Source organism: Sphingomonas sp. PP-CC-3A-396 (assembly GCF_004343105.1).
GTDB lineage: Bacteria > Pseudomonadota > Alphaproteobacteria > Sphingomonadales > Sphingomonadaceae > Sphingomonas.
In genome coordinates this window covers 1-57,671 of record NZ_SLYF01000004.1, presented here as the reverse complement: position 1 = coordinate 57,671, position 57,671 = coordinate 1, and the positions used below count along the sequence as shown (strand labels likewise).

The following is a 57,671-nucleotide window of genomic DNA, read 5'->3' as shown; positions in this document are numbered from 1 at the left end:
CCACCTATCTCCAGTTCGGCTATGGCAACTCGCCCTACGGGACGCAGTTGACCACCGAGGGAAACTTCCTCGGCACCGAGGAACTGACACAGCCGATCGCATTGCCCGGCGCGGTCGACGGCGTGGCGACGGTGCTCGGCAATTACACCGGTGACCAGATGCGCGTCGGCAACGTCAGCAAGCTGACGCTCAAGTCCGGCATGCACACGCTCACCGCCGGGCTCTGGTTCGACTACGGCACCGATCGCGTCACGCAGTCCTACACGTCGATCGACGCGGACGGGCAGCCGTTCGACCGCTGGGGCTATCGTGCCAAGGCGATCCGCACCGCTGACGGCCGCCTGCTGGCCTATGAGAACCAGCGCACCGTGACGGTAACAAAGGGCTTCTTCCTCGCCGACAGCATCGCGCTGACGCCGCGGCTGACGATCGACGCCGGGTTCAAGGGCGTGAACGTGCTGCGCAACGGCCGCAATTACCTCCCCGGCCCGCAGGACAAGGTGCGCAACGACAGCTTCGCCGCATTGCCGCGCGCCGCGATCCACTACCGGATCGACGATCGCCAGCAGCTGTTCGCCAACATCACTACCAACTTCCGCACGCCCAACGAGTTCACGCTCTACAACAGCTATTACGGTGGCGAAGTCGTCGTGCAGGGCACCAACGCGCTCAAGAACGAATATTCGGTCTCGCAGGAAATCGGTTATCGCTTCATCGGGGAACAGCTCTCCGCGTCGGTGACCGGCTTCCACTACAAGTTCCGCAACCGCCAGCTCGCGACCGTGATCGACCAGGGCGGCGCGCAGGTGAATGCCACCCTCAACGCCGGCGGCCAGACCTCGTACGGCGTCGATGCGGAGATCGACTACCGACCGGTCGCAGGCGTCAGCTTGTACCTTTCCGGCGAATATCTGCACGCGCGGATCGACGACGACCTGCCCGTCGGGGCGGACTTCCTGCCGACCAGGGGCAAGCATGCGGTCTCCAGCCCGACCGTCCAGTTCGGCGCAGGCGGGATCTATGATGACGGCTGGTTCTTCGGCAGCGTCGCGTCGAAATATATCGGCCGGCAATATGCGAGCTTCATGAACGACGAAGCGATCAAGGGCTATGCGACGCTCGACCTGTCGGTCGGCATGCACCTGGCGGACTGGCTCGACGGCAAGCGCACCGACCTGCGCGTCAACGCGATCAACGTCACCGATCCGCACGTCCTCGCCGGCGTCCAGTCGGTTAGCACCAACGCGCAGGACACGATCGGCCGCAACGGCACGGTCATCGCCGGTTCGCCGCCCGCTTATTATGTCGGGAGCGGCGCGGCGGTCATGGCGACGATCTCGCGGGCGTTCTGAGGTGGCGACGCAGCCTGCGCATCTGGTCCACGGCATGGGCACCGCGATGGAGGCGCCGACCTGGCCCGCCATCACCGCCGACGAGGCCGGGGCGGTGATTGCGGGCTTTCCGGCGGCGGGGCGGATGACGGGGCTGCACTGGCATTCCCCGCGGCCGTTCTCCGCCGCGACGCTGGTACACACGACCACCGGCACATTCTTGTTGAAGCGCCATCATCGCAACGTCCGCACGGTCGAAGGGCTTGCCGAGGAACACGCGTTCATCGCGCACCTTGCGGGTGCTGGCGTATCGGTGCCTGAGGTGATGGCGACCGCGGACGGTGCGACGGCGGTGGCGAGCGGCGCCTGGTCGTACGAACTGCACCGCGCGGCGCCGGGTGTGGACCTGTACCGCGACAGCCTGTCCTGGACGCCGTTCGCCGCGCGCGCGCATACCCATGCGGCAGGGGTGGCGCTCGCGACGCTGCACGAGGCGGCGCGCGGTTTCGCTGCCCCGGCGCGCCGCCGTCAGCCGTTGGTTGCAAGCTTTACGATCCTGCCCGCCGCCGATCCGCTCGCCGCGGCCGAAGCCTATGTTGCGGCTCGCCCCGCGCTGGCCGCGTTCTTGAACGTCAAGCCTTGGCGACGCGAACTCGGGCAGCTCTTTGAAAGCTTGGGGCAGGGGCTCGCGCCGTTGCTTGCCGACCAAATGCCGTTGTGGACGCATAACGACTGGCACCCGTCCAACCTGCTTTGGGCAGAAGACGGCAGTGTCGAAACCGTATTCGACTTCGGACTCGCCGATCGCACCTGCGCGGTCCACGACATCGCGACCGCGATCGAGCGCACCGCCGTTCGCTGGCTCGAGCTGGGGCAGGGGACGGACCACATCGGCGATCCGGCGGCAGCACTCGCGCTGCTCGCCGGCTATGTCACGATCGCGCCGCTCGGCCGCGCTGATGTCGAGGCGATCGTCCGCCTGTTGCCGCTCGTCCACCTCGAGTTCGCTTTGTCGGAGATCGAGTATTTCGCCGCGGTCGTCGAAGACCCCACGTCCGCTGCACTGGCGTGGGATGAGTATCTGATCGGTCACGCCGCGTGGTTCCAGTCCGCTCCGGGCCGGGGCTTCCTCCGCGCGATCGAAGCCGGAGCACTTTCTCGATGACCGCGTTCGAGATCGTCGCGGTCGCGGTCAGCGCCACGGGTATCTGGCTGACCGCCACGCGTCGGATGCTGTGCTGGCCGGTCAACCTCATCGCCTGCGCGCTGTATTTCAAGCTGTTCCTCGACGTCCGGCTCTACGCCGACATGGTTCTGCAAGCGCTGTTCGGGCTCGCGATCCTGTACGGCTGGGTCGCCTGGACCCGCGGCAAGGACGCTGCTGGTGACGTCGTCGTGGCGCCGCTCCGCCCTGCGCAGGCACTCGCCGGTCTCGTTGCGGGCGCGCTGGGCGCTGTCGCAATCGGGTGGTTCACGAGCCGCTATACCAACGCCGCGCTGCCGTGGATGGACGCCGCGCTCAGCAGTTTCAGCCTGGTCGCGCAATATTGGACCGCGCGCCGCCACGCCGCGAGCTGGCTGCTCTGGATCGGTGTGGACGGTTTGTACGTCGGAATGTTTCTCGTCAAAGGGCTGGTGCCGACTGCAGGGCTGTATGCAGCGATGATCGTGCTTGCCGTCATCGGGTACAGGCAATGGCGACGGGCCGAAACCATAGGGCCGGCTGCCGCTTGATGGCCCCCACTTGATAGCGGTTGCCGCCGAGGTTGCCTGACGACCTCGTGCATGCTCTACCTACTCCGACAAATAGGATAGTCTGGAGAGGATGTCGCGATGATCGACCCATGTCACGCCGGGTATGCGCGTCGCCACGTCCTGACCGGCGTCGGCAAGGCGGCGTTGGTGGCGGGATTGTCGGCAGGCCAAGTGTCCGTGCTGGACGCCGCCAGGCCGTCCTCGTTGGCGAGCACGCTCCCGTTGCCGATAGCGCGGCTCGTGCCGTTCGACATGGCTGACGTGACGCTCGGTGACGGCCCATTCCTGCATGCACAGCACAAGACGTTGGCCTATCTGCTGACGCTCCAGCCCGACCGCTTGCTGCACAATTTCCGCGTGAATGCCGGGCTGCCGCCCAAGGCCCCGGTCTATGGCGGGTGGGAGTCGGATCCAATTTGGGCGGATATCAATTGTCATGGCCATACGCTCGGCCATTATCTGTCGGCGTGTGCGCTGGCCTATCGATCGACCGGGGACGCGCGGTTCAAGACGAGGATCGACCATATCGCGCGCGAACTTGGCGCGTGTCAGGTGGCATCGGGCACAGGGCTGGTCTGTGCCTTTCCCGACGGTCCCGCCGTGGTGGCAGCGCATTTGCGCGGCGAAGCGATTACCGGTGTGCCCTGGTACGCTCTGCACAAGGTCTATGCGGGGCTGCGCGACGCCGCGTGTCTGGCCGACAGCGACACCGCACGTACCGTCCTGGTGCGGCTCGCCGATTGGGCCGTGGTCGCGAGCCGGCCATTGAGCCCGGCGCAGTTCGAGACGATGCTCGACACCGAGCATGGCGGCATGAACGAAGTGTTCGCCGACCTTTACGCGATGACCGGTACGCCCGACTATCTCCTGATGGCGGAGCGGTTTTCGCATAAGGCGATCCTCACGCCGCTAAGCCAGCACCGCGATCATCTCGACGGACTGCACGCCAACACGCAGGTCCCTAAGGTCATCGGCTTTCACCGCGTCTGGGAGATCACGGGCAAGCCCGAATATCGCGACGCCGCGGCGTTTTTCTGGAAGACGGTAGCGCTGACCCGGTCGTTTGCTACAGGTGGGCACGGCGACAACGAGCATTTCTTTCCGGTGGCGGATTTCGCCAAACACGTGTTTTCCGCAAAGGGATCGGAGACGTGCTGCCAGCATAATATGCTGAAACTGACGCGTGCGCTGTTCCTGCAAGATCCGCAGGCGGGCTACGCCGATTACTATGAGCGCACGCTCTATAACGGCATCCTTGCGTCGCAGGATCCGGATAGCGGCATGGCGACGTATTTCCAGGGTGCGCGGCCCGGTTACATGAAGTTGTATCACGCGCCCGAAACCGCATTCTGGTGCTGCACCGGCACGGGAATGGAGAACCACGTCAAATATCGCGACTCGATCTATTTCCACGACGATCGCGCGCTGTACGTGAATTTGTTCGTGCCGTCGGCGGTCCGGTGGAGAGATCGGGACGCGGTGCTGACGCAGACGACCGCGTTCCCGGAGTCTCCGACGACGATCCTCCGCTGGACGGTAAAACGCCCGACCGAGGTCGCGCTCAAGCTACGTCATCCAGGCTGGAGCCGCGCGGCGGTCGTCCTGGTCAATGGCGTCGAGGCGCTGCGCTCCACCATCCCCGGTCGCTACCTCGAGATCGTCCGCGTCTGGCGGAACGACGACACGGTGGAACTGCGTCTGGACATGCATCCGGTCGCCGAGCGCTCGCCGGCCGCCCCGGATATCGTCGCATTCACCGTCGGTCCGCTGGTACTGGCCGGTGCGTTCGGGCGAGACGGGCTTGCGCCGGGCGCGGACATCATCGTCAACGAGCGTAAATATGGCGATTACAATGCAGCGCCGTTCACGCCACCGACGCTCGCCGGCGATCCCGCGACGCTGGCGAACGCGATCCGCGCTAGCCATCGTCCACTCGAGTTCACGATCCCCTCCGCCGACGGCCAACCGGTTCGCCTGATCCCGTATCACCGCATCGCCCACGAGCGCTACGCAACCTATTGGCAAGTCCAGCCGGCGCCGGCCAGACCCGAGGCCAGATTCACAGTTTTCGACAGCGGTTGAACCGATGCCGGCACGGCGCGTAACAAGATTACCGTACGTAACGTTACTGTCGCGAAACGTTCGCTCAAATGACGCAGACGATACCTAGTGGCGCCGGGGGTGGCAGCGTCGCCACGGGGAAAAATCAACGATGCATATGGTCAAAGGTCTGTTGCTGGCCTCGGTTCCGCTTATCCTGACGCCCGGTGTTGCCACCGCGCAGGCACAAGAGCGCGTGGACGCGGCCTCACAAACATCCCCCTCGACGGATGCAACGACCCAAGAGAATGGCGAGATCGTCGTCACCGGCAGCTACGCACGCAGCCTGCGCGCCGCGACCGAGACGAAGCGTCGTGCCGATTACGGCGTCGACTCGGTCAATTCGACCGACATAGGCAAGTTCCCGGCGCAGAACGTCGCGGAGGCGCTGCAGGTGATCCCCGGCGTAACGATCACCCGTCCGCGCGGCGAGGGTCTGTACGTCAGCGTCCGCGGGCTTGGGCCGCAGTTCCAGAGCACGTTGCTCAACGGCAGCACGGTCGCGCTGAACGACCTGATCGAGAATGGCGGCGCGAACGGCCGCCAGTTCCGCTTCGAGATGCTGCCCGCCGAATTCACCTCGAGCATCGACGTCGTCAAGACGCCGACCGCGAACATGACCGAGGGTGCGCTGGGCGGGAACATCGACGTCAAGACGTTCCACCCGCTCGACGTCGGCAACAAGACCACGGTCAATCTGCGCGGCACCTATACGAGCCAGACCGACAAGGTGAAGCCGAACGCGACGGTCATCACCAGCGCGACCAACGCCAGCGGCACGTTCGGCATCCTCGCGGGCGCGCAATATTGGCAAAAGGCGGTGCGCAACGATCGCTTCCTGAACTTCGGCTGGAATCTGGACAAGTTCACCGCGCCTGCGTCGGGGGGGCTCGCGACCGGACTCTACACGCCGACGCGCACGCGCCCAACGATCGAGACCGAGGATCGCAAGCGGATTTCGGGCATGGTCTCCGCGCAGTGGAAGCCGAGTGCCGAGTTCGAAACGACGCTCGATATCCTCGCGACCCGGCTCGACGTCGCCTATGACGAATTCGGCCTCGACATCTATCCGGACGACGCGAGCGTCGCGGGGCATCGCCCGGTGATCGTCCCCGGCAGCGTCAAGCTCGACGGCGATACGGTGGTCGGCGCGACGATCAACGACGTGCGGTTCATGGCATCGCGCGAATACAGCCTCAATCGCCACGACCTGCTCAACATCGGCCTGCGACAGACCTGGGATTCGGATGCCTGGCACGCATCGGGTGCGGTGAACTGGTCGAGTGCGCACAGCTATCACCCGAACTATAACGAAGGCACGGTACGCAGCCGCGCGATCTTCTTCGCGCCGCTGACCTATGATGCGTCCGCCGGGTACAAGACGATCCCGACTTTCACGACCACGACCGATGCGACCAACCCGGCCAATTACCAGCTCTACCAGTTCAACATTGCGCCCAAGGACAGCAAGGACTGGGATTTCTACACCCGCGCCGATCTGTCGCATGATTTCGACGGGTTCATCACGAAGCTCGCGGCGGGTGGCGAGTATCACTGGCGCAAGCGCGATTATTTCCGCCGCGATTTCAACGTCAATCCGGCCGCCAACACGCCGCTGTCCAGCCTCGGTACGGGCGCCTACGAGCAATTGCCGTACGACGATTTCCTGAAGGGCGTCTCGGGCAACACGCTGCGTACATTCCTGGTGCCCGTCACGCAGGCCTATCTCGACGCTTTCTTCACCCCCGCGGTGCAGAATTCGCCGCTGACCGCGGGCGATCTACGCTCGTCATTCGTCGTGAAGGAGAAGATCTGGGGTGCGTATGCGCGGGCCGATTACGGCTTCGACGTCGGTGCGGTGCCGGTCACCGGCAATCTCGGCGTGCGCTATGTCCACACCGATCAGATCGCGAGCGGCACGCTGACGACGGGCAATGTCGCGACGCCGGCGAGCTTTCCCAAGACGTTCAACAACTGGCTACCGAGCTTCAACCTCCGCGCCGAACTGACGCATGACCTGGTCGGGCGTCTTGCCGCGAGCCGCGTGCTGACCCGCCCGAACGTCACCGACAGCGCACCGCGGATCACCGTGTCGACCGATGCGCCGACCGCGAGCGGCGGCAACCCGCAACTCGTACCGTTCCTCGCGACGCAGTTCGACGGTTCGCTCGAATGGTATTTCAACCGCGCAGGGTCGCTGACGGGCGCAGTGTTCTACAAGGCGATGGACGATTACATCACGCAGCAGAACGTCAACATAGACATCCCCGGTCGCGGCACCGTGCTGTTATCGACGCAGGTCAACGGCGGCGATGCGAAGGTGTACGGCGTCGAGGCGGCGTACAATCAGGTGTTTACGTTCCTGCCGGCGCCGTTCGACGGGCTAGGCGTGCAGGCGTCCTATACGCACACCTCGGTCAAGGCGAGCTACACCGCCGGCGCGCGGCCGATCCGCGACGAGCTGATCGGGCTGTCGAAGAACAGCGCCAACATCACCGGCTTCTACGAAAAGGGACCGATCTCGACGCGGCTGTCGTACGTATGGCGCGACCGGTATCTGTCGGGTACCGGCAGCACGACGCAGGCGCCGGTCTACACCGCGCCGTTCGGATCGCTCGACGGCAATATCTCGGTCAAAGCGAGCGACCGGGTGACGTTCAGCCTGGAAGGCATCAACCTGTCGGGCGCGCATCTCTATACGTATAACGACGACGAGAACCGCTTCGGCGAGATCAACTATTGGGGGCGGACCGTATTGTTCGGCGTGCGGGCAGAATTCTGATGCGGACCCTCGTACTCGCGGTGCTGTCGGTCGGTCTGTCGATCAGTGGCTCGACCCAGGCCGCCAAGCCCGCCGGTCCATCGGGGCAGGGGCCGGCGCGGATGAACGATATCCAGGTCGTCGGCTCGCACAACAGCTTCAAGGCCAAGATCCCCGATGCGGTGATGGCCGAGCTGCGGCGGCGGGATCCGAAGACTGCGGCGGCGCTCGATTATTATCATCTGCCGCTGGCCGCACAGCTCGATCGCGGCGTGCGGCAGCTGGAGATCGACATCTTCGCGGATCCGCAAGGCGGTCGCTATGCCGATCCGAAGGGCGAGCGGCTCGCACGGGCGGCGGGGGAAAAGACCGCGTTCGATCGCGCGGCCATGCTGCGCCCGGGGTACAAGGTGTTCCACGTTCCCGACATCGACTATATCTCGACCTGCGTGACGTTGCAGCGTTGCCTCGGCGAAGTGAATGCCTGGTCGCGCGCGCACCCGCGCCATCTGCCGATTATGATCACGATCAACGCCGCCGATACGCAAGCGTCGCCGCAGGTCGCGGCACCGCTGCCGCTAGACGATGCCGCGCTGCTCGACTCGCTCGACCGTGAAATCCGCCAGGCGATACCGGGACGGCGGCTGATCGTGCCGGACGAGGTACGGGGCAATGCTGCGACGCTGGCGGCGGCCGTGCATAACATGGGCTGGCCCACGCTGGATGCTGCGCGCGGTCGGATCTACGTCCTGCTCGACGTCCGTCCGGCGGTCTCGAACGCGTATCGCGCGGGGCATCCGTCGCTGCAGGGGCGGGCGATGTTCGGCTGGTATCCCGACGGTGAACCCGAAAGCGCGATCCAGATCGTCCAGGATCCGTTGGTCGACGGCGCCCGCATCCGCGACTGGGTGAAGGCCGGCGTGATCGTCCGGACGCGGACCGACGCCAACACCGTCGAAGCGCGCACGCACGACATGACCAAGGCAAAGGCGGCGGCGGACAGCGGTGCGCAGGCGGTCAGTACCGACTATTATCCAGGCGCTCCCGACCCGCAGGGGTTCGGTTTCGCGGTGACACTGCCCGGTGGAGCGATGGCACGGTGCAATCCGGTGCTCGTCGCGGCGCCGTGCACGGTTGCGCCTTGAGGACCGCCGCTGCCGCGCTCTCGCCACCCTTTCGATGACCGTCTAAACGTCGGCTATCATGGAGGATAGCCGCGTGACGGTCGAACTATACGGAATTCCGAACTGCGACACGATGAAGAAGGCGCGGACCTGGCTCGACGCGCGCGGTGTCGCGTACGCCTTTCACGACTACAAGAAAGAGGGCGTCGCGGAGGACCGGCTAAGGCGTTGGATTGGTATCGCGGGCTGGGAGGTGGTGCTCAACCGCAGCGGCACGACGTTCCGCAAGCTGCCCGAATCCGAGCGCACAGATCTGGACGCAGATCGTGCGGTCGCGCTGATGCTCGCGCAGCCTTCGATGATCAAGCGCCCCGTGCTCGAAGCGGGGGAGACGCTGCTGGTAGGGTTCACGCCCGAGCGGTATGACGCGGCGGGGCTGGGTCACGCTTGAAGGAGTTTATAATGCCTGTTGCAACCTGGAATGGCCACGAGATTGCCCGGTCGGACGATACGGTCGTGGTCGAGGGCAATCATTATTTTCCCGCGGACAGCATCGACGCGGCGCTGCTGGCGGATAGCGCAACGCACTCGAACTGCCCGTGGAAGGGCGTCGCGAGCTACAAGACGCTGGTCGTCGACGGAAAACGCAACGTCGATGCGGTCTGGTATTATCCGACCCCGAAATCGGCCGCGGCGGAGATCGAGGGCCGCTACGCGTTCTGGAAGGGCGTGACGGTCGCCTGAGGCGCAATAGGACCGACGATCCTCCCCCTTGCGAGGGAGGCCCCTTGGGAGGGAGGCCCCTTGCGAGGGAGAATCGTCGGGTCCAATCAGATCGCGCCGGAGAACGTATCGCACTGCGCGGGGTCGCCGCTGTCCAGCCCGCGCTTCAACCACGTCTGGCGCTGCGCCGACGTTCCGTGCGTGAAGCTGTCCGGCACCACGCGGCCTTGCGATTGCTTCTGCAGCGTATCGTCGCCGATCGCCTGCGCCGCGGTCATGCCTTCCTCGATATCGCCTGCCTCGAGCCGCGACCGGTTCGCCGCTGCCCAAACGCCCGCATAGCAATCCGCCTGGAGTTCGAGCTTCACCGACAGCGCATTGCCCTCGGTCTCGCTGGCCTGACGCTGCGCCTGCTGGACCTGCGCATTGGTGCCGAGCAGCTTCTGGATGTGATGGCCGAACTCGTGCGCGATCACATAGTCCTGCGCGAAGTCGCCATTCGCCTTGAAGCGAGTCGACAACTCGTTGAAGAAGCTCGTGTCGAGATAGATGCCCTGATCGGTCGGGCAATAAAACGGCCCCATCGCCGATTGTGCCGCACCGCAGCCCGAACGGCCGTTGCCGTCGAAGAAGACGAGCTTGGGCGCTTCAAAACGCTGGCCGTTCTTCTGGAAGATCGCTTCCCAGGTGTTGTCCGCCGAACTGAACGCGTTGCACGCGGCCTTGCTCTCGGCATTCAGCGAACAGCTCGATTTCGTATCGGTGCCTGAACGCGGTCCGCTCTGGGTGGTCGGGGCGGAGGACTGGCCGCCACCAAGCAGGCCGCCGAGACCGCCCATGCCACCGAACACCGCCATCAGGATCAGCACGACGACGATCCCGCCACAGCCGAAGCGGCTGCCGATCATCGGCAACAGTCCCATCAGCAGCCCGCCACCGCCGCCGCCAAAGCCGCCGCCTCCGCCGCCCGACCCACGTTGGTCCTCGACGTTGATGTTCGGATCGTAATCGTCGAGCCGCATGAATATGCCCCTTTTCGTTTCTGCTTGGGAACGAAATGCGCAAGGTGGCGCTAGAGTTGCACGGCGGCCGAATCCGCTGCGCAAAGCGATTGGGGAGTGTGCATGTTCCTAAAGGGCAAGACCGCGGTCATCACCGGATCCACCTCGGGGATCGGGCTCGCTTATGCCAAGGCGTTTGCCGCCGAGGGCGCGGCGGTGATGCTCAACGGCTTCGGCGATGCGGACGCGATCGAGCGGGAGCGGGCGGCGTTGGCGGAAACCAGCGGTGCGCGCGCGCTGTACGATCCGGCCGACATGACCAAGCCCGATGAGATCGCGGCGATGGTCGAGCGGGCAGCGATCGAGACCGGCAGCGTCGACATCGTCGTCAACAACGCGGGCATCCAGCATGTCGCCGGGATCGCCGACTTCCCAATCGACAAGTTCGATGCGATCATCGCGATCAACCTGTCCTCGGCATGGCACATGATGCGCGCCGCGGTGCCGCACATGCGCGTGAAGGGCTGGGGCCGGATCATCTCGACCGCGTCGGCGCACTCGCTCGTCGCGAGCCCCAACAAGTCCGCCTATGTCATGGCCAAGCATGCGATCGCCGGCCTCACCAAGACGATCGCGCTGGAGACGGCGACCGACGGCATCACCGTCAACTGCATCTCGCCGGGCTATGTCTGGACGCCGCTGGTCGAGAACCAGATCCCCGATACGATGGCGGCGCGGGGGATGACGCGCGATCAGGTGATGAACGACGTCCTGCTCGCCGCGCAGCCGACCAAGGAATTCGTCACGCCCGAACAGGTGGCGGCGTTCGCGCTGTTCCTCTGCCGCGACGAAGCCAAGGCGATCACCGGCGCAAACCTGTCGATGGATGGTGGCTGGACCGCGGCCTGAGCGATCTGGCGGCACGGGATAAATGCCGTTGCGGTCGGGTATGCCAAAAGCATAGCATCTGTGTTGTGTAGAGGAACGATGACGATGCGGACTTGGCTAAAGACGACCGCATGCAAGACGATCGTGACCTGCGGGTCGATCGTCGTCAGCGTCGCGCAGGTCGGCGCTGTGCCGCTGCCCGGTCGTCAGGATCGTGACATGGACTGGCGCCGGGTCGCGACCGAGGCCGATCGCGGGCGGTTGAGGGGGTGGCGCGGTGCGTGGATCGACGCGCTGGCGCAAGTCGACCCCAAAGAGGTCGCGGGCGATCCGATATTGTTCAACCCGGATCGCTCGCTTGTCGATCCGTTGCCGCCCGAAGGCGCGTATCGGTGCCGCACCTACAAGCTGGGCGCGCGTGCCGGGATCGGTCCGACCTTCACCATGTCGGGATGGTTCGCCTGCCGGATCGGTACGGGCGACGACGACGGCGAGAAAGTGGTCAGCCTCGTCAAGCTCGACGGATCGCAGCGCCCGGTCGGCACGATCTTCGCCGACACCAACGCGCGCGCCGTCTTTCTCGGGACGATGGAGCTCGGCGACGAGAAGCGGCCGATGCGCTATGGCCGGGATGCCAATCGCGACATGGCGGGGTTGATCGAACGGATCGGCGCCAAGCGCTGGCGCGTCGTGCTGCCCTATCCCAGGTTCGAGTCGGTGCTGGACGTGGTCGAACTGGTGCCCGCAAACTAGCGTGGCGAGGCGGACGTCGGTTGAGTGAGCGCTGCCGTCGCGGACTGATACGCGGCCACGGCCGACGCCGACGTTGCGGGTACGGCGCCGACCGGCACGATCGGCGCAAGGCTCGCGAGATACGCCTTGCCGTGCATCCCGACCGGGATGACCCGACCGATGTTCGCCGCGCCGACCGCCTTCAGATACGAGCGCGGCTTCTTCATCAGCTTGGTCTGGTCGAGCCCCGACAGTCCGACGATCCGCGCCGCTTCCTTGACGAAGTGGACGCAATTGTGATCGCCGAGACGGTACACGCTGTCCGGCTTGCCCTCGCTCCACGCGTCGACCAGCTTCAGCACCTGCGTATATTGCCCGTCGGTCATCACCACCGAGAACTGCGCGTCGCTGCCTGCGACGTAGGTAGGCTTTGCGATGTCGAGCTTGCCCGAGACCGGGCCCATCAGCAGCGCCGGGGATACCGATTTCGCGGTAAAGCCGAAGTTCGCGTCGACCGGCGCGCCGCCAGCGTCGGGTACGCCCCGCAACGTGAAGAACGCATGCGGGAAGCTGTTGCCGAGCTCGTGGCTCCAGAAGGTGATGGTAACGGCAGCCTGTGCGGGGAGCGCATATCCCAAGCACAGGCAGAGCAGGGCGATCAGCCGAAATAGCGGTCTCATTCCCCAACATTATTTAGGAATGTCGAGCCTTGCCAGTGGGATGAGTCTGATTTTCATCAGTGTGGCGTGGTAGTCACATCAGCGGTGTCCGGCGTTGCAGGGGTATGGGCGAGCGTCGCGTTCTCACGCTTCTCGGGCCGGATGTAGATCGACGACAGCGTCGGGACGGCGGCGCGAAGTTCGGTCTCCATCGCCTCGATCATCGTCTCGCCATCGCCCATCGTCACCGAATCGTCGAAGTCGGCGCTGATCGCCGCGAAGATGCTCTCGGGCGCCGTGTGGATCGTGCGAACGTGATTGACCGAGACGACCGCGGGATGCGCCGCGACGATTTTGCGGATCATGGCGATCACCGCGGGGTCGGCGCGCTCGCCGATCAGCAAGCCCTTCGATTCGCGGGCGAGCAGGACCGCGACCATCGCGAGGATCACGCCGATCGCGATCGACGCGGCCCCGTCGATCCAAGGCTGGTTGAACGCATGGCTCGCCCAGATGCCGATCCCGGCGATCACGAGGCCGGCAAGCGCCGCCGAATCCTCGAACAGCACAATGAACCCGGCGGGATCCTTCGACCGGTGGATCGCGTCCCACCAGCCCAGATCGCCCTTGGCCTTGGCGAACTCGCGCATCGCGATCGTCCAGCTGCTACCCTCGAGCGCGAACGAGATCGCCAGCACGACATAGGCGACTGTCGGGCTCGTCAACGGTTCGGGCTCGCGGATATGCCGCCAGCCCTCGAAGATCGACACGCCCGCACCGATCGCGAAGATCAGGATCGCGACGACGAACGCCCAGAAATACAGCTCGCGACCATAGCCGAACGGATGCGCCTCGTCGGCGGGGCGCTTGGCCTTGCGCTGGCCATAGAGCAGCAGCACCTGGTTGCCGCTGTCGACCACCGAATGGACGCCTTCGGTGAGCATCGACGACGATCCGGTCATCCCGGCCGCCACGAATTTAGCCACGCCGATCCCGAGATTTGCGGCGAGGGCGCCATAGAGGACGATGTCGTCCTTGATGCGAGCAGTCAGTGTCTTGGCCATGCCGCCGTCCTACACGAGGGAGGGCCATTGGAAAGGGCCGGCTTCGCAACGGTTTGGGTATCGCCACTCGACCTTCACCTTGCCGGGGGAGGATAATCAAGAACGGGAATACCCGCCGATGGACGAGCCAACGGCGGGTACCTTTCCTCCCCAGGAAACTGTGTGAAGCGCGTCAGCCAAGCCGGCCGAGGCGGTGGTACAGCGCACTCATCCGCGTCAGGCGTTCGTCGTCGATCGAGGTCTTGCTGATCATTTCGCCGAGCACTTCCTTCATCAGCGCGAAATCGTTGGTCGAGAAGACGGCGCGGGCGCGGGGTTGTTCGGTGGTCGTCTGCATGGCTTGCCTCCTTCGATGATACACGGGTCGTCTTGTCTCTCTCTTTACAGCGAGGCTGGGTCGAGAGAGGCGATGCACACGTACTAACGGGGATGGCCGGCAGGTTGGAACGCAATACCGCATCCTCTCCGCGTCGCGGTGTCCGTACAGCTTGTCTAGCGACTGTAGATCTGTAAATATCGTGACAGGAGGGTTTGCGATGGCGGAGCGGAAATTGCTGGCGGGGCATGCGATCCGTCGCTTGCGGCGTGGGGCGGGGCTTACGCAGGCGGCGATGGCCGACATGCTCGCGATCAGTCCGAGCTATCTCAACCTCGTCGAGCGTAACCAGCGTCCGGTATCGGCGACGCTGCTGATCAAACTGGCGGAGAGTTTCGACTTCGATCCGCGGTCTCTGACCGCGGCCGAGCCCGGCGGCGGCGCGGATGCGATCCGGCGCCGGCTGGCGGACCCGATGTTCGCCGACCTCGAGATCGACCGCAACGAAGTCGAGGAATGGCTCGCCAGCGCGCCCGGCGGCGCGGCGGCGTTCGCGCGCGTGTTCGACAGGATCGGCGATGGCGCGGTGACCGAAGCCGGCGACGATCCGGTGACTTTGGTGCGCCGCGAGATTGAACGCTGGCGCAACCACTTCGCCGATCTCGACGCGGCGGCGGAGGCATTGGCGGACGAATTGCGGCTCGGTGCGGGCGATCTGTATGGCGCGATCGCCGAACGATTGCGCGCGAAGCACGGCCTGACGATTCGGGTGCTGCCGGCCGACGTGTTGCCGGACATGCTCCGCCGGCTGGACCTGCATGCGCGCCAGTTGCAGCTGAGCGAGATGCTCGACCCTGCCTCACGTACGTTCGCGGTCGCTTTCCAGCTCGGCCAGATCGAGGCAAAGGCGGAGATCGACGCTCTGGCCAAGGGGGCGGGTTTCACCGATCGCGCCGCCGAGCGGCTTTATCGTCGCCACCTGCTCGGGTATTTCGCCGCCGCGCTGATGATGCCGTATGCGCGGTTCCTGCGTGGCTGCGAGGCCACCGGGTATGACATCGAGTTGTTGCAACGGCGTTTCGGCGCGGGTTTCGAGCAAGTCGCACACCGGTTGACGACGTTGCAGCGCGTCGGTGCACGCGGCTTGCCCTTTTTCATGATCCGGATCGACCGCGCTGGGCAGGCATCAAAGCGCTACCCCGGTGCAAGCGGTGCTGCATTGGTCGAGGCGGAGGGGCGTTGTCCGTTGTGGCGACTGCACCACGCGTTCGACCGGCCCGGCAGCCTGATGGTGCAATTGGTCGAGCTGGAAGACGGTGCACGCTGGCTGACGATGGCGCGGACGGTGACGCCGCAAGGCAGTCGCTTCGGTGCGGTGCATGCGGAGTTTGCGATCGGTCTTGGCGTTGCCGCGTCGCAGGCCGGCGTGCTGGCGGCGGCAAGCGGCTTCGACTTGGCGGGGAGGGCGATGCCGATCGGTCTCGGCTGCCGCGCCTGTTTTCGTAATGATTGTCCGCAACGCTCAATCGCGCCGGCAGGGCGGGCGCTGCTGATCAACGAACGCGAGCGGCGAACGTCGGCACTGACGTTTGCGGGCGACTGACGCCGTGGCAACGCAACCGGATCATTGCACGCTGTGCAAAGCTTCCAGCTGGCGATTTGGTGTCATTCCGCTATATCTTCCGTTCGCGCCACAGGAAATGGTAAGCAAAAAACATGCGGTTGATTAACATAGACTGGACATCAGACGCGGTTATATTCCTCGTCACGGTATTCGCCTTGGTCGTTGTTACAGTCGTCATGCTGGAAAGACTTTTTCCAAAAGGGCGAGACAAGCGACGGCGATCGGCGGAAAAATCGAATGAAATCATAGACTAGATATTTTGAGATGATGTGATCATCTCTGGGCGAAGAAAAATCATCAAACTCCCGTTTTTCCACCAGTCCGCAGAGTATTTCCCCGAACCTATAGACCAAGCAGCGACGTGCCAACGCTGAGTACATTCACACGGGTACCCAAGGGACAGCCCGTGCGCTAACCGGGATTTGCGTCCTCTGGTGATTTGGGGCGCATGGGGGAAGTGTAATGGCGCGTGTTCTGATATTCGGTTTCAGCGTCACGGAAGAAACCGCCGGCTTCGTTCCCTTGGTCAGACGCGCCTTGTCGGGCGAGATCGCGGTCGAAAGCAAGGCGCTCGGCGGCGCCGCCATTCCTGTCGTGCCCTATCTCGGGCGGCTGCTGCGCTACGATCGGTACGATTACGTGCTGTTCGAGATTGCCACCTGTCTGCGCTATGCCGAGGCTGATCCGGATCGCTATGACCGTGAGCTGGCGGAGACCGTCGCGCAGGTGCGGCAGGCCGGTGCGATGCCGTGTTTCGTCAACCTGTTCCGCGGCCCGGTCGATTATCGGACCGATCGGCTGATCCGAGCAATCCGCACCCTGGCGGAAAAGGACGACCTGCCACTGCTCGACCTCACCGATACTATGGTGGAAGCGAAGGCGGAGGGGCGCCTTGCGGACCTGTTGCGCGACGGTACGCATACTACACCGCTGGGGGCCGCGTATTATGCCGATGCGATCACCGCGTTCCTGCGTCGCATCGTCCGGGATCGACCCTGGGCCAATCATACCGATACGGTTTGCGAAGGCCGTTTCCGGTATATTCCTGCAACCAGCTTCGGTCCGGTGGCCGGTGTGATGGAACGCAAGGGTATCAAACTGCCGTATGTCGAGCTTGCGGCGGGCGCCGTGCTGCGCGGCACTCTGTCCGAGGGATTGACGTTTCGCGGGTTGCTGTTCGCCATGGGGCCGGCGACGGGAATTTTCGAAGTCGCGTCCGGGGGGATGGCGCACAAGGCGACCGCCTATGATGAATTCAGCTATTATCGACGCTTTTCCTATTGGCTTCGTAGCCTGCCGCAATCGCGCAACTTCATCGTCCGGCAACTCGATCTCGAACCGAAGGCCGTGCTACGCAAGGGCGAGCGCCATGACGGTCCCCGCGTCGGACAGATTGCCGGCATTCTCGCCGAAGAGATTGGTTAGCCGGGCGTGACCGACCAGACCGACTGACGCGCAGCAGGTCGGCGGACACACCCACCGTTCCGGTCCCGGCGCGCGCGATGCTGCTGTAATGCGGGCGGGTGTTCCCGATGCGTTGACGTCCGCGAGGCTTGCCAATAGCCAGCCTGCATGTCTTCCGTCGCCCCCCCCGCCCGCGGATGCGCGACCCCGCGCGCCACGCGACCTGATATTTCTGCGAGGATCGATCATGCCGTTTCCTGATCGCTACGACGTCCTGATCGTCGGTGCAGGCCATGCCGGGTCGCAGGCGGCGATCGCGCTGCGCCAACGCGGGTTCGACGGAACGATCGCGCTGCTCGGCGATGAGCCCTCGCTGCCCTATGAGCGACCACCTTTGTCGAAGGAGTATCTCGCGGGCGACAAGCCGTTCGAGCGCATCCTGCTCCGGCCGGCAAGTTTTTGGGACGATCGCAGGATCACGCTGCTGCCTGGGCAGACGGTCGTCGAGGTTGATCCCGACGCACACACCGTGACCACCGCCGAGGGTGCGGCGGTCGGATACGGAACGTTGATCTGGGCGACCGGGGGGGTGCCACGGCGTCTGCCGTGCGCTACGCATGATCTGGTCGGGGTTCACAGCGTACGGACGCGCGCGGATGTCGATCGGATGATCGCGGAGCTGCCGGCGGTCGATCGCGTCGTCGTGATCGGTGGCGGGTATATCGGGCTCGAGGCGGCCGCGGTGCTTACCAAGCTCGGCAAACGGGTAACCGTCCTGGAGGCCCAGGACCGCGTGCTCGCGCGCGTCACGGGTGCGGCCGTGTCGCAGTTCTACGAAGCTGAACACCGCGCGCACGGCGTCGACGTTCGCACGAGTGTCGGCGTCTCGGGCATCGAAGGTGCCACGGGGATGGTCAGCGGTGTCCGCCTCGTCGACGGCGATGTCGTGCCCTGCCAGATGGTCATCGTCGGGATCGGCGTTATACCCGCAGTCGGTCCGCTGTTGGACGCCGGTGCCGATGGCGGTGCGAAGGGCAGCGATGGCGTGCGCGTCGACGATCATTGTCGCACCACGGTGCCGGATATCTTCGCGATCGGCGATTGTGCCGCGCATGCCAATGCGTTCGCGGAGGGACAGGTGATCCGTCTGGAATCGGTGCAGAATGCCAATGACCAGGCGACTATTGTCGCAAAGACGCTGACGGGCACGCCAGAGCCGTATCACGCGGTGCCGTGGTTCTGGTCGAATCAATACGACTTGAAGCTCCAGACCGTCGGTCTCTCGTCGGGGTACGACCAGACGGTGCTGCGCGGCGATCCGACTACTCGGAGCTTCTCGCTAATTTATCTGAAGGCTGGGCGGGTAATCGCACTGGACTGCATCAACCGCGTACGGGACTACGTGCAGGGCCGCGCACTGGTCACCGGATCGGTCGAGGTGGATGCAGCCGTGCTTGCGGATACGTCGATCGAGCTCAAGACACTGGGTGTTGCCGCTATCGAGCGCTGAACGATCCGCGAGCCGAGGCTGCACGTGATGCGGGACACCGTACAGGCGGCGGCGGTCAGGCCAGCCACCCGCCGGTGAAGCCCGCACGCTGCAACCCACGCCGGATATGCGGATTGCGCTGCATCGTCGACCACACCAGCCCGGTCCGCCAATTCTCCATCATCACGACGATTGCACCCTGGTCGATCCCGAGATAATCGCCATCGACCCAGCCCATCTTCGGATCGATGCTGCCATGCTTGAGCGGTGCCGACGCAGCGGTCAGCGTCGGGTTGAACGAGTCGAGAAACCCGTATTTGCCGTAGATCTGCGTGCCGTAGCGACCATGCATCGTCTCGATCGCGCGCCGTGCCAGTTCGGGCTCGAACGCGATCGACGCCGCCGCCGCGGTGGGTGCGAGCGTGCCGTCGTCGCGATCGTCCGGCCCGCGCGCGGAATAGCTGAAGAACTCACGCTTGCGCCCGCCGAGGTCGATCGTGAAGTCGCCCGGTCCGTCGCAGGCGGTCAGTCCCCAGACGTCGGGGCCGTAACCGCTCCACCCACCCGGATTGGCGATAGCATACGCCCGCTGCGACCGCACCGCTCTGCGGCTGTTCTCGAAATAATCGATGCCCTTCTTCGCCATGTAGCGGTCGCGGATGCCGCGGAAATCGATCCAGCAATGGCTGTATTGATGCACGAACAGCGGCGCGAAATGGATATGCGGCTCGCCGCCCCATTTGTCCGTCCACTGCGCATCGAAGCGATCGGTCCACGTGTCCCAGGTGTCCGCCGGCAACGCATGCGTCGGCGATCCCAGCGCCAGCACGTACAGCAGCATCGCCTCGTTAAAGATGTTCCAGTCGTGCGGAATAAAGCCGCTTTCGGGGTGCCATCCCATCGACATGAACGGCGGTCGCGGCACGATCCAGCTCCAGTCAATCGCCGCATATAGCTGATCCGCAAGCGCCCGGATCCGGACCTCGCCGGGATGATCCGAGTCGAACCAGCTCTGCGCGAACAGCACCCCACCGATCAGCAGCGCGGTGTCGATCGTCGACAGTTCCGCGCGGGCGAACCGGTGCCCCTTGGTGGTACCGAGGAAGTGATAGAACAGCCCCTTGTAGCCGCTATCGTCGCTCTTGCTGTCGCCCTGCGGCGCGGCGGCAAAGAATTCCAGCGTAGCGAGTGTCCGCGTCCGCGCCTCGTCGCGCGTGATCCAGCCGTTGACGACGCCGATCGGATACGCGGTCAGCGCAAACCCGACCGCGGCGATCGACGCGAACGACGGCGTCGGCCAGCGATCCGGCGCCAGCCCGGTCGCCGGATCCGTCGTCTCCCAGAAGAACCGAAAGCTGCGCTGGTGCAGATCGGCGAGCAGCGCGGTCGGCATCGCCGTGCCGCTAGCCGTACCGGTCGTGGCGCCGGTCCCGAGCCGGGTAGCGGACGGCATCGCGCAGCCGGCCATAAGTCCCGCCAGGCCCAACGTCGTGTGGCCCAGCAACTGCCTGCGATCGATCATGGCGTCCTTCGGTTACTGATAAGCGAACAGGGGCGGGACGCGGCATGACCGCGTCCCGCTGGTGTGTCTTAGAACGAGAAGCCCGCCGACAGCTTGACGGTACGCGGTGCGTTGCCGCCGATGCTGTAGGACGACCGCTGACCAAAGGCCGGATCGCTCGCATTGGCGTTGAAGTCGACATAGTTGCGATCGTTCATCACGTTCAGGATATCGAGCCGCATCCGGACCCGCGCCTGATCGTTCACGAAGCCGATCGGCACATATTTGGTGAAGGCGAAATCGAGCTGACGGCGACCCCAGGCATCGCCGAGGCCGGCCGTCTGCCGTCCGACCAGGACACGCCCGAACGGATCCGCATTGTCGATGAAGCCCTTCACAAAGCTCGGCGATTCGATCTGGAACTTGCTCGAGAACGTGACGCCGATCGGGGTGTCGACGCTGCCCGCGATCACGAACCGGTGACGCGGCACGCCCGACGAGCGCAGTGTCGGATAGTCCGAGATCTGCGCATAATCGAGCGAATAGGTCTCGCCGAACTGCCGGTTCTCTTCCGCCCGGGTATAGGTGTAGGTGGCGTCGATGCTCCACGGCGAGGATGCCGAATACACCTTGGTCAGCTTGAAATAGGCGGCGTCCGAATTGGTCTTCAACCCATTGCTGCCGAGGATGATCGAGCCGTAGCCGCTGGGCGTGAAGGTGAAGGGCGATTGCGGGATATCGGTCGCCGAGGTCGGATCGTTGAAGAAGAACGAGCCGTCCGGACGGCGATTGCCGAGCAGGAAGACGAACCCGTCATTGCTTTCGATATGCGTGACGCCGACCTCCAGCTCGACCGGCGAGAAGCGACCGCGCACGCCAAGGCTGAACTGGTCCGAATAGGGCACCTTCAGGTCGTTCTTCATGAAGCGGAACTCGCTGCCGCCGCCGGTCGCGGCGCCGAGCAGTTGCTGGCGCCCGGCATCGGTCAGGTAGATCGGATTCCAGGCTATGCAGGTCTGGCTCGGCGTGCAGGGATTGACCGAGTCGTTGCCGATGAAGTTGAAGCTGCGGACCTGGAACCGGCCCTGGCTGACTTCCTGCTGGAGGAAGTCGAACTGGTTGCGGTCGTAGGACCGGCCATAGCCGCCGAACATCGAGAAGCGGCCCGCCTCGTCGAAGCGATAGGTGAAGCCGAGACGCGGCTGCCAGGCGCCCTTGAACGCCTTCCGCTTGCTGCCGTCCGTGATGAAGTCGTTGATGTTGTAGTCGGCGCCAATGAGGTTCGGATAGTTTTCGGGCGACACCGCAGCCACATTGACCGCTGGCGTGACGTAATCGAGATAGGCGGGGGTCCGCTCATAGTCCCAGCGCAGGCCGAGATTCAGCGTGAGGTGGCTGGTGACGTCCCAATCGTCCTGCGCGTAGAAGCCGATCTGGAAGTTCTTGGACCGGACCGTCGCGTTACCCGACGCATCCGTCGTCGCACCGAACTGGAGCCGGTAGGGCAGCGTGTCGTTGAAGGCGACGCCGGGGATCGCGTTGACGTCATAGGTGTATAGCGGGTTGGTCAGGTTCTGCTCGAGCGAATTGAGCTTTACCCATTTGGCCTTGCCGCCCACCTTGATCGTATGGCCCTGGAAGCCGGTGAAGGTGAAATCGTCCTGGAACGTCCAGCCTTTCTGGCCCTTCGACTGGAAGTTGCTGCCCGCGCCGAACCGCAAGAGGTCAGTCCGCGAGACGGCCGTTCCGAACCGCTGGGTCGCCTGGAAGAATTGCGTGATGCCGTCGCTGGCGGGCGTCGGCGAAAAGACCGCATCCTCATAGGACAGGCGCGCATCGTTGATCCACTGGTTGCCGGTATGCTGCCAGCGCAGCAGCCCGCGCTTTTCGTCAACCTTGTTGAGCGTGGACGTGCTCGCCGCGTCGATCCCGGTCGTGTTCTGGAGGCCCGATTCCTTGCGGTACTTGCCGGACAGTTCGATCAGGTCGTTGTCGGTCGGCACGATGTCGATCTTGCCGAAATACAGGTCTTCTTTGAATGTCTGCGCGAAGGTGCCGAAATTATCGCGATACTGCTCGGGGACGGGCGAGATCGGGAAGTCGTTGTTCGGGCGGACGTCATACGGGCTGGAGATGCGCTTGCCTTCGTAGGTGCCGAAGAAGTGCATCTTGTCCTTGATGATCGGGCCACCCAGCGCGGCGCCGAACTGTTTGTTGCTGGTGTCCGCCTTGGGGATGTTGGTCGGGAAGATTTCGCTCGGGCGGCGGTCGCGCAGATCCTGATTGGTGAAGTCGAAAAACGCCTCGCCGTGAAACTCGTTGGTGCCCGACTTGGTGCCCGCGGTGATCGCGACCGAACTCACCTGGTCGAACTCGGCCTTGTAGTTGGACGACAGCACCTGATATTCGCCGATCGCGAGCTGCGGAAAGGGGTTGCCCGAGCTGGTGTCCTGGCCAGTGATGCCGTTCTTGAGAACATAATCCTTCTGGCTGACGCCATCGATGAAGACGTTGACCGTGCGGCTGTCCTGCGCGCCACCCTGGATGCGCGACGTGCCGCTCGAATCCTCGAGGAAGCGGACGCCCGGTGCGAGATCGGCGAAGGCGAGGAAGTTGCGGTTGTTCTGCGGCAACTGCTCGATCAGGCGCGACGAGATGACGCTGCCGACCTGGCCACCCGACAGCGAACGGATGCGGTTGCCGGTGACGACGATCTCGTCACCGCCGGTGGCTGCACCAGCGGCGGGCGCATCGGCGCCGGGGGTGCCGGCGGGTTCGGCGCCAGCGGTCGCAGCGGGCGCGGTAGGGGCTGACAAGTCAAGATCGAGCCCGGCGACCTGGCCGACACGCAGCGTGAGGGCGTCCGAATTGCGCGTGCCGTTGCGCTGCTTGATCTCGAGCCGATAGGTGCCCGCACGCAATGAGGCGAAGTTGTACGCGCCGCGAGCATCCGCTGGCACGGTGCGCCGCAAGCCCGTGGAAATCTCGATCGCGGTGACCTCGACGACCGGATTGTCGGCGGGTGCGGTGATCGTGCCGCGCAGCGAAGCCTGGCCGACCTGCGCAGCCGCCGGGGCAGGCGCATACAGCAGCCCGCCGGACAGCGCAGTCAGCGAGACGACCGCCGCACGCAACATCATCTTGTTCATGGTAGTTCCCCTATTCCCGATTATTCGGGTTTCTCGTTGTGGACGTTGGAAAGATTCTGATTGGGCTGGGCACTCAGCCTCGGCCCGGTGGACTCGCGCACGATCACGATCGGTACGCGCTGCTCGACACCGCCATCGTCGTCGCCCGCGATCGCCTTCACGAGCCGGGCGACCGCGCTGGCGCCGAAGCTGGCGATGTCGATGCTCGCCGAGGTGAGCGACGGCGAGATGAGCCGGGTCAGCGGAACATCGTCGAATCCGGCAATCGCAATCTGGTCGGGGACGACGATGCCGGCACGCTTGAGCGTCATCATCGCGCCGATCGCCATCATGTCGTTGGCGGCGAAGATCGCGTCGATATCGGCGCCCTCCTCGACCAACGTCGCGGCGGCAGCGGCGCCCGATGGCTCCTTGAAGTCGCCGGCCAGCACGCGGAGCGGAAGCCCGGCGCGCGCGCACGCCTCCTGCGCGCCGCGCAGTCGTTCGTCGGCATCGATGTTGCCCGCTGGCCCTGAGATATGGACCAGCCGCCGACGGCCGGTCGCGATCAAATGCTCGACCAGCGCCGACGCGCCCGCGACATTGTCGATCCGCAATTCGGTGCGTCCCGAGTGTCCCGGCGCACAATTCACCAGCACGGCGGGCATGCCGCGGGGCAGGTGCGCGAGCAGTTCGTCCGCCGACACCTGCGGCGCCATCACCACCAGCCCGTCGACGCGACCGCGCATCGCGTGCAGCGCCGCGACACCGCGCTGCGCATCGCCGTGCATCACCATCATCATGCAATACAGGCCGCGCTCGGACGCCTCGCGGTCCATGCCGCGCAACAGTTCGGAGAAGAACTCGCCGTGCAGGTCGGGGACGACGACGCCGATCATGCCCGACTTTGCCGAGCTCAGATGACGCGCCGCAGCGTGAGGGACATAACCGAGCCGCAAGGCGACGCTCTCGATGTGCTCGCGCACTTCGGGGCGCACGTTGCTGTGCCCGTTCAGCGCGCGCGACACGGTCGCCACCGACACCGCGGCTTCGCGGGCGATATCACGGACAGTGGCGTGCGGCATGAAGCGTCAGGATCCCCTCTGGCACCGATCTTCCGTTTTGCGATCGGCATCTTGTTCTTGATGTAACCGGTTACATGATCCAGAAGCAGGGATCAAGAACCTTGCGACGATCGTCTTTCCGGTGTGTGCCGGCGCGATCGCTAGAGGCATGGACAGGGGTGAGCGGATGACTGCGGCAACAAATCCACGGGCGAATTCAACGGCGATTTCACGGCGGGCGATGATGATGGGCGCCGCCGCGGTGATGGCCTGGGCGGCGAGTCCCGCACGCGCGCTGCTCCAGCAGGCGAGGGGCGGTACGGCGGCCTTGCCCGCATCGGTCGAGGCGCTGATCGGCCGGATGACGGTGGTCGAAAAGGCCGGCCAGCTGACGCTGATGGCGGCGGCCTGGGCTGGCGGCGCAGCAACATCGCTCAACCCGGCCGGCGGGACCGCCAGTTTCGATAGTCAACTTGCCGATGTTCGGGCGGGGCGGCTTGGTGGTGTGTTCAATGGCAACGGCGCGGTGATGGCGCAGCGGATGCAGACCGTTGCCATGCGCGAGTCGCGGCTGAAGATCCCGCTGCTGTTCGCGGCCGACGTCATCCACGGCTTGCGGACCGTGTTTCCGGTGCCGCTGGCCGAGGCCGCGAGTTTCGATCCGGAGCTGGCGCGGCGGACCGCGCGCGCGGCCGGTGCCGAGGCTGCTGCATCCGGGATCGACTGGACCTTCGCGCCGATGGTCGACATCGCCCATGACGCGCGCTGGGGTCGCGGCGTCGAGGGTGCCGGCGAAGACGTGCTACTCGGCCGGATGATGGCTGCCGCCCGAGTGCGCGGGTTCCAGGGCGAACGCGGGCTCGCGGCACCCGATGCGGTCGCGTCGTGCGCGAAGCATTTTGCCGCCTATGGCGCGGCCGAGGCGGGGCTCGACTACAACTCGGTCGACATCTCCGAACGCACTCTCCGCGAAACGTATTTCCCGCCGTTCCAGTCAGCCTTTGCGGCGGGGGCACCGACCGTGATGGCGTCGTTCAACGAGATCAACGGCGTCCCCGCCACTGCCAACCCCTGGCTGCTCACCGACGTGCTGCGGCGTGAATGGGGTTTCGGCGGGCTGGTCGTCTCCGACTATACCGGTGACGAGGAACTGATCGCGCACGGCTTTGCTGCGGACGCGCGCGAGGCGACCAAGCTCGCCTTCATGGCCGGCGTCGACATGAGCATGCAGAGCGGGTTCTACCTCAAACACCTGCCCGATCTGGTCGCGTCCGGGGACGTGTCGATGGCGCGGCTCGACGAAGCCGTCCGCCGCGTGCTCGCGTTGAAAGTGCAGCTCGGTCTGTTCGACGACCCGTTCCGCCGGATCGATCCGCGCCGCGAGAAGACCCGGATCCGCACGCGCGCGAGCCTCGCGCTCGCCCGCGAGGCCGGTGCGAAGTCGATCGTCATGCTCAAGAACGACGGCGGTCTCCTGCCGCTGCCGAGGCAAGGCAAGCGGATCGCGCTGATCGGTCCGTTCGCGGCTGGACAGCACGACCTGATCGGCCCCTGGAACGTCTACGGCACCGATGCTGAGGCGGTCGACCTCGCGACCGGCGTCCGCGCGACGGTTGCCGATCCGTCGCTTGTCAGCGTCGCGCTCGGTTCGGGTGTCGATGATCCACTGGCTGGCGGCATCCCCGCCGCCGTCACTGCGGCGCAAGCTGCCGATATCGTCGTGCTCGCAATCGGCGAAAGCCAGCGCATGTCGGGCGAGGCACAGTCGCGCGTCGACATCGTCATTCCGCCCGCCCAGATGGCGCTGGTCGAGGCGGTCGCGGCAACCGGCAAGCCGATCGTCGTTCTACTCCGCAACGGCCGCGCATTGGCGCTCGGCGGTGCCGTGCTCGAGGCCCCCGCGATCCTCGTCACCTGGTTCCTCGGCTCGCAGGACGGCCCTGCGATCGCCGACGTTCTGTTCGGCAAGACCGGGCCGTCCGCACGCCTCCCGGTCTCATTCCCGCACGCGACGGGCCAGGAGCCCTATCATTACGATCACAAGAGCACCGGTCGTCCCAACCCGCCGGGGCCGTTGATGGAATACAAGGCGCATTACCGCGAGTTCGCCAATGACGCGTTGTTCGCGTTCGGCCACGGCCTGACCTATGGCACGATCGGCTATGCCGGCCTCGACCTCGGTTCAGCGCAGATGGCGAGTGGCGGTGCGCTGACCGTGCGCGCGACGATCACCAACACCGGCACGCGGGCTGCCGAGGAAACGGTGCAGCTCTACATCCGCGACGTCGCCGCCAGCGTCACGCGCCCGGTCCGCGAGCTGAAGGCGTTCCGTAAGGTCATGTTGAAGCCCGGCGAGAGCCAGGTCGTGGCGTTCACCCTGCGCAAGGCCGACCTGCTGTTCGTCGGACGCGACCTGAAACCGACCGTCGAGCCAGGCCGGTTCCAGATATGGGTCGCCCCTTCGGCGCAGGCCGAGGGCGTCTCCGGCGAGTTCACGCTCGCCTGACCTGCAACAGCGTATCGCGGCGAAGCGGGATGGCGATCACCGCCACCAGCATCGCCGCGATCAGCAAGGCGGGGCCCGCCAGCATCAGCCACCGGATCGCGTACAAGCTGTCCGAGCCTTGCGCCGCACCGGCCACGAACCCGTTCGCCTGATAGACCGCGCCGATTGCGAACCCAGCGCCCGCCAGCGCGATCTTCTGCACCAGCGCGAAGCTGCCGAACGCCAGCGCCTCGACGCGTTTGCCGCTCTGCGCTTCGCCCCAGTCGACCGCATCGGGCAACAGCGTCCACGCCGCCACCGAGACGCCGACGAACGCCGCCTGCATCGCCAGCAGGAACGCCGCCGTCGCGGTGGTGCCGGGGCTTGCGATCAGCGCGAACCCGGCGGGCAACAGAAGCGCGAACACTCCAGCAACGATCCAGGCGGTCCGCGCACCCCGGGCTCTTGCGACCGCCGTCCAAAGGGGCACCGCCACCAGGCTGCCGAGCGCCATGCCGGCCAACGCGTGCGGGCCACCAGGTGCATCGTGGAGCACGTAGCGAAAGAAATAGAGCACCGATTGGCTGGTCAGCGCGGTCGCGGCACCGCCCGCTGCCGCTGCGATATTGATCGCGACGAACGCGCGATTGCGAACCAGTGCGCCAAGCCCGGTCAGGATCCGGGGATGGTCGGATGTCGAAACGGGCGGTGTCGGTTCGGGAACGCGCCAGGCGATGACGATCAGCACCGGCACGCCCAGCATTGCGAGCAGCGCAGTCGCGGCGGCGTAGGTGCCGGTACCTCGGACCAGCCACGGCAGGGCCAAGGCGACCAAAACGCCTGCCGCTGCGCCGAACCCCATCCGTAGGCCTGCCACCAACGAGCGCTCCCGGCTGGTCGGCGCGACCCGCGTCGTCCACGCGGCATAGGGTATGTTGGTGAAGGCATAGAGCGTGCGGAACACGACCTGTGTCGCCAGCGCCCAGGCGGCTGCACCAGCCGGGACCGCGAACATCGCAACGAATGCCAGCCCGAGCGGCAGCGCACCCCATCCGACTAGCCGACGATAGGAAAGCCGCATCCGCTCCGCTGCCGCGCCGGCGGCGAAATCCGCGATTCCGTCCCAGATCGCGCCGATCATGAAAACGATACCCGCGGTCGCCGGCGGCAACGCCAGCACGTCGATATAGTAGAATAGCAGATATAGACTGATCGCCTGCCAGTAGAGATTGAACGCGAAGTCCCCGGCACTGAACACTACCAGCGTGCCGCGCACGGACGACGATCTGCGACGTCGGATCATAGGGTCACGCGGTAGAAACGGCATTTCACGCAGGATCGCACGCAGTTGGACCGGCGGCGTCGGCCTAGGAGAATAACAACCGGGGCAACGCGATCTGCGAGTATCGCGAGGGGCGGTGGGGGAAGCGACATCATGGCGCGTCTTCGCGGCTCGTTCGCCCCGGCGCAACGGCCGACCGCGTCACTAAAGACTGGCATCGCAAAACACTGCCCTGTAAACAAAGGCATGCAGGCACATTCCGCGTTGAAACTTCTCGTCGTAGCGCTGGGTGCTCTGCCGTCGATCGCCACCGCGGGTGGGCCGGTGCTCGCGGCCGGACGATGGGACGTCACGTCCACCGTGGCCGACATCGCCATACCCGGAGCACCGGGCTTCATCTTGCGGATGATACGCGGTAAGTCGAAGGCCGAGCATAAGCGACTACCGCCGGCGCAAGGCGTCGAGGCTTTGTTGGTCCCCGATCCAAAGGCGGGGTGCAGGGTCGATAGTCAGCGCATTGCGGATGGCCGCTATGCACAGGCGCTCACCTGTCCACAGAAGCGCGGCGAGCCGATGCAGATTGTGCGCGCCGGCACGTACGACGGCAATGGCTTTGTCGGGCAGGCGACGGTCACGGGTACGACCCCCAAGGGTGCGATGCGGATCGTGCTGAACCAGCGCGCGGCGCGGATCGGCAACTAGGCTCAAACGCGACATTTTCGGCCGGATGGATCATCCCGCGATCGGTCCTGTATCAAGTTCAAAGTAGAGTTCTTCCGCAGCAACATCGCTGTGCGTGCAGAAGGACGTCGCAATGAGCCTCGAATACTCCCCGATCGTGTCGGCCGACCCGGATGAATCGTCTTATCAAGCCATCGAAACGCGGCCAACACCCGCGCCACGCCGACTTTTCGAGGCCGCCGATCTGGAAACGCAATTCGACCCCGCGAGCAATACCCTGTGGACCTATATGCGGCAGCGCGGCCGGCCCAGTTTCAATCCGGGGCTGCTGGCCGAATTCCGGCAATGGCAGGATGATATCCGCAGCGCGCAGTCATCCGGTGCGATGCCGATCCGCTATGTCGTACTCGGATCGCGTTTTCCCGGCGTCTTCTCGCTGGGTGGCGATCTCGACCTGTTCGCGGCACACATCCGCAACGGCGACCGCGGCGCACTGGTCCGGTACGGTCGGGCCTGTGTCGAGATCCTGCATCGCAACATGCGGAGCCTGGACCTGCCGATCATCACGATTGGCTTGGTCGAAGGCGATGCGCTGGGTGGCGGTTTTGAAGCCCTGTTGTCGTTCAACGTCGTCATTGCCGAGCGCGGGACGCAGTTCGGGCTGCCGGAAACCAATTTCGGTTTGTTTCCCGGGATGGGCGCGCACTGCTTCCTGTCGCGCAGGCTTGGTGCCGCACGCGCGGAGCATATGATCCTCAGCGGGCGGTCCTACAGTGCCGAAGAGCTGTACGATCTCGGTATCGTCCATGCTCTGGCGGACCCCGGCAAGGGACGCGCCGAAGTCGAGAGCTACATCCGCCAGAACCGACGTCGTCACAGCGGGCATTGCGCCATTTACGAGGCCTCGCGCTCGGTCAATCCACTGCCCTTGGCTGAACTGGAGGCGGTCGTCGACCTCTGGGCGGATGCGGCGTTGCGGCTCAGCGACGCGGATCTGAAATTGATGCGCCGGTTGGTCGGCGCACAAACCAGATTGCTGGAGAAGGCGGCGGCATGATCGCCGCGTTCATGATCGACCCTGTGCCTTGATGTCTTCACCGGCGAGCATGGTCGCGACCATGCTCGCCGGCATTGGCCGCGCCAGCAGGAAACCCTGCACCGCATCGCAGCGAGTCCGGCGCAACTGATCCAATTGGGCCTGCGTCTCGATCCCTTCGGCGACCGTCCGCATCCCGAGCTTTGCCGCCAGGTCGATCACGGTCTGGACAATCGCGACCGATGCCGGGCTTTGCTCGAGATCGGCAATGAACGATCGATCGATCTTCAACGTCTGGAAGGGAAATTTCGTCAGGTAGCTGAGCGAGGAATAGCCGGTGCCGAAGTCGTCGAGCGTCGTGCGAACATGGAGGCGGTTAATCGCGTCGAGTGCGGCCAACGACGCTTCGATGTCGTCGAGCAGGACCGACTCGGTGACTTCGAGTTCGAGCCGTTCCGCGGCGAGGTTGCTCGAGGCCAATGCACTCATGATGACCATCGGCAAATTGGCCGATCGCAACTGGATCGGCGACAGATTGACGGCGATCTTGACCTCGACCGGCCATGCGCTCGCGGTACGACATGCCTCGCGGATGACCCAACTGCCGATCGGCACGATCAGGCCGTTGTCTTCGGCGATGGGAATGAACTCGGCCGGCGAGATTGGACCATGACGGCGGTTGGTCCAGCGCAGCAGCGTTTCGCAAGACAGCACGCGTTGTCCCGCGAGATCGAATATCGGCTGGAACATCAGGTGGAACTCGCCACGCTCCAACGCACCCTGCATTTCGCTGGCGAGATCGCGGCTACGCTCGATCTTTTCATCCATCAACGGTTCGTAGAAACACATTTGTCCACGCCCGCTGTCCTTGGCACGATAGAGAGCGAGATCGGCATTCTTCAACAGCGTATCCGCGTCGGTTCCGTCGACGGGTGCGATCGCGATGCCCAGCGAGGCACCGACATGCAGCAGGCGCCCGTCATGGTGAACCGCCTGCTCGACCAGTTCGATGATCGTCCGGCCGATCGTCGTCGCGGCAGTCCGGTTCTCAACCTCGCAAACGACTGCGAACTCGTCACCGCCCAGTCTCGCAACGATACCGGTGCTGCCAAACGCATCGTTCAGCCGATGCGCGACCCCTGCAAGCAGCGCATTGCCCGCAAGATGTCCGAACGAATCGTTGATCTCCTTGAAGCGATCGAGATCGATCCAGTGGATCGTCAACCATCGGTCCGCGCCGGAAAGTGCCCTCAACCGCGCCTCGAATTGTTCCCTGAACGCCGTTCGATTGGCGACCCCGGTGAGATCGTCGCGACGCGCAACCGCGGCATGATACTCGGCCAGCGCGGCTTTTTCGCGAGAGACGGTGGTCGCTTTCAGGATCACGCCGTACGTCTGGAGGGTGATGTCCATCATCGCGACGACGAACAGCATGATCACGACCGCGAGCGCGACCTTCAGCGGATCGAATGAGACGATCAGCCCTACCGCAAGCGGCAGGGACGCGAAGCATAGCTGGGACAGGGCAATCCAGGGGCGGCCGGCGTTACGTCCTGCGATTCCGGCCGCGTATCCGATCGTCGTCGTAACCGCGAGCAATTGCAGAACCGCGTCGTGCGTATTCACAAGCGTCAAAAGCCCGAACACGCCAAGCAAGCCCGAATAACACAACGCACCGAACCGGTAGAGCATCTCCTGGCGGTCGGTCTGCATCCCCGCTAGCACGCCCTTCCGTTTGGATCGCGGCCATATCCCGATCGCATCGAACACCCTTACGCCGGCGACGAACGCAATCGCGACGGCGCACAGGATCATCGATCGGTTGCCGCTGACGAGCGCGACGATGGTCATGACGCCGCTGGATGTCAGCGCACCGATCACGAGCGACTGCGGGGACGCATAAAGCGATCCCACAAGGGTCTCGCGCACCGAGGCGGCGATCGCATGGTCGGAGTGCCTGAGCTGTCTCAGGCGTGATATCAGGCCGCTCATCCACGCTGCCATGAACGGCATAAGTGTAAAAGCAACGAACAAAACCCTTCAACGCGGCCAAACTGCATGATATTTTCGATCGACCGCCTTCAGGGGTCATGAACGCGCCCGCGGTTAGCAAACGGCCAAGGTGGATCTTACCAATCCAATTTGCGCGGGCGCCAAGTGAAGGCGATCCGGCATCGAGAGCGTCAGCGGCCTGCCGGTTCACCTCGCCGCTAGCGGTCGGTCTCCGTGACAAAATCGAGCGCATCGGCGGCCCCCACTTTCTGTTCGCCGGAGAACAGCTGATCGAGCCGCGCATCGATCTCGCTGCGGTGATCGCGCGAGGCGAGACGGCGATAGGGTCCGATTGCGAGTTCGTCGCCGATCGCTGCCTTGATCCGCGTAAGTGCGGCTTCGGTCAGCACGTCGGCCTGCCTGAGTTCGATGCACAATTGGATCAAGCCGACCGCGGTCGCCTGCGCGCGCAAGCCGACGTTCGTCACGTCGTGATGCAGCCGTTTCTGCTTCTCGTAGGTGTTCGTCACTGCCGTCTCCCTGAGGGTAGCTGAGTGGATCTTCTACGACGGATCGTATCGGTCTCGACCAACGCCGCGCAACATCCTGATTATCATACGCATTCGATCAAGAGCGCAATGCCCTGACCGACGCCGATGCACTTGAATGCCATCGCATAACGGCCGCCGGTGCGGTGCAGCTCCTCGACCGCGCTCATCGTGATCCGCGCGCCCGACATGCCGAGCGCGATCGCGCCGCCGTTCCTGTTCACCGGCGGATCATTAAACGGATCGATGCCGAGGTCACGCAGCGTCGCGATAGCCTGGCTGGCGAACGCTTCGTTGAGTTCGATAACGTCGAGCTGGTCGAGCGTTATGCCGCCTATCCGCATCAGCTTGCGCGCCGAGGTCGCGATTATACAGGTTGTTTACGGTGATCAGCGTGTTGCGGTAATACATCGCACCTGTCTGCCAGCTGAACTTTGAATCATTCGGCGTGCTGTGGATCCGCAACTCATGCGTGACGAACTTGTCGTCGGGCGTCAGGATGGTCTGGTCGGCGTTGAACACCGTACCGCGCGCCACGATCGTCGCGTTCTGATACCAAGTGCGGACCGCGGGGATGTAGGTGACTTCGACGGGACCGAGGTCGAGTTTGAAGTCCGCCCAATATTGACGGAAATGGTTCTTGCCGGTGCCGCTGCCCTGCGACGTCGCGACCGTCGCGGCGGCGCCGTCGACCACGCCGGGGACGTCCTCGAGGATGTTCTTAAGTTCGTAGCGGCCCTGGCGAAGCATCTCCGCGCTCGGACGCACGGTGATCGCCGCCGCGGTCTTCTGCGCGGTGTTGAACCGGCGCTCGGCCTTGACGATGATGCCCTGCGATGCGGAGGCGTCGACGGGCGCCTGACCGGGTGTCGATGGGGGCACTGCCTGAGCGGGGCTTGCCGAGGCGGGAGCCGCTTCGTCCTGCGGGTTCGCCGTGGACGGCGGGGCAGGGGGGAGACCGTCCCGCGCCATAGCCGGCGTGGCAGCGACCATGGCAGCGGACGCAGCAATAAGGCTGATGGGTGCTGAGCGCGATGCGTCCAGAAACTGCAGCAGGTCGAGCGGGGAAGCGATTACCGTGCGGTATCGATCGAGTACCCCCCGGGGGGGCAAGGCGGGGAAACTATAGCGTCACGTACTTCGACGAGCATGACGAGCAGATGGGGGCGCTACTGAAAGCGCGGTCGCCAGTGAGGCGGGAGGCGACCCGAAGGTTGGCACAGCGTGTGCCATTTCGTCCCGCCGCGTCGCAACGCCAACAGGGAATAAGAGAGTGATTTTAAGGGAAGGCCAGATTGCCAGCCGGCGCTAACCTAATAGATCGTTGAAAAAGCTGGTGACCCCTACGAGAGGGGTCCAAGGGTAGCAAAAATGGCGGAAAACCGTCATTTTCTGTACCCATTGCGGGGGTCTCTGTACCCATGTTCTGTACCCACCGGCGGGCATTTCCGCCTGATTTCATGATGCTACGTGAACGCAGATGCGGGCAATAGTCAACCGATTTTCGCGAGCGAACATCACGGCCAGACGCCTCCGAGTGCACTCGCCATAACCGGGCATTATGGTAACTACAGCGATGTGCTACACAGGCCAAATGCAGGGTAAATCGGACCAGCGGGCGCGGCTCTCATGAGCGAGATCGTCGTCCATCGTACCGATGGGGAGGGGCTGCCGGTCCGAACGCGGCGTGGGATCGTCGAGCCGATCGATGTCCGCGTCACCCGGTTGCTGGGTCTTGCGCTGCCAGTTGAAGGTGTCCCTGTCAGCGAGATCGGCTTCGCCGCGCAGCTTGGCGCTATAGCAGAAGCGAGCAAGGCGGCGATGGCGTCGGACTTGGCCTGCTATCTGCGTTGGTGTGAGGACATCCGTGTCGCCCCGCTGCCCGCCGAGCCCGAAAACCTGGTCCGCTACATTGCCATGCTCGAGGCGCGGGGCGCCAAGCCCGCCACGGTCGCCCGGCGGGTTGCCAGTCTCGCCACCGCACACGGCCTGTCAGGCCTGCAGGAGAGGGGGCATGCGCCCACCAGCCACGTCATGGTCCGTGCAGCGCTCAAAGGCCTGCGCCGGCGTCGTGGCGCGGCCCAACGCCAAGCGGCCCTGTTGCGCTTCGGGGCCTCGCTAGACCCCCATACCAAGGGGTTCACGCTGATCGCGCTGCTCGGCGCCTGTGGCGGCGATCTGCAGGGCCTGCGTGATGGCGCGCTGCTGTCGCTCGGCTATGACGCTGGTCTGCGGGTCAGCGAGCTCGTCGCCGTCACCGTCGCGCATATCGATCCGCACAGCGACGGTTCGGCACTCCTGTTCATTCCGTCGTCCAAGACCGATCAGGAAGGGCAGGGGGCGTGGAGCTGGCTGTCCGCGGACACGATGCGCCGGGTCGGCGCCTGGCTGGTAGCGAGCGCCATCACCGAAGGGCCGGTCTTTCGCCGCGTCGGGGTCGATCGGCGTCGGCTGCGCGCGGCGGTTCCGCCGATGGCGTACGAGGCGATCCCGGGGCACACGCGGCACTGGCAGGAGAAGCTCAAGGGCAAGAAAGCCGAACCGGCGAGGACGGTTTTCACCGTCGGGACGGCTTCGCTTAGCCGGCAGGGTGTCAACGGGATCTATCGGCGCGTGGCGCTCAGCGCGTTCGATCAGGGGCTGGTCGAGATGCCGATCGCGAAGGTTGAGGAGGCGGCGAGGGCGCTATCAAGCCACTCGCTGAGAGTAGGGCTGACGCAAGATCTGTTTGCGGCCGGCGAGGACGGCGTTGGCATTGCACAGGCGCTGCGATGGTCTTCACCGTCGACCGCGCTACGCTATGGGCGCAAGCTTGCAGCCAGGAGCAATGTCGCAGCGCGCGTATTGTCTCGCATCAGAGCTTGAACTTGCGAAACCGATCCAGCCTATTTGGGTGTCGGGTTGAGTTCGCGATGTATGGGCACACTGTATTCGTCGTCGAGTCTCGCGACCAATCCGCTGACCGTTGATCTAGAAAATAGGTGATCGCCAATCAGATGCTGGCCAATTATCTTAATATATTCAAAATGGGCTGGGTTAAAACCGCCACGGGCAGTATTAGAGTCGTTATCGACTATCGCATTAAAGATATCTAAACCAGCGATTTGATAGGTTCCCACTCCATGAGCCTTTCGGAAAATTCCCAGTATCAAGGAGACAATGATACAGTAAGTGTCCTGCTTCATCTTCAGAATGCTATTCTGAAGATGATTGCCAAGGGCGCTGGGCTCGCACCAACGTGTACCACGCTGTGCGCGGAAGTAGAGCGGATTCTCCCTGACGTAATCTGTTCGGTTTTAACGGTCGATGTGGCAGGCCTGCTTCATCCGCTGGCCTGCCCGAGCCTTCCGGAAGCATATTCCCAAGCTTTGGATGGCCTGTCCGTCGGCCCGTTAGCCGGCTCCTGCGGCACTGCGGCGTATCTGAAAACAGATATTACGGTCGTTGATATCGAAACCGATGCCCGCTGGGCCCGGTTCAAAGACCTCGCACTTCCCCACGGGCTGCGCGCCTGTTGGTCTAGTCCGATATGTGATGCAGACGGTCGCGCGATCGCAACTTTTGCTTTCTACTATCACAGCGCCCGCGGACCGACGGCCTTTGAGCGCGAGGTGGTGGCTAACTGCGTTAACCTCACGCAAATCGCTATCGAGCGACATGAGCGTGTCCTCGAGCACCAACGACGGGCTTTTACCGACGCCTTGACCGGTTGCCCCAATCGGGCCGCTTACCATGCCGCACTTTCCAAACTCGAAGGCGCTGCGGTGGGCAGTTGGGCACTGTTCGTGTTGGATCTCGATAATCTCAAGGTCGTGAATGACACGTTCGGGCATCATGCGGGTGACGAGCTTCTTCAGATCGCCAGCGACAGGATCTCAGCAGCAGTCAGCCCCGGGCGAACGTTTCGCGTCGGTGGCGACGAGTTCGCTGTCATTCTCCAGGCTCCTGAAGCGCTTTGTAACCTGGAGAAGATCGCGGATGAGGTTCTAGGCGCGCTTTCGGTTGCTGCCGACTGCGGCGGGCATAGCATCGTCCCCCGCGCTACTATCGGAGGCGCTACGGTCTCATCGGATGACGCCGGGGTGGGGATTGTGCGGCAAAATGCCGACTTTGCCCTCTACCACGCCAAGGAGACCGGTCGTGGCGGCTTCGTACGATACTGGGCAGGGCTGCGCTCGAACATGACGCGGCGTATGGGTGCGATCAGGGACCTCAGCGCGGCTTTGCGAGAGGACCGGATCGAGGCGCACTATCAGCCGATCTTTCGACTCGACACGCGGGAGATCGTAGGGCTGGAAGCGCTTTGCCGCATGCGCATCGGCGACAATCTGGTCTCGGCTGCCTCCTTTCATGAGGCGACTGCCGACGCGCAGGTTGCGACCTCGCTCACCGCCAGGATGATGACCCTGGTAGCGGCTGACCTACGTCGATGGCTGGATTTGGGTATTCCCTTTCAACACGTTGGCATCAACGTCTCGTCTGCGGATTTGAGTGGCGGGGCCGTCGGGCAGGTTCTGGCCGCGGCGCTCGAACGCGAGCGGGTCCCTCTCGATCACGTCATCCTCGAGGTAACCGAGACGGTGTACATGGGACGTGGCGACCAAGCGATACAGCAAGCGATCAGGGCATTACGCGCTGACGGTATACGGGTCGCGCTGGACGATTTCGGAACGGGTTTCGCATCGCTGACGCACCTGCTCACGGTTCCCGTCGATGTCATCAAGATCGACAAACTGTTCGTTGACCACCTGGAACCAGACGGTGTCAGTGTGACCATCGTCGAAGGCCTGATCCGTACCGCGAAAAAGATGGGCATCAGGATCGTCGCCGAGGGGATAGAAACTGAAGAGCAAGTCGAACAGCTTCGCGCGATCGGCTGTGCGATAGGGCAGGGGTACATATTCTCACCCGCAGTCAATCGCGAGACGACGACCGCCCTTCTCCTCGGGCATGCGCAGGGCATCGCGCGATCGCCGATTGCGACGCGATCTGGCGTGGGCTGATTTTGGATCGACGACGGAAGAGGGACTCCAGCATTACGCGAGCCAACTACCTATAATCTCCTCGAACGTATGGATGAAGAAGGGGTCCCGATCGGCGTTGATCGGGACCCCTGCACGGTAAGCTTCGACTCAGATAAAACAGCGTGGTCAAACCCTCCCGGTGGTCCGCTTTCGGCGCCAATCCCCACGGATCAGTGTTCTACCAAGCTCTAGGTTCAGCTCCGGTCCGTGCTGCTACCGCTGCTTCTATCTCATTCAGGTCAGCTTGCGAAACCACGCCCGCCGTCAGCATCTTACGCATGAGTTCGTCGACGAGCGCCGCAAGAAAATGGATCTCGGCGCGTTCAGAAGGAGTATCTTCGCCCTCAGCATTCACGTCCATCTCGCATGTCCTTTAAATCGTTCGAAACTTGAATCCGCACAAACGAAAACCTGCCGTATCGTTTATAGGCTTGCCTATGAACGTTTCTCAAACCGAGTCATACCGTAACGCGGCCGTCCGTGAACGATCAGCAGCGGAGCTGTCTTCGCTACCTCGTGTCCGAGAACGTCATTTACGATCGGCAGAAGCATGGGATGTAATGGCCAGTCAGGGTGAACTAACCGAGCGCCTGGCGCAGGCGAACGCGGAGAACCGCTTAAAAGAACCGTACCAGCGACGACCTTCAACCGAGAATACGTAAATCAGCCCAGGGAGCCTTACGGAACAGACAGCGGCCCTGGCAACTGCCGAGGAAACCATGTCAGGAGGGCGTCGGAGAGGGCTGCGGCGACAACAGAGGGATCGCCCGTTCGTGTGCCGCTAGCGCGCACCGTGGTCGCCTGCCCCGTCCATACGACGTGATTGTCGCGGCGCAGCGATACCGTCACCTTCAGACGGGTTACGATCAGTCCGCGCAATTGATCCTTTCCCGAAGGCAAAGTCAGCGACAGGCCTCCAAGGCCCGCTGCCATGCCTGGCCGGTCTGATCGATCGTTGCCGGACCTGACGACGCCGCGCTGTGTCTGCGATACCTCAACCTTGGCAATGTAAAGGCTGTGGTTCGGGTCGGGCAGGGGCAGGAATGGTGTTCGAAGGAGGGTTCGCTGAACGGCGTCCGTGAACGTTCTCATGATAGCGGGAGACGTAGTCGGACTATCAGCAGCCACGATCGCTATCGTGCCAGGTCTTACCGCGGTGGTGGCAACCGGCGATTGCATCATGGCTGCTGCCGCAGCGAGAGGAAGTACGTACATCCAACAAGGTCCGATGCTTCAAGAGGCCTTTTGATATAGCTCGGCACGTCGGAGGCATGTGATTTCCCGTCCCAGTCGCGGTCTTTCGCCTCGGTTCGATTACAGAAGATCTTCGATCCTGAACGGCATCTCGCGCAGCCGCTTGCCCGTCGCATGGTGAATGGCATTGGCAATGGCGCCGGCACAGCCCGTCATGGCAACTTCGCCAAGCCCCTTTGCGCCAAGGGCATTGATGAGAGGATCCGGTCGATCGATAAAGCCGACGTCTATCGACCCGATGTCGGCATTCACAGGCACGACATAGTCGGCAAGATCGTTGTTCAGCCACCCGCCATAGCGCGGATCGACTTCGGTCGCTTCGCGGAGCGCCGCACCAATGCCCCAGATCACGCCGCCCCGAACCTGACTCTCGGCCGTGCGAGGCGAGATCACCCGCCCGCAATCGGCAATGCTGACGACGCGTGGCACGCGGACGCGGCGCGTACCCGGTTCGACATGAACTTCAACGAAGTGGGCAATGTAGCTGTAGGTCGTGAAGGTCGAGTAATCCGGCCCGACCAGCGCCATGCCGCCCTTGCGCAGTTTCGCCAGATCCTTCGGACCCTGGTCGACAGCAACATGCTCGACCTCGACCTGAAGCGAGGGACGCCGCACGGTCGCAAGCTGTCGGTGAAGATTGCCCGCCACCTGACGCCCCGCCAACAGCTCGGCCATGGCAGCGTTCAACTTGGCAGCCGCCTCTGCCGCTGCCGGCACGACACTCGCGGTACCCCAGGATCCTGCCGTCGTATGCTGAGGCGCTACGCTGGTGTCGCCGATCGCGATCTCCAGTTTTAAAGGATCGATCGCCAATTCTCGTACGAGAACCTGTTCGATGGTCGAGCGGATGCCCTGGCCCATCTCATGCCCTGCAGCCGCAAACCGCGTCGTGCCGTCTGCGTTCACGCGCAGAGTGACGATGTTGGGATGGGCGGAGCCCGGATAGGCGCCCGATGCCACGCCCCAGCCGACCTGCGTGCCGTCGGGCAGCGTCATCGATCCCGGCTGGAGACTACGCCGTTCCCACCCAAAACGACGGGCGCCCTCCGTCAGGCATTCCGACAGATAGCAGGACGAGAGTTTCTGGCCGTGGATCGGATCGGTCGTGGCGCGGTGGCGCAGTCGGAAGGCGACCGGATCGACGCCGAGCTTGAAGGCAAGTTCGTCCACCGCGCTTTCGAAGGCAAAGCACGACGGATGCGGTGTCGGCGACCGCATATAACCTGGCGCCTGCGTATCGATCCGCAGATTGGCGGCGGTCCCGTGGTAATTCTCGATGCCGTACAGCATGGGTACGGACTCGTGGTAGTCGGGCGGAAACTGGCCTTCGCGCGATTGCTGCTGATCGGCGTCGTAGCGCACCGCGATCATCTTGCCGCTGGCATCCGCACCGATCTCGATCCGGTGACGGTTCTTCGGCCGGAAGGTCGCGTTATGGAAAATCTGCCCGCGCGGCAGGACAAGTTTGACCGGTCGGCCGAGCAGCATCGCGGCGCGGGCGACAAGGGCGGTCTGGCGCTGTGCCCCGCCACGCTGGCCAAAGCCCCCGCCGATCTGTGGGCTCTTTACCGTCACCTGCTCGGGCGTAAGGCGCATGTTGCGCATTACGGCACCCTTGGTGTTGCTGCTGCTCTGCGTGCTTTCGTAGATGGTGAGTTGCCCGTTCTCCCATACAGCCGTCGTCGACAGCATTTCGATCGGGTTATGGTGCTGTGGCGGGGAGACATAGTCCGCCTTGTGCCGTGTTACCGCCCGCGCCATCGCCTGCGTCGCATCGCCCGCTGTCACCGGTTTGACGGCTTCGCGCACCATCCCCGGCTGCTCGACGAGCGAGGTGAACGCGGGCGCTGTTGTGTAGGTCGGACGAATGGCCTCGGCGCCCTCGATCGCGGCCTCGAGCGTCTCGGCAACGACAAGTGCGACCGGCTGGCCGCGATAGGCAATGTCGGCCGTGAGCGTCGCAGGCGGGGGCGGTGCGCCAGGGGTCGCAGGAGGGGGCGGCAGAAAGTCGGTCGCGGTCAGCACGCGAACAACGCCCGGCACCTGCATCGCTGCATCGACCGACAGCGCGGCAATACGCCCCTTTGCGATCGTTGCCGGGACCTGCATGGCGTACAGCAGTCCAGCGACCTGATGGTCGGCTCCATAGCGCGCAGCGCCCATCACCTTCTCGCGGGCATCGGCACGGGGACGGTTGGGGAAGGGGGCGGTCATGACCGGTTCCTCGCTGCGGCAATAGTCAGGGCGTCGGCAACGGTCCGCGCGCCGAGTTCGATCTTGAAGCCGTTCTGCTTGCTAGCTTTGGCATCGGCGAAGGCGGCGTGCCCTGCCGCCAGTGCTGTCTTCGGGGTCAGAGGCTTACCAGCCAGCAGCGCCTCCGCCGCGGTCGCCCGCCATGGTTTGGTCGCCACGCCGCCAAGTGCGATCCGGGCGCGCGTCACGGTGTCACCATCCATGTCTAACGCGACCGCTGCCGAGGCGAGCGCGAAGGCGTAGCTCTCCCGGTCACGAATCTTGTGATACGTCGAATGCCGGCCTGCCTTCGTCTTTGGCACGACGATCGCCGTGATCAACTCGCCTGGCTGCAGCGTGAACTCGAGGTTCGGCGTGCTGCCCGGTAGACGATAGAGTTCGGCAATCGGGATCGCGCGGCTACCGCTGGCGCCCAGCACTTCGACATAGGCGTCGAGCGCGACGAGTGCGACGGGCCAATCTCCGGGGGAGACGGCGGTGCATGACGAACTCTGGCCCAGCACAGCCTGACCGCGGTCGAGTCCACCGATTGCCGCGCAACCCGAGCCCGGCTCCCGCTTGTTGCAGGGGTAGGTGTTGCCGACCGACGTTCCGCCCGCACCGTTTCGGAAATAGAGACAGCGGGTCCGCTGGAGCAGGTTACCGCCGACCGTCGCCATATTGCGCAGTTGCTGCGAGGCAGCCTTCCACAACGCCTCGGCAAGGACAGGATAATCGCGCAGGACGACCTTGTCGGTCGCGACCGCGCTCATCGGTGCTAGCGCCTCGAAGCGTAGCCGCTCGCCTCCTGTTTCGATTCCGTCGAGCCCTTGGATCGCAGTGACGTCGATAAGATGCTGAGGCTTCTCGATGTCGAGCTTCATCAGGTCATAGAGCGAGGTGCCGCCAGCGATGTAACGCGCACCGGCTCCCGCGGCTGTGAAGGCCTGGACTGCCGCTACGGCGCTTTTGGGTCGTGCATAGGTGAAGGGACGCATCAGCTCTTCTCCCTTCCCGCAAACTGCTCGATCGCCGCGACGATGCCGACATAGGCGCCGCAGCGGCATATGTTGCCGCTCATATATTCGCGAATGCGATCCTTTGACGTGGCGTTGCCTTCGCGCACGCACGCGACTGCCGCCATGATCTGTCCCGGCGTACAATAGCCGCATTGCAGCGCGTCGTGATCGATGAAGGCCTGCTGCATCGGATGCAGCGTCTCGCCATAGGCAAGCCCTTCGATCGTTGTCACGGCACGTCCGTCGACCTTGGCTGCTAGCGTGAGGCAGGATGCTACGCGCCGACCGTCGACGTGAACGGTACATGCGCCGCACTGGCCATGGTCGCAGCCCTTCTTGGCGCCAGTCAGATGCAGTTGCTCACGCAGGAGATCGAGCAGCGATGTCCGCACATCGATCTCTACCGGTACCGCCTTGCCGTTGACTGTCGTCCGGATCGCCAACCGGGTGCCGACCGGCATGGCGAGCGGTGCCGCGACCGCCTGATCGCTCTCAAAAATAAGGCTAGACGCTGTAAGCGCAGCGGTACCACCGAGCGCGGTGCGCCGTGTCAAAGGCACGCCCAGCAAGTGCTCCATATCAGGCATCAGAAGACTCTCCGGACGGGCATTTGCCGTACCAGACATTCGTAACCGAAACAGACGCTTAGCTAAAGCGCTTAGATCGGTCGTCCTGCGCCTGCTATGATTGCAGCACGTGGCGTCAACGTGCTGCAATCAGGCGATCAGCCCTTCCGTCGAGCAGGGGGTAGTCGTTAGAAGCCGACAAGCAGGTCATTGGTGGCTTCAAACTGCCACCAATGCCTGCGCTCTCGAGCTTTCTACTTTGGCAACGCATACGCGATGACGTGATCGCCGAGCTTTGTGCCGAGTGAGCCATGGCCACCCGCGACTACGACAACAAACTGTCGACCGCTCGCGGTAGAGCGATACGACATCGGCGTTGCCTGACCGCCTGCTGGTAAACGAGCGCGCCACAAGACCTTGCCCGTGCGGGTGTCATAAGCGCGAACGTAGTTGTCGATCGCCGCAGCCATGAACGCAACCCCACTAGCGGTCGTGATTGGTCCACCGAGCGATGGCACGCCCATCTTGAATGGCAGCGGCAGGATCGTCTCGTCGCGGATCGTGCCGTTCTCATGCTCCCAGACCTTCTTGCCCGTGGTCAGATCAATGCCGGCGACATAGCCCCAAGGCGGCGCCTGACACGGCAGGCCGGCAAACGACAGGAACGGGTTCATGTCGACCGCGAACGGCGCGCCTGTGTTGGGATTATAACCCTGCTCCTGAGAGCCGCGCCGATCCGATCCGCCGGACGGCCCGCGTTCGTTGGGTCCGCCACTATCGTCTCGACGTGGCACCAGTCGGTCGACGAACGCTACGTAGTTTGGATGTGCGAATATGACCTGTCGCACCGGGTCGATCGAGATACCGCCCCAGTCCATGACACCGAAGTTTCCTGGGAAGACCAGAGAACCTTTCAGCGAGGGTGGCGTGAACGGCCCGCGATAGTCGAGCGACTTGAAGCGGATCCGACACCAGAGCTGGTCGAGCATTGTCGTGCCCCACATGTCCGTCTCACGCGCCTGCGCTGGCATCAACGATACCGAAGAAAAGGGCTGAGTCGGCGACGTGTGGTCGCCAGGCGCGGCACCGGCTGGCACGGCGCGTTCGGGCGCCGGAAAGATCGGTTTGCCAGTCCGGCGATCAAGCACGAACAGATTGCCAGTCTTGGTCGACTGGACCAGCGCAGGCACTTTGCCGCGGCCAGGCAGTGTCAGGTCAACTAGTGCTGGCTGCGCTGGCACGTCCATGTCCCACAGATCGTGATGGACGGTCTGATAAATCCAGCGCGGTCGGCCAGTCGCGATGTCGAGCGCGAGGACCGAAGTTGCAAATTGCTCGGTGGTAGCAGGACGGTTGCCGCCCCACTGATCGACCGCCCCCATGCCCATCGGCAGGTAGACAAGCCCGAGCGCTTCATCGGCTGCCGGCGTGCTCCAGCTGTTGGGAGATGACGGCGTGTACTGTTTGCCCGTACCCAGTGGCGCAGTGTCGTTGGGGTTGCCGGGATCGAAGTTCCAGACGAGCCGGCCGGACGCCGCATCATAGCCGTGGATTACGCCGGACGGTACCTTGGTCGCGATGTTATCGAACACTGCGCCGCCAGTGATGATGAGCCCCTTTGCAACCAGTGGCGCTGAGGTCACCTGATACCAGCCCTGATTGTAGTGCGGCTGACCTGGCAGCAGGCTGACAGTACCGTTCTGACCAAAGCTGCGACACAACGCACCCGTTCGCGGATCGAGCGCGATCAGCCGGCTGTCATTCGTGGCCAGGATAATGCGCTGGGGGCAGTCGCTGACGCTTGTAGCGCTAGGTACGCCCGCCTTCGTACTATCCCAGTAGGAGACGCCGCGGCACGTTAGGTGCTGCATGTTCTTCTGCGATGTCACGATCTTCGGATCGAAGCGCCAGCGTTCCTTGCCGGTCTCGGCGTCGACCGCGATGACCCAGTTGTGCGGCGTACACAGATACACCGTGTCCCCAACCTTGATCGGCGTCATCTCGTACGTTGTCTCACCGGGGTCGGTGTCGCGTTTCATGTCACCGGTACGCAGTTGCCAGGCGACTTTCAAATTGCCGACATTGGCTGGCGTGATCTGCGTAAGCGGCGAGAATTTGTCGCCGTACCAGCTGCGCGCATAGGCCTGCCAATCGTCATCGGCCACGCCGTGCAGGTTCGCGGCAATCGCGTTGCGCGGCTCCGGTAGACTGCCGTCAAGATTGTGCACATCGCGCGTCAGTGAGACAGCGCCGAACACGACGGCTATGCCTAGTGCCGCAGTCAGCGGACCGGCGCCTCGTGTCCATGGTTCGCTTGGCGTCAGGCGCTTAACCGTCCAAGGGAGGGCCAGCAACGCACCGAAGATGAAGATCAGGTCGCCGCGTGGCACTAGCGGCCACCAATCGGCGCCGATCTCTGCCCATGCCCAGATTACCGTGCCGAGCACCAGCGCGGCAAACACGTGTAACGCGAGTACACGCCTGCGCCAAAGCAACACGGCCGTCGCCAACATCGCAAAGCCGGCAACGATGTAGAACAGGCTGCCGCCTAACGTTGCGAGCCACAAACCGCCGACAAGGTTGAGAAGCCCAACGACGCCAATGATAACGGCCAGGATATGAGGCCATCGGGCAGGGTGACGGACATGGGTCATCAGCGGCTCCGCGCGTCATGCCTACCCCACGACAGCGGTATCTAGGGAGGCGGTGCAGCAGGCACCGTAGACGTGTCGCGGAGTTTAAAAGGAGACGTCCGGATGAAACTTTTGTCACATTGGCTGGGATCACTTTATAGAACATCTCGCGGTGTCAGGCGGACACCCCAGCGCCTCCGGGACGTTGAGTGCCTATGCATGATGATAAGACAGTTCGTCTGATGCGCTCGCGTTGTCTTCCCGTAGGTGTAAACGCAGCCGCCTTGAGCATCGTCCGATGAGCGCTAATCGTAACCTGGCCGGGCGCCGCGTAGTGATTACCGGCGCTTCGAGTGGTATCGGCGTGGCAACAGCAGTGGCTTTCGCTAAAGCGGGAGCGCGGCTTGTCCTAGGGGCTCGAGGCAAGGACGGGCTGGACGACGTCGCGCTGCGCTGCGTCGAAGCTGGCGGCAGCGCAATCGTCCGACCGGTAGATTGCACCGACGCAGGCGCAGTGGCCGCATTCGCCGCTGAGGCGCGCGATCTGCTCGGTGGCATTGACCTGTGGTTCAGCTGTGAAGGCGTCGGTGTGCTTGGCCGGTACGAAGACGTCCCGATCGCGGATCACGCCCGTGTCGTCGAAGTGAATCTCGTCGCCCACATGAACGACGTCCATGCAGTACTGCCGATCTTTCTCGCGCAGGATCACGGCACCTGGGTAAACATGATTTCGGCGGGCGGTTTTGTCGCCACGCCGTATGCTGCGGCCTACTCGGCGAGTAAGTTCGGGTTACGCGGGTTCAGCTCGGCGTTGCGCGGTGAGGTATCGAAGCGCCCTCATATCCACATATGCGACGTCTGCCCGACCTTCGTCGATACGCCCGGCGTGGACCATGCCGGCAACTATACCGGTGCCCGGCTTTCGCTTCCCCCCGGTTCGCTCGCACCGGAGACGGTGGCGAAGGCAGTCGTGCGGCTCGCCACGCACCCTCGTAACCTTACCGCCGTCGGCGCGCCGGCAATCGCATTCAAACTTGGCGAGTTCGCGGCGCCGAACCTGCTGGCGGCGATCATGAGCGGCTTCCTCGACACCTGGTCAGCCCGCGCGGCCGACGGCAACGACAGCGATGGGGTGTTGTTCGAACATGGCGTCCCGGCCGGTTCTGATGGTGGCCGACGCGATCCACACCGGGGGCGCAAGGTGGCAGCCGCAGCGGGCGGTATGGCGGTTCTCGGCCTTGCGGGGGTCGGTGTATGGCTGGGCCGTCGCCGGTGATTGAGGACGACCGCTATCTCGCGGTGCGCTTGGGGATACGGCTACAAACGGACGATGTGGTCGCAAATACCGGCTGGTTTACTTGGCAGGGGTTCACCGCGTGACCGAAGCGATCGAGTTGGGATTGCCGGCGCATGCCTTCGACCGTCAGGATGATGGCGACGATCTTGGCTTCTACGCGCCCCCGCGTTTAGTCACGCACATTGACGAGGCAGCAGTAGGTGCACTGACCAGCCTTTACCGCGATGCGATCCCCGCTGGCGGGCGGGTGCTCGACCTCATGTCGAGCTGGGTCAGCCACCTGCCGGACGACGTCGCCTACGGCGAGGTAGTCGGCCACGGCATGAACGCAGAGGAACTCGCGGCCAATCCGCGCCTCGATCGCTGGTTCGTCCAGAACCTGAACGATGTGCCTGACTTGTCCGAAGAGGACGCGCGCTACGATGCCGTACTGATCTGTGTCGGCGTTCAATATCTGCAACACCCCCTGGCGGTACTGCGCGAGATTCGTCGTGTGCTGAAGCCGGAAGGCCGCGTCATCATAAGCTTCTCGAACCGGTGCTTCCCGACCAAGGCCGTGGCGGTCTGGCGCGCTCTCGACACGCGGGGCCACGCATCGCTTGTCCGCCATTATTTGGAAACAGCAGGGTTCCGCGATGCCACGGCTTCCCTACTCGCCGACGGTCGCCTGGGCGATCCATTGGTCGCGATAACCGGTCGCAGTTGAGGCTGTCGGGATCACACCAGCAATGGGGGCGCTGACTTCCCGGTTTAGTGCCGTTGCGCCTGTTTCATGTATGTATCAGGCGCAACGGCAAGCTCGTGGTCAGGCCTCGACGCTGGCGGTTAAGGGTGGCGTCTGCTGATGTTGGACGACCAGCCAATCGTCGTGTCCCCGCATCCGCAGAGTCGAGGTGCAATGTGCCTCGTACTTCTCGTCGCCGCTTGCGCAGCGCGCGGTGTACGCAACGACGATCAGGCCCTCTTGAGGTCGTGACACTCGTCGGTCCGATAGCTCGACCGAATCCCAATCGGGCGTAGCCTTGACCGCATCCTTCGCTTCCTGCCCCTGGAAGACATAAGGCGGGCGGGGCAAGACCATGACGATCTCCTCGTCGATCCGGTTCTGGTAATGCTCGTCGCTGGCATCCCATAGGCTACCTTCGAATTCCCACACGCGCTGGTCGTCCATGCCGTCTCTCCTTCATGGCTATAGCGCGGAAGAATATACGAGGGTTCCGGCGTCCGAGCTTACCTCATAAACGATCGTTTTTGATGCGCCATCATGTGAGAACCTTTAGCAGTCGATGCCAGCGTCTCAAAACACTTTCGCGATTGGAGCTCGACATGATAGGCGTCGGACATGAGTTCTGAGAATGCTTCATGCTGATCGGCTATGCCCGAGTGTCGACCCCGGAACAGGATCTGACCCCGCAGCTCGAAGCGTTGCGCAGTGCGGGTTGCGAGCGAACCTTCTCGGATAAGGCCAGCGGAGCAAAAGCCGACCGCGCCGGCTTAGCCGACGCGCTTTCCCATGCGCGAACCGGCGACATCCTTGTAGTATGGAAGCTCGACCGGCTCGGCCGTACCATGAAGGGACTGATCGACCTCGCGTCCGATCTGGCGGCGAGGGGGATCGGGCTAAAATCGATTACTGACGGGATCGATACCGCAGGCACAGCTGGGAAACTCGTTTTCCATATCATGGCGGCGATGGCCGAGATGGAGCGTGACTTGGTACGTGAGCGCACGACGGCTGCGTTGATCGTCGCCCGGCGTGAGGGCAGGGTAGGTGGCCGGAAGACAGTAATGACACCCAAACGCCTCGAGGCCGCGCGGAAACTTTTATCCTCGGGAATGACTGCCCGCGAAATAGCCCCAACCATCGGCGTCTCGATCGCGACGTTATACCGGCATTTGCCAGCACCAGAACAAGAGGCAATTAGCGCGGAAGAGAATGTCGCTTAGCCGCATGCGGCTGATCTACACGCACCATAAATGGCTGGCTCCCCGTTCCCTGAGAAGCCAGTCCCTAGATCATTCCGCCGCTGCTTCTTCGGTCTTGCGCTTGCGCGGAGCCGAAGCGGGCTTTGCGTCTGCCTTGGCTACATTCGTCTGGCCAGGCTTGCGACCCAGTCCAATGCTCTTGGCCATCGTACGACGTGCTTCCGAATAGGTAGGAGCGACCATGGGGTAATCAGCCTTCAGGCCATAACGCTCGCGATACTCCACGGGCGTCATGCCGTTAGTCGCGAGGTGACGGCGCAGCGTCTTATACGGCTTACCATCGATCATGCTGATGATGTGATCAGGGCTGGCAAGCGACTTACGAGCCGTCACTGCCGGGGTGTATTCTTGAGCAGATGCTTCGGGTTCAGCAGCGGTCACGTTTCCACCGACCAGCACCGAAACAGTTTCATACATCTTGTTCAGGAAGGCTGGAACGTCGTCAGCATTGGTACGCGTGTTGGGATTGGCCAACCAGGCGATTGTCAATTCCGTAGCGAGTTCAACGGGGTTCAGGTCGAGGGTAGTGTCGGGCATAGAAGTCTCCATTTTTGGAGGCGCATCTAGGTACTTGATTGGTCGCTGGCAATCTCAGGTCGCGCTAAACCATCTATTTGAGATTGATACATAAAATGAACCCGGGAATACGCATTCCTAATTACCATCCGAGACCTTGGCAAATTTGCTCCTTCGCTGACGCCGACGCCAGCGACCGTTTGAATCTTGCCGGGCTTGTTCCAAACTCCTGATCGACGATAATTAATCAAGCTCTCATGCGCGGAGCGGTCACCGCTCTAACCGTATCCGTCGCGGGGCCTAAGCACTGGCAAGGTCGCGCCAGAGACGCAAAACACCTGTTTGTCGCGCAGTCGTGATTGTGACCGGGTTTTCGACACATCCGGTCCACAAAGCCGGTCCCGAAGGTCGGCGATGCCCTGGAGATCAAATATTTCGCGCCAGTAAATCGATGAATCGGCGGACTTTCGGAGCGAGGTGGCGACGACTTGGATAGATTATACTGATCGGCACGGGGGGCGCGGCATAGTTCGTCAGTAGCGCAACGAGACGACCTTCGGACAGATCCTGGTCGACGACATAGCTGGGCAGGAACGCCAGTCCCGCCCCCGAGATTACGGCATCGCGTAACGCTTCCCCGCTGTCGAGCGAAAGGCGGGCTCGCGGGTTAACTACGACGGTTTTACCTTCGATGGCGAAACGCCAAGCGCGCTTTTGGCCGGCGCTAACGTAATTCAGGCAAGTGTGGCCCAGCACATCGTCGGGATGGTGCGGTGCCGGAGCGACCGACAAATAGGCCGGACTCGCGACTACCAGGTCATGCTGATGGGTCAGCGTTCTGGTTATGAGGCTGCTGTTCTCGCGGGTCTCGCCAATGCGGATAGCGAGATCAATACCGTCTTCGATGATGTCGCTGACACGGTCCGTGAAGCTCACATCCGCCCTCAACTTGGGCCACGACGCAAGGAAATCATTGAGCAACGGCAGGACCAGGAGGCGTCCGAACGTCATCGGCGCGGTCATTCGGAACAGCCCCTGCGGCTCTCCACCGCCATCGGACATCGACAATTCTGCTTCTTCCAGATCTGCGAGGATCTGCGTGCAGCGATCGAGGAAAACGCGGCCGTCATCGGTCAGCCCAAGGCTGCGTGTGGTCCGGTGGAACAGCCGTACGCCTAGCCGATCCTCCAGGCGGGCAACGCTCTTGGCGATGCCCGACCGCGTCATCGAGCGCGCGCGTGCTGCGCCTACAAAGCTCCCAGCTTCGGCTGCTGCCACGAAGGCGACGATGTCGTTGATATTTCCCGGTGCCATGAGGCGCTCCCGCTCCTTCGCAGTGTCGACGCCCGTTCGCCAATCGATGAACTATATGGAAGTCCTGAACAGATTATCGGCATCAGGAGTAAATGAAATGCCCTTCAACGACATCGTGACAAATCGCCTCGACCAATGGGCTGGGAGCCTGCAGGACCTCGGTCCCGTCATCCTCGGCGAGAACACGGAGGTGACGATCGACGAGATCCGCCAATCCTACGTTCGCAAGATGGCTGAGCATCCGACGCCTACAGACGTCCGCATCGAGCTGGTCGACATGGGTGGCGTACCGGCGACGCTCGTCACCCCGGAAGAGGTCGAGGGCGACCGTGTACTCTTCTACATCCACGGCGGGGCGTACATCGTCGGTGGGCCGGGTGGCTATCACGGGCTGGCGGCTGCGTTCGCAAAGGCGATGAAGGCGCGCGTCTACCTGCCGGACTACCGACTGGCGCCGGAGCATGCATTCCCCATTCCGATCGAGGATACGTTCGCTGCCTATCGCTGGCTGATCGAACAAGGGCAGAACCCGAAGTCGGTGACGTTCGCCGGCGACTCCGCGGGCGGTGCGATGGTCGTCTCGGTGATGGTCATGGCCCGAAATGCCGGCGTACCGCTGCCGGCTGGTGGCGCCGCGCTCTCGCCTTGGGCGAACCTCGAGCACACCGGTGCTTCGATGTTCAATCGCGAAGGCCTGGACAAGCTGAACACCAAGGCCGGCCTTGATCTGATGGCCAAAACCTTTCTAGGTGGTGCGTTGCCGAACAGCCCCGAGGCATCGCCAGTCTTCGCGGACGTTCGTGGCTTGCCGCCTATTCTCGTACAGATCGGCGAAGGCGAACTGATGCTGAGCGATGCCATCCGGCTTGCGGGCCATTTGGGTGAGAACCGTGTGCGGGTCTCGTTGGAGGTATGGCCGGGCATGTTCCACGTCTGGCACATGTTCCATGCCGAACTGGCCGAAGGACGCGAGGCCATCGCTAATGTGGCCGTGTTCCTGGATCGGGCTGTCGATAAGGCATCTGCCGCCTAGTCAGTCATCGCGCCACCCTTTCCACGGGGTGGCGCTACCCCGGATCAACCGTTTGGCACAGCCTGCGGTTCATATGCAGGGAGGTTGGTGCCGGGATTGCTCGAGGCTGTCCGTGCTCAGCCCCACTTCATTTCACCGGTCGCGACCTTCGCGCCGACCTGCAACGCCACGCCCATGCCGGCGTCCGGATAGCGCGCGGTCATCGCTGCGATCAGCGCCGCGCTGTCGGGCTTCTTGGCCAGCTCTTCCTCGAAAGCGCTTAGATAATCGCGCGTGTAGACGATCGCGGCCTCGCCGAGCGCCGCGTCCGGGGTCATGTGGCCCGGCACGACGACCGTGGGCTTGCGCGCCAGCATCACATCAAGCTGCGCGATCCAGGCGGCCCGCGCCTCGGCGCCAGCGGTGTCCGCGGTCCAGACGTGCACGCCCGAGAATATCAGCACGCCGCCAACGATCGCCGACAGCGACGGCACCCAGAGGTAGCGGCGGTTGGCGAGGCCGGTGGCGGCGACGATCTCGATCGCCTGTCCGTCGACCGACAGCGGCTTACCCTCGAATGCGTCGGGCATGACGATGTCTGCCAGCGTCTTCGGGCCATTGTCGCTGAGTTGCGGCCCCCAGGTCACGAGCTTCTTGTCGACATTGGCCTTGATCGCGGAGATCGTGTCCGGCGCGGCCAGTACGCGGGCATCCGGGAAAGCGGCCTTGATCGGGCCAAGGCTGAAATAATAATCGGGATCGCTCTGGCTGACATAGATCGTCGTCAGCTTACGTCCGGTCGCCTTGATCGCCTCGACCAGCGCACGGCCGTCAGGCAGCGTGAAGCCGCCATCGACCAGCACCGCCTCGGTCGCGCCCCAGATCAGCACCGGTGCGCGGTAAAATCCGTGTTCGCCGGCGGGAAAAGACTTCCACTGGAGCGCCTTGCCGACGGCGAGTGCGTCGCCTTGGCCGATCATGGATGCGGCCGCGCCGCCTGCGATCATCGTCATTATCTGTCTCCGATTAGGCATGGGAAAGGTAATCCGGTCGGGCCTGGCGCGATCAGGCAAGGTGGTTGAAGGATATCAGCGAGAGCGGATCCTGGTACAGGCTGGTCGCATCGACCGGCGTCAGCATGGTGCCGTCGATGCGGAACAGTGCCGGGACGCCGTTGGTCCCAAACCCCTGCATCACCGATCGTGCCCGCTCCAGTCGTTGCCGGTCCGCCTCGCGCAAGGCCGGTTCGGGATTGGCGAGCATGACCGCAGCCTCGTCGAGGCCGGCGTCGACCAGCAGGTCGATCAGCACGAACATATCGGTGATATCGCGCCCGTCGACATACCGCGCGCGCTGTATTGCACGAAGCGCGCCCAATTCACGGTACGGTGCAGTCTGCGCGACCGCGGTCAGGGCGAGTGTCGCGGGACCGCTGTCGAGGGTCAGGCTTGCGCCACGCACGATCCGATCGCGATAGTGATCGCCGAACACCGCACCGGTCGACGTGGCGATGCGGCGGTCGCTGGCGAGGATATGGTCGCGCATGTCGCCGCCGAGCGCCCGCGCGCCATCGCCGGCGAAAAGGCCGCTGGGCAATGGCTCGACGATAACGCCGGCCTGGTCCGCCAGCGTGGCGATCCCGGCCGAGGCAGCGTAGCACCAGCCACAAAGCGGATCGAACAGATAGAGGAAGTGGGTGGTCATTGTCGGTGCCTCCTTGATGACCAGTATATGCGCCGTCCGGATTGCGACGTGTAGAGCGAGGATCTAGACGGACCGTATGTCAGAAGCATACAATGCCCGTGCTGGAGCCAATCGCGGCATCAATAATCTGAAGCGGCTCGCCTATTTCGCTGAGGTGGTCGAGACTGGCTCGTTTACGGCTGCAGCCGAGCGATTGGGGATTACCAAGGCGGTGGTCAGCCAGCAGGTCGCCAAGCTCGAACGCGCGTTCGAAACTACGCTGCTGATACGCACCACGCGCAGCGTCCGTCCGACCGAGGAGGGCCGGGCGTTTTACGAACGGTGCGCGCGTGTGCTGGCGGAAGCGCAGGATGCCTTTGACGGTCTGGCGACCGACGATCGCGCGCCGACCGGCACGCTGCGCCTGACCGCGCCGTTCGACTATGGGATTGGCGTCGTCGTGCCCGTCATCGCTGAGTTCCAGCGGCGCTACCCGACCTGCACGGTCGACTTCCTCATAGGCGACGCGACTCTCGATCCGGTCGGCAGCGACATCGAGCTTGCGATCCGGGTCGGCTGGCTGGTCGACAGTGCATTGCGTTCGCGGCGGATCGGCACCTTCGGGCAAATACTGGTGGCGAGTCCTGCGGTAGCTGGCACCCTGTCGCCCAACCCGAACGTCGCGGAATTGGCCGAAATGCCTTTCGTTGCAAACGGCAATCTGCGCGACCCGCTGGGATGGACGTTCCGTGCCGAAGACGAGCGGCAACATCTGGTTCGGTTCGCGGCGACGCTCACGGTTAGTGCCACGCTGGGTGTGCTTCAAGCCGTTCGGGAAGAGGCCGGCATCGCCGTGCTGCCCGACTTCGCAGTTGCCGATGATCTGGCCACCGGCCGGCTGGTGCGGGTCATGCCGACATGGCATCTCGATAGCGGTGGAATTCATGCGGTAATGCCAGATACCCGGTTCCGGCCTGCGCGTGTGACCGCGTTCCTCGATATTCTAGCCGATCACGAACGCCGACGATCTTAGCGCGGATTGGCAGCGTGCCGGGCTTTGAAAAGCCACCATCTTTCGGGAATGACTAAGTGGGGAAGGAAAGCGGACCGGCAGCTATTGGAAAGGCAGATGGCTTTAGCGGGACTTCGGCTGACGCTGCGGCCTTTCTCCAAAAGGATCGAGTTCCGACAAGGGCGGCGACGTCAGGTGGACATCGCTGCATCCGCCTGTCTCACTGCTAACATGAACGCATCCAGCTTCACTGGATCGAGGTTGCCGTCACTTCGTACCCCGGAACATAGGTCCAGGCCATAGGGCCGGACTTGATTGATCGCGTCAGCGACGTTCACGGCCGACAGACCGCCAGCAAGAAACACCGGCCTTTCTGTTGCCCGGACAAAGGCGGCGCTCACCGTCCAGTCGTGCGCCCGGCCTGTTCCACCCAGCTCCGCAATCGCGGCATTCGGCCTACCGGAATCCAGCAAGAAGGCGTGAACGTGTGGAGCGTAAGCGGGGATCAGGCCGATCGCTTCCGGTCCTTCGACGTGGATAACTTGAACACGCCGGACATGCGGCTCCAGCATTGCCAGCTTTTCGCATTCTTCCGGGGCGATATGCGAGACCACTTGGACCGTCGATGGGTTGGTTGCACGAATATGCGCCGAAATCGCTTCCGCTGTCGTTTCGGAGGTCAACAGAAATGTCCCTACCGGCGGTGGCGTTATCGCTGTCACCGTAGCAATCATATCATCGGAAGTTGGACCGGGGCCGGACGGCATCCGAGCGACCAGGCCCAACGCATCGGATCCCGCCAGCACTGCAATGCGTGCCTCTTCCGGTGAGGCAATACAGCATATCTTGACCCGCGTTCTCATCGAGAAACCATGCCGCAAGGCATGAGCGGTCGCAATCTTCGTGTGCCCAGCATCATGCTGCCCCCCGGGCGGTAATAGGTTTGATGCATGGAAATGTAGTCAGACGATCGTTAGGATTGAGGCACAAAGGACATGATATGCGGATACGAACGGAAGCACCGGGCGACGAGGATGCGATCTCTGCGGTGACTGAGGTTGCCTTCAGGAACGCGCCACATAGCGATCAAACCGAGGCGGCGATCATCGTCGAGTTGCGCAGGGCTCACGCATTGACGATCTCGCTGGTGGCAACAGACGCGGACGGTGCAATTGTCGGCCACATTGCCTTCTCCCCGGTGACTGTCAATGGCGAGGACCAAGGCTGGTACGGACTGGGGCCGGTTTCGGTAACGCCAACGTGCCAAGGCCAGGGCATAGGTCGCGACCTCATCAACGATGGAATTGACCGGTTGCGGGCGCTCGGGGCACGGGGCTGCGTCGTCCTTGGTGATCCGGCGTACTACGGCAGGTTCGACTTCAGATCGAACGATGCTCTCACCTATCCCGGCGTGCCGAGCGAGTATTTCCAAGCTCTAAGCCTCACCGGTACAATGCCTGCCGGCGTCGTGGCCTACCATGCGAGCTTCAACGCGAAATAGAATGTCGGCGCGCAAGCGGCTTTGATGCTCTTCCCGAAGAGGAACCGCCAGCGAGAAGGCGCGGCGTTCCCGAAATCGATCGAGAAATGGGAATGTGAGCTGATCCCAGAAACCCGCTTGAGTAACAATTCTGAGAACGGGTGCCCCCTGATTGCGATCCACTCTCGCGGCCTCCATCGTTCAAGCTTATAGCACCCTGCGACGAATGGCGGAGTAGGTCGATGCGCGCGATGTTGGGGCTGTTGGGTGCATTGATAATGCCGATCCAGAACGCTCAGTCCGTACCGACACCCGCAGGAGCAGCGACCGCTTCAGCTTTAGGTGAGTGGCATGGCGCATTGTCAGCGTCAGGTCGATCCATCCCCCTGGTGATGCATGTCGCGGGCACGCCCGGTCATTTGACGGCGACCTTCGATAGCCCATCGCAAGGTGCGTTGGGGTTACCGGTCGTCGAGGTCGTGCAGGAAAGCGCGGTAGTCCGTTTCAAGATCACTGCCCCTGACGCCAGCTACATCGCAACGCTTTCGCCGGACGGTCAGATCCTTGTCGGGCAGTGGTCCCAAGGCGGCGCATCGCTGCCTCTGACCATGACGCGGGCGGCGACCACGGCTTCTGCGGCCCTGGCCCGCCCGCAAATGCCCCATCCGCCTTTTCCTTACCGCAGCGAAGAGGTCGCCTATGACAACCCAGCTGGCCACGCCCATCTAGCCGGCACACTGACGTTGCCGAGCGGGCCGGGACCGTTCCCAGCCGTGCTGCTCATCACCGGCTCCGGTTCGCAGGACCGGGACGAAGCGGTGTTCGGCCACAAGCCTTTCCTCCTCTGGGCTGACACACTGACTAGGCGTGGCATTGCCGTGCTGCGGGTAGATGATCGACAGGTAGGTAAATCAACAGGCGAGGTCCGTAGCGCCACCACGGCCGACTTTGCCGGCGATGTGGCTGCCGGCGTTGCGTTCCTCCGCTCCCGCCGAGACATTGATCCGCACAGGATCGGGCTGATGGGCCATAGCGAGGGAGCGATTATCGCTCCGATGATCGCAGCGCAGGATCGAAGCATCGCTTTCGTCGTCATGCTCGCCGGGTCTGGCGAGACAGGCGAAGTCCTGATGCTCGAACAGAAGCGGCTGATCGAAACCGCTATGGGCTTACCGCCTGCGGCGGTGGATCGATCCGCCCAGACGATGCAGAGGCTCTATGACGCGGTCAAGGACGCGCCTGACCAAGCCTCGGCGGACGCGTCGCTGCAAACGGCATGGGATACTGTTGCCGCTGAGCAGGGCCGGCCATCCGGCAGCGTGCCGGCACAGATCAAGGTTGTCGCGTCCCCATGGATGCGATGGTTCGTGCGCTACGATCCTCGCCCCGTTCTGACCAAGGTAGAGTGCCCCGTGCTGGCCGTAGGCGGAGCAAAGGACCTTCAGGTTGCACCCGACAGCAATCTTGCTGGAATCAAACTGGCGCTTCACGCCAACCCTGATGTAACGATCGTGAAGCTGCCGGGCCTAAACCACCTGCTTCAGACCGCCGACACCGGGCAGGTGGGAGAGTATAGCCGTATCGAGGAGACGATCGCTCCCAGCGCCTTGCGAACCGTAGGCGATTGGATCGTAAACCAATCGCGACGCCGCTAGCTTCCGCGTTCCCACAAGCGAAGGGCCAGCGAGACGTCTCGGGCTTTCTCGGAATCGATGGTGTTTCGAGAATCTCGGGTTTCGCTGGCATAGGTGCTAGTAGCGAACCATCGCTGCAGTGCGCATGACAAGAGAAAGAACGGCAATGCGCTACGCCTATAGAGAGGAAAATGTCGATTATGTCGCCGATCTGACATTTGACGCTCTCAGCTATGAGGAGATCCACGACAAGAAGCTGTCGCGTCCTCCCAGCAGGGTGCGCCTCGGCTTGCGACAGAGACGCGCTGATTTTGCCAAGAT

48 protein-coding genes and 1 pseudogene (1 of these 49 running past the window's edge) are annotated in these 57,671 nt (G+C 63.5%); 25 read left to right on the top strand and 24 right to left on the bottom strand.

Annotation, left to right across the window (positions count from 1 at the left end):
• The 8 genes from C8J40_RS08705 to C8J40_RS08670 all read left to right on the top strand — a co-directional run.
• Positions 1-1,352 carry the 3' portion of a TonB-dependent receptor gene (locus tag C8J40_RS08705; RefSeq protein WP_243693289.1) on the top strand. 889 nt of this gene lie to the left of the window's left edge, so 1,352 of the gene's 2,241 nt are visible here — the last part of the coding sequence; the start codon falls outside the window, past its left edge; the stop codon is at positions 1,350-1,352.
• Between the two features lies 1 nt (position 1,353).
• Complete coding sequence (locus C8J40_RS08700; RefSeq protein WP_132896714.1) at positions 1,354-2,496, top strand: phosphotransferase; 1,143 nt, start codon at positions 1,354-1,356, stop codon at positions 2,494-2,496.
• A complete protein-coding gene (pnuC, locus tag C8J40_RS08695) occupies positions 2,493-3,065 on the top strand; it encodes a nicotinamide riboside transporter PnuC (protein WP_132896713.1) in 573 nt (190 codons plus the stop codon). The genes C8J40_RS08700 and pnuC overlap by 4 nt, the downstream gene beginning before the upstream one ends.
• A 99-nt stretch (positions 3,066-3,164) precedes the next feature.
• Positions 3,165-5,168, top strand: a complete 2,004-nt coding sequence (locus C8J40_RS08690; RefSeq protein WP_132896712.1) for a glycoside hydrolase family 127 protein — start codon at positions 3,165-3,167, stop codon at positions 5,166-5,168.
• 130 nt (positions 5,169-5,298) lie between these two features.
• On the top strand, positions 5,299-7,968 hold the full coding sequence (locus C8J40_RS08685; RefSeq protein WP_132896711.1) for a TonB-dependent receptor: 2,670 nt from the start codon (positions 5,299-5,301) through the stop codon (positions 7,966-7,968).
• Positions 7,968-9,092 carry a Ca2+-dependent phosphoinositide-specific phospholipase C gene (locus tag C8J40_RS08680; RefSeq protein ID WP_132896710.1) on the top strand — a complete coding sequence of 375 codons (1,125 nt, stop codon included), beginning with the start codon at positions 7,968-7,970 and terminating at the stop codon, positions 9,090-9,092. Before C8J40_RS08685 ends, C8J40_RS08680 begins: the two co-directional genes overlap by 1 nt.
• A 73-nt stretch (positions 9,093-9,165) precedes the next feature.
• Entirely contained in the window at positions 9,166-9,522 is a 357-nt protein-coding gene (locus C8J40_RS08675) for an ArsC family reductase (protein WP_132896709.1), read from the top strand.
• Between the two features lie 11 nt (positions 9,523-9,533).
• A complete protein-coding gene (locus C8J40_RS08670) occupies positions 9,534-9,815 on the top strand; it encodes a DUF427 domain-containing protein (protein ID WP_132896708.1) in 282 nt (93 codons plus the stop codon).
• An 86-nt stretch (positions 9,816-9,901) separates the two neighbouring features.
• Here the strand turns inward: C8J40_RS08670 and C8J40_RS08665 are convergent, their stop codons facing one another.
• Complete coding sequence (locus tag C8J40_RS08665; RefSeq protein ID WP_132896707.1) at positions 9,902-10,816, bottom strand: neutral zinc metallopeptidase; 915 nt, start codon at positions 10,814-10,816, stop codon at positions 9,902-9,904.
• Positions 10,817-10,918: 102 nt separating this feature from the next.
• Between C8J40_RS08665 and C8J40_RS08660 the strand changes: the two genes are divergently transcribed.
• On the top strand, positions 10,919-11,704 hold the full coding sequence (locus tag C8J40_RS08660) for a 3-hydroxybutyrate dehydrogenase (RefSeq protein WP_132896706.1): 786 nt from the start codon (positions 10,919-10,921) through the stop codon (positions 11,702-11,704).
• 84 nt (positions 11,705-11,788) lie between these two features.
• Positions 11,789-12,436: a DUF4893 domain-containing protein gene (locus C8J40_RS08655; protein WP_132896968.1), complete on the top strand. Its 648-nt coding sequence runs from the start codon at positions 11,789-11,791 to the stop codon at positions 12,434-12,436.
• Here the strand turns inward: C8J40_RS08655 and C8J40_RS08650 are convergent.
• From C8J40_RS08650 to C8J40_RS20235, 3 genes are all read right to left on the bottom strand, one after another.
• Positions 12,433-13,095 carry a hypothetical protein gene (locus tag C8J40_RS08650; RefSeq protein WP_132896705.1) on the bottom strand — a complete coding sequence of 221 codons (663 nt, stop codon included), beginning with the start codon at positions 13,093-13,095 and terminating at the stop codon, positions 12,433-12,435. The genes C8J40_RS08655 and C8J40_RS08650 overlap by 4 nt on opposite strands.
• 56 nt (positions 13,096-13,151) lie before the next feature.
• Positions 13,152-14,138, bottom strand: a complete 987-nt coding sequence (locus C8J40_RS08645) for a cation diffusion facilitator family transporter (protein WP_132896704.1) — start codon at positions 14,136-14,138, stop codon at positions 13,152-13,154.
• Between the two features lie 172 nt (positions 14,139-14,310).
• On the bottom strand, positions 14,311-14,475 hold the full coding sequence (locus tag C8J40_RS20235) for a hypothetical protein (protein WP_164913371.1): 165 nt from the start codon (positions 14,473-14,475) through the stop codon (positions 14,311-14,313).
• 199 nt (positions 14,476-14,674) lie between these two features.
• On the opposite strand from C8J40_RS20235, the gene C8J40_RS08640 reads away from it, so the two are divergent.
• From C8J40_RS08640 to C8J40_RS08630, 3 genes are all read left to right on the top strand, one after another.
• Positions 14,675-16,057, top strand: coding sequence for a helix-turn-helix transcriptional regulator (locus C8J40_RS08640; RefSeq protein WP_132896703.1), 1,383 nt, complete (start codon positions 14,675-14,677; stop codon positions 16,055-16,057).
• A 483-nt stretch (positions 16,058-16,540) separates the two neighbouring features.
• Positions 16,541-17,503 carry an SGNH/GDSL hydrolase family protein gene (locus tag C8J40_RS08635; protein WP_132896702.1) on the top strand — a complete coding sequence of 321 codons (963 nt, stop codon included), beginning with the start codon at positions 16,541-16,543 and terminating at the stop codon, positions 17,501-17,503.
• 226 nt (positions 17,504-17,729) lie between these two features.
• The gene (locus C8J40_RS08630; protein ID WP_132896701.1) at positions 17,730-18,992 is read left to right on the top strand and encodes an FAD-dependent oxidoreductase; all 1,263 of its coding nucleotides are present in this window, start codon (positions 17,730-17,732) and stop codon (positions 18,990-18,992) included.
• A gap of 55 nt (positions 18,993-19,047) precedes the next feature.
• Here the strand turns inward: C8J40_RS08630 and C8J40_RS08625 are convergent, their stop codons facing one another.
• The 3 genes from C8J40_RS08625 to C8J40_RS08615 all read right to left on the bottom strand — a co-directional run bounded on the left by C8J40_RS08625 (position 19,048) and on the right by C8J40_RS08615 (position 24,685).
• On the bottom strand, positions 19,048-20,493 hold the full coding sequence (locus C8J40_RS08625; protein WP_132896700.1) for a glucoamylase family protein: 1,446 nt from the start codon (positions 20,491-20,493) through the stop codon (positions 19,048-19,050).
• A 68-nt stretch (positions 20,494-20,561) separates the two neighbouring features.
• Positions 20,562-23,621 carry a TonB-dependent receptor gene (locus C8J40_RS08620; RefSeq protein ID WP_243693288.1) on the bottom strand — a complete coding sequence of 1,020 codons (3,060 nt, stop codon included), beginning with the start codon at positions 23,619-23,621 and terminating at the stop codon, positions 20,562-20,564.
• A gap of 20 nt (positions 23,622-23,641) precedes the next feature.
• Positions 23,642-24,685 (bottom strand): LacI family DNA-binding transcriptional regulator, encoded by a 1,044-nt coding sequence (locus tag C8J40_RS08615; protein WP_132896699.1) that lies wholly within the window; start codon positions 24,683-24,685, stop codon positions 23,642-23,644.
• A 220-nt stretch (positions 24,686-24,905) separates the two neighbouring features.
• Between C8J40_RS08615 and C8J40_RS08610 the strand changes: the two genes are divergently transcribed.
• The gene (locus C8J40_RS08610) at positions 24,906-27,170 is read left to right on the top strand and encodes a glycoside hydrolase family 3 N-terminal domain-containing protein (RefSeq protein WP_132896698.1); all 2,265 of its coding nucleotides are present in this window, start codon (positions 24,906-24,908) and stop codon (positions 27,168-27,170) included.
• Here the strand turns inward: C8J40_RS08610 and C8J40_RS08605 are convergent.
• Positions 27,157-28,452, bottom strand: coding sequence for an MFS transporter (locus C8J40_RS08605; RefSeq protein ID WP_132896697.1), 1,296 nt, complete (start codon positions 28,450-28,452; stop codon positions 27,157-27,159). The genes C8J40_RS08610 and C8J40_RS08605 overlap by 14 nt on opposite strands.
• A 225-nt stretch (positions 28,453-28,677) precedes the next feature.
• On the opposite strand from C8J40_RS08605, the gene C8J40_RS08600 reads away from it, so the two are divergent.
• Positions 28,678-29,133 carry a DUF3617 family protein gene (locus C8J40_RS08600; RefSeq protein ID WP_132896696.1) on the top strand — a complete coding sequence of 152 codons (456 nt, stop codon included), beginning with the start codon at positions 28,678-28,680 and terminating at the stop codon, positions 29,131-29,133.
• Positions 29,134-29,245: 112 nt separating this feature from the next.
• Complete coding sequence (locus C8J40_RS08595) at positions 29,246-30,169, top strand: crotonase/enoyl-CoA hydratase family protein (protein WP_132896695.1); 924 nt, start codon at positions 29,246-29,248, stop codon at positions 30,167-30,169.
• Positions 30,170-30,178: 9 nt separating this feature from the next.
• On the opposite strand, the gene C8J40_RS08590 is transcribed toward C8J40_RS08595, so the two are convergent.
• The 4 genes and pseudogenes from C8J40_RS08590 to C8J40_RS08575 all read right to left on the bottom strand — a co-directional run bounded on the left by C8J40_RS08590 (position 30,179) and on the right by C8J40_RS08575 (position 33,681).
• A complete protein-coding gene (locus C8J40_RS08590) occupies positions 30,179-32,077 on the bottom strand; it encodes an EAL domain-containing protein (protein WP_165911394.1) in 1,899 nt (632 codons plus the stop codon).
• 281 nt (positions 32,078-32,358) lie between these two features.
• The gene (locus C8J40_RS08585) at positions 32,359-32,670 is read right to left on the bottom strand and encodes a hypothetical protein (RefSeq protein WP_132896693.1); all 312 of its coding nucleotides are present in this window, start codon (positions 32,668-32,670) and stop codon (positions 32,359-32,361) included.
• Between the two features lie 83 nt (positions 32,671-32,753).
• Positions 32,754-33,047: pseudogene (locus C8J40_RS08580) on the bottom strand (acetyl-CoA C-acyltransferase); the annotation flags it as partial.
• On the bottom strand, positions 32,944-33,681 hold the full coding sequence (locus C8J40_RS08575) for a hypothetical protein (protein ID WP_132896692.1): 738 nt from the start codon (positions 33,679-33,681) through the stop codon (positions 32,944-32,946). The gene C8J40_RS08575 and the pseudogene C8J40_RS08580, both read right to left, overlap by 104 nt.
• A 636-nt stretch (positions 33,682-34,317) precedes the next feature.
• On the opposite strand from C8J40_RS08575, the gene C8J40_RS08570 reads away from it, so the two are divergent.
• Together C8J40_RS08570 and C8J40_RS08565 are read left to right on the top strand one after the other, a co-directional pair.
• Positions 34,318-35,553 carry an integrase gene (locus C8J40_RS08570; protein ID WP_132896691.1) on the top strand — a complete coding sequence of 412 codons (1,236 nt, stop codon included), beginning with the start codon at positions 34,318-34,320 and terminating at the stop codon, positions 35,551-35,553.
• A gap of 257 nt (positions 35,554-35,810) precedes the next feature.
• Positions 35,811-37,691, top strand: a complete 1,881-nt coding sequence (locus C8J40_RS08565) for a GGDEF domain-containing protein (RefSeq protein WP_243693287.1) — start codon at positions 35,811-35,813, stop codon at positions 37,689-37,691.
• Positions 37,692-37,890: 199 nt separating this feature from the next.
• Here the strand turns inward: C8J40_RS08565 and C8J40_RS08560 are convergent, their stop codons facing one another.
• The 6 genes from C8J40_RS08560 to C8J40_RS08535 form a co-directional block, all read right to left on the bottom strand.
• On the bottom strand, positions 37,891-38,073 hold the full coding sequence (locus tag C8J40_RS08560) for a hypothetical protein (RefSeq protein ID WP_082446317.1): 183 nt from the start codon (positions 38,071-38,073) through the stop codon (positions 37,891-37,893).
• A 317-nt stretch (positions 38,074-38,390) separates the two neighbouring features.
• Positions 38,391-38,804 carry a hypothetical protein gene (locus tag C8J40_RS20230; RefSeq protein WP_165911393.1) on the bottom strand — a complete coding sequence of 138 codons (414 nt, stop codon included), beginning with the start codon at positions 38,802-38,804 and terminating at the stop codon, positions 38,391-38,393.
• Positions 38,805-39,026: 222 nt separating this feature from the next.
• A complete protein-coding gene (locus C8J40_RS08550; protein WP_132896689.1) occupies positions 39,027-41,180 on the bottom strand; it encodes a xanthine dehydrogenase family protein molybdopterin-binding subunit in 2,154 nt (717 codons plus the stop codon).
• Positions 41,177-42,196, bottom strand: coding sequence for a xanthine dehydrogenase family protein subunit M (locus C8J40_RS08545; RefSeq protein WP_132896688.1), 1,020 nt, complete (start codon positions 42,194-42,196; stop codon positions 41,177-41,179). Before C8J40_RS08545 ends, C8J40_RS08550 begins: the two co-directional genes overlap by 4 nt.
• On the bottom strand, positions 42,196-42,804 hold the full coding sequence (locus tag C8J40_RS08540; RefSeq protein ID WP_132896687.1) for a (2Fe-2S)-binding protein: 609 nt from the start codon (positions 42,802-42,804) through the stop codon (positions 42,196-42,198). The genes C8J40_RS08545 and C8J40_RS08540 overlap by 1 nt, the downstream gene beginning before the upstream one ends.
• 233 nt (positions 42,805-43,037) lie before the next feature.
• Entirely contained in the window at positions 43,038-45,437 is a 2,400-nt protein-coding gene (locus C8J40_RS08535; protein WP_132896686.1) for a membrane-bound PQQ-dependent dehydrogenase, glucose/quinate/shikimate family, read from the bottom strand.
• Between the two features lie 277 nt (positions 45,438-45,714).
• Here C8J40_RS08535 and C8J40_RS08530 point away from each other — a divergent pair, with 277 nt between their 5' ends.
• Both C8J40_RS08530 and C8J40_RS08525 read left to right on the top strand, forming a co-directional pair.
• Positions 45,715-46,692 (top strand): SDR family oxidoreductase, encoded by a 978-nt coding sequence (locus C8J40_RS08530; RefSeq protein WP_132896685.1) that lies wholly within the window; start codon positions 45,715-45,717, stop codon positions 46,690-46,692.
• 100 nt (positions 46,693-46,792) lie between these two features.
• Positions 46,793-47,419, top strand: coding sequence for a class I SAM-dependent methyltransferase (locus C8J40_RS08525; protein ID WP_132896684.1), 627 nt, complete (start codon positions 46,793-46,795; stop codon positions 47,417-47,419).
• 99 nt (positions 47,420-47,518) lie between these two features.
• Here C8J40_RS08525 and C8J40_RS08520 read toward each other — a convergent pair whose 3' ends face one another.
• Positions 47,519-47,884, bottom strand: a complete 366-nt coding sequence (locus C8J40_RS08520) for a hypothetical protein (RefSeq protein ID WP_056475890.1) — start codon at positions 47,882-47,884, stop codon at positions 47,519-47,521.
• A 191-nt stretch (positions 47,885-48,075) separates the two neighbouring features.
• On the opposite strand from C8J40_RS08520, the gene C8J40_RS08515 reads away from it, so the two are divergent.
• Positions 48,076-48,660, top strand: coding sequence for a recombinase family protein (locus C8J40_RS08515; protein ID WP_107959462.1), 585 nt, complete (start codon positions 48,076-48,078; stop codon positions 48,658-48,660).
• A gap of 69 nt (positions 48,661-48,729) precedes the next feature.
• Here the strand turns inward: C8J40_RS08515 and C8J40_RS08510 are convergent, their stop codons facing one another.
• Together C8J40_RS08510 and C8J40_RS08505 are read right to left on the bottom strand one after the other, a co-directional pair.
• Entirely contained in the window at positions 48,730-49,236 is a 507-nt protein-coding gene (locus C8J40_RS08510) for a MucR family transcriptional regulator (protein WP_056418733.1), read from the bottom strand.
• Between the two features lie 405 nt (positions 49,237-49,641).
• On the bottom strand, positions 49,642-50,529 hold the full coding sequence (locus C8J40_RS08505) for a LysR family transcriptional regulator (protein WP_132896683.1): 888 nt from the start codon (positions 50,527-50,529) through the stop codon (positions 49,642-49,644).
• Positions 50,530-50,626: 97 nt separating this feature from the next.
• Here C8J40_RS08505 and C8J40_RS08500 point away from each other — a divergent pair, with 97 nt between their 5' ends.
• Positions 50,627-51,562: an alpha/beta hydrolase gene (locus C8J40_RS08500; protein ID WP_132896682.1), complete on the top strand. Its 936-nt coding sequence runs from the start codon at positions 50,627-50,629 to the stop codon at positions 51,560-51,562.
• 116 nt (positions 51,563-51,678) lie between these two features.
• Here the strand turns inward: C8J40_RS08500 and C8J40_RS08495 are convergent, their stop codons facing one another.
• Both C8J40_RS08495 and C8J40_RS08490 read right to left on the bottom strand, forming a co-directional pair.
• Complete coding sequence (locus C8J40_RS08495; RefSeq protein ID WP_207901179.1) at positions 51,679-52,554, bottom strand: MBL fold metallo-hydrolase; 876 nt, start codon at positions 52,552-52,554, stop codon at positions 51,679-51,681.
• Between the two features lie 52 nt (positions 52,555-52,606).
• Positions 52,607-53,245: a DsbA family protein gene (locus C8J40_RS08490; RefSeq protein WP_132896680.1), complete on the bottom strand. Its 639-nt coding sequence runs from the start codon at positions 53,243-53,245 to the stop codon at positions 52,607-52,609.
• Between the two features lie 76 nt (positions 53,246-53,321).
• On the opposite strand from C8J40_RS08490, the gene C8J40_RS08485 reads away from it, so the two are divergent.
• Positions 53,322-54,257 (top strand): LysR family transcriptional regulator, encoded by a 936-nt coding sequence (locus C8J40_RS08485; protein ID WP_132896679.1) that lies wholly within the window; start codon positions 53,322-53,324, stop codon positions 54,255-54,257.
• Positions 54,258-54,427: 170 nt separating this feature from the next.
• Here the strand turns inward: C8J40_RS08485 and C8J40_RS08480 are convergent, their stop codons facing one another.
• On the bottom strand, positions 54,428-55,099 hold the full coding sequence (locus C8J40_RS08480) for a phosphoribosylanthranilate isomerase (RefSeq protein ID WP_132896678.1): 672 nt from the start codon (positions 55,097-55,099) through the stop codon (positions 54,428-54,430).
• A 137-nt stretch (positions 55,100-55,236) separates the two neighbouring features.
• On the opposite strand from C8J40_RS08480, the gene C8J40_RS08475 reads away from it, so the two are divergent.
• Together C8J40_RS08475 and C8J40_RS08470 are read left to right on the top strand one after the other, a co-directional pair.
• Positions 55,237-55,737: an N-acetyltransferase gene (locus C8J40_RS08475; RefSeq protein ID WP_132896677.1), complete on the top strand. Its 501-nt coding sequence runs from the start codon at positions 55,237-55,239 to the stop codon at positions 55,735-55,737.
• A gap of 221 nt (positions 55,738-55,958) precedes the next feature.
• Positions 55,959-57,371 carry a CocE/NonD family hydrolase gene (locus C8J40_RS08470; RefSeq protein ID WP_132896676.1) on the top strand — a complete coding sequence of 471 codons (1,413 nt, stop codon included), beginning with the start codon at positions 55,959-55,961 and terminating at the stop codon, positions 57,369-57,371.
• Positions 57,372-57,671: the final 300 nt, after the last annotated feature.

Bases quoted from the DNA above. Each gene is read 5' to 3' on its own strand.
- pnuC (WP_132896713.1), top strand. From the start codon at position 2,493: ATGACCGCGTTCGAGATCGTCGCGGTCGCGGTCAGCGCCACGGGTATC.
- C8J40_RS08690 (WP_132896712.1), top strand. From the start codon at position 3,165: ATGATCGACCCATGTCACGCCGGGTATGCGCGTCGCCACGTCCTGACC.
- C8J40_RS08685 (WP_132896711.1), top strand. From the start codon at position 5,299: ATGCATATGGTCAAAGGTCTGTTGCTGGCCTCGGTTCCGCTTATCCTG.
- C8J40_RS08680 (WP_132896710.1), top strand. From the start codon at position 7,968: ATGCGGACCCTCGTACTCGCGGTGCTGTCGGTCGGTCTGTCGATCAGT.
- C8J40_RS08670 (WP_132896708.1), top strand. From the start codon at position 9,534: ATGCCTGTTGCAACCTGGAATGGCCACGAGATTGCCCGGTCGGACGAT.
- C8J40_RS08665 (WP_132896707.1), bottom strand. From the start codon at position 10,816: ATGCGGCTCGACGATTACGATCCGAACATCAACGTCGAGGACCAACGT.
- C8J40_RS08660 (WP_132896706.1), top strand. From the start codon at position 10,919: ATGTTCCTAAAGGGCAAGACCGCGGTCATCACCGGATCCACCTCGGGG.
- C8J40_RS08655 (WP_132896968.1), top strand. From the start codon at position 11,789: ATGCGGACTTGGCTAAAGACGACCGCATGCAAGACGATCGTGACCTGC.
- C8J40_RS08650 (WP_132896705.1), bottom strand. From the start codon at position 13,095: ATGAGACCGCTATTTCGGCTGATCGCCCTGCTCTGCCTGTGCTTGGGA.
- C8J40_RS08645 (WP_132896704.1), bottom strand. From the start codon at position 14,138: ATGGCCAAGACACTGACTGCTCGCATCAAGGACGACATCGTCCTCTAT.
- C8J40_RS20235 (WP_164913371.1), bottom strand. From the start codon at position 14,475: ATGCAGACGACCACCGAACAACCCCGCGCCCGCGCCGTCTTCTCGACC.
- C8J40_RS08640 (WP_132896703.1), top strand. From the start codon at position 14,675: ATGGCGGAGCGGAAATTGCTGGCGGGGCATGCGATCCGTCGCTTGCGG.
- C8J40_RS08635 (WP_132896702.1), top strand. From the start codon at position 16,541: ATGGCGCGTGTTCTGATATTCGGTTTCAGCGTCACGGAAGAAACCGCC.
- C8J40_RS08630 (WP_132896701.1), top strand. From the start codon at position 17,730: ATGCCGTTTCCTGATCGCTACGACGTCCTGATCGTCGGTGCAGGCCAT.
- C8J40_RS08625 (WP_132896700.1), bottom strand. From the start codon at position 20,493: ATGATCGATCGCAGGCAGTTGCTGGGCCACACGACGTTGGGCCTGGCG.
- C8J40_RS08620 (WP_243693288.1), bottom strand. From the start codon at position 23,621: ATGAACAAGATGATGTTGCGTGCGGCGGTCGTCTCGCTGACTGCGCTG.
- C8J40_RS08615 (WP_132896699.1), bottom strand. From the start codon at position 24,685: ATGCCGCACGCCACTGTCCGTGATATCGCCCGCGAAGCCGCGGTGTCG.
- C8J40_RS08610 (WP_132896698.1), top strand. From the start codon at position 24,906: ATGATGATGGGCGCCGCCGCGGTGATGGCCTGGGCGGCGAGTCCCGCA.
- C8J40_RS08605 (WP_132896697.1), bottom strand. From the start codon at position 28,452: ATGATCCGACGTCGCAGATCGTCGTCCGTGCGCGGCACGCTGGTAGTG.
- C8J40_RS08600 (WP_132896696.1), top strand. From the start codon at position 28,678: ATGCAGGCACATTCCGCGTTGAAACTTCTCGTCGTAGCGCTGGGTGCT.
- C8J40_RS08595 (WP_132896695.1), top strand. From the start codon at position 29,246: ATGAGCCTCGAATACTCCCCGATCGTGTCGGCCGACCCGGATGAATCG.
- C8J40_RS08575 (WP_132896692.1), bottom strand. From the start codon at position 33,681: ATGGTCGCTGCCACGCCGGCTATGGCGCGGGACGGTCTCCCCCCTGCC.
- C8J40_RS08570 (WP_132896691.1), top strand. From the start codon at position 34,318: ATGAGCGAGATCGTCGTCCATCGTACCGATGGGGAGGGGCTGCCGGTC.
- C8J40_RS08565 (WP_243693287.1), top strand. From the start codon at position 35,811: ATGAGCCTTTCGGAAAATTCCCAGTATCAAGGAGACAATGATACAGTA.
- C8J40_RS08560 (WP_082446317.1), bottom strand. From the start codon at position 38,073: ATGGACGTGAATGCTGAGGGCGAAGATACTCCTTCTGAACGCGCCGAG.
- C8J40_RS20230 (WP_165911393.1), bottom strand. From the start codon at position 38,804: ATGAGAACGTTCACGGACGCCGTTCAGCGAACCCTCCTTCGAACACCA.
- C8J40_RS08550 (WP_132896689.1), bottom strand. From the start codon at position 41,180: ATGACCGCCCCCTTCCCCAACCGTCCCCGTGCCGATGCCCGCGAGAAG.
- C8J40_RS08545 (WP_132896688.1), bottom strand. From the start codon at position 42,196: ATGCGTCCCTTCACCTATGCACGACCCAAAAGCGCCGTAGCGGCAGTC.
- C8J40_RS08540 (WP_132896687.1), bottom strand. From the start codon at position 42,804: ATGCCTGATATGGAGCACTTGCTGGGCGTGCCTTTGACACGGCGCACC.
- C8J40_RS08535 (WP_132896686.1), bottom strand. From the start codon at position 45,437: ATGACCCATGTCCGTCACCCTGCCCGATGGCCTCATATCCTGGCCGTT.
- C8J40_RS08530 (WP_132896685.1), top strand. From the start codon at position 45,715: ATGAGCGCTAATCGTAACCTGGCCGGGCGCCGCGTAGTGATTACCGGC.
- C8J40_RS08520 (WP_056475890.1), bottom strand. From the start codon at position 47,884: ATGGACGACCAGCGCGTGTGGGAATTCGAAGGTAGCCTATGGGATGCC.
- C8J40_RS08515 (WP_107959462.1), top strand. From the start codon at position 48,076: ATGCTGATCGGCTATGCCCGAGTGTCGACCCCGGAACAGGATCTGACC.
- C8J40_RS08510 (WP_056418733.1), bottom strand. From the start codon at position 49,236: ATGCCCGACACTACCCTCGACCTGAACCCCGTTGAACTCGCTACGGAA.
- C8J40_RS08505 (WP_132896683.1), bottom strand. From the start codon at position 50,529: ATGGCACCGGGAAATATCAACGACATCGTCGCCTTCGTGGCAGCAGCC.
- C8J40_RS08500 (WP_132896682.1), top strand. From the start codon at position 50,627: ATGCCCTTCAACGACATCGTGACAAATCGCCTCGACCAATGGGCTGGG.
- C8J40_RS08495 (WP_207901179.1), bottom strand. From the start codon at position 52,554: ATGACGATGATCGCAGGCGGCGCGGCCGCATCCATGATCGGCCAAGGC.
- C8J40_RS08490 (WP_132896680.1), bottom strand. From the start codon at position 53,245: ATGACCACCCACTTCCTCTATCTGTTCGATCCGCTTTGTGGCTGGTGC.
- C8J40_RS08485 (WP_132896679.1), top strand. From the start codon at position 53,322: ATGTCAGAAGCATACAATGCCCGTGCTGGAGCCAATCGCGGCATCAAT.
- C8J40_RS08480 (WP_132896678.1), bottom strand. From the start codon at position 55,099: ATGAGAACGCGGGTCAAGATATGCTGTATTGCCTCACCGGAAGAGGCA.
- C8J40_RS08475 (WP_132896677.1), top strand. From the start codon at position 55,237: ATGCGGATACGAACGGAAGCACCGGGCGACGAGGATGCGATCTCTGCG.
- C8J40_RS08470 (WP_132896676.1), top strand. From the start codon at position 55,959: ATGCGCGCGATGTTGGGGCTGTTGGGTGCATTGATAATGCCGATCCAG.